The sequence below is a fragment of the Chryseobacterium sp. AC405b genome (assembly GCF_979258685.1).
Window position 1 is genome coordinate 2,363,654 of the sequence record NZ_OZ409877.1, and the last position, 57,671, is coordinate 2,421,324.

A 57,671-nucleotide genomic window follows, 5' to 3' on the forward strand; every position below is an offset into this window, starting at 1 on the left:
TCCTTTTTCAGCGAAAAAGAATTATCAGCCATTTCTCAATGAGCTGAAAAATAAAGTTGAAAATCCGTTATACTATATTTCAGAATCGATTCTCGGAACTCAGGAATTTATTCAGCTACATTTTCTCCATATCGATGTTTTTGTAGCGATAGGAGGCGACGGAACGATTTCTACCGTTGCACAAAATCTTATCAACACAGATAAAATCTTGGCTATTTTTCCTGCCGGATCGGGAAATGGTTTTTCTAATGAAACACAGTTCAGTAAAAATTTAGATGAATTATTAGAAAAATTAAAGCAAAAGAAATCCAGAAAAATTGATACATTCACCGTTAATGATAGACTTTCTATCAATGTATCCGGAACAGGATTCGATGGAAAAGTGGTAAAAGAATTTGAAAAGACCAATCGTGGTTTTAAAAATTACATAAAGGTTTCACTCAAAACATTTTTTAGCTACAAGCCGATTAAGTTGAAATTTTTTGATGAAAAGTATCAGCAATATAATGGTAAATATTTGATGATCAATATTGCAAACACACGCCAGTTTGGTAACCATGCTTACATTGCACCGATGGCGAGTAAAAGTGATGGTTTAGTTGATATGGTCTTGGTGAAAAAATTTCCGCTTATTTATTCTCCGTTATTCGCTTTTAGAATGTTTACGAAAAAGCTTAAAGAAGATGAATACATTACCTATCTTCCTGTGTCTGAAATTGAATTTAAGGTCAATACAAAAAATTGGCATCTTGACGGGGAATTCAATAAAATAAAATCTCCGATTCACATCAAAGTACAGCCTTCCAGCCTTACAATTCTAATTTAATTTTTTGATTATTTTTAATGAATAATTTGTTTCCTCTTAGCAAATTGGATAAAATACTTATCAACCTACATCCTGCATGCTTTAAATAAATGTGATAGATTTGTTTGATATTTTTCAAATGTAGTTTTTAGTAAGGAATCATAATATTAAAACAAAAAAGCCTTCAATGAAGAAGGCTTAAAAACACAAATGATGAAAAAAAATTACCATTATTAAATGATAATGTAGTACAAATTTAATAAAAAAAAATTAATTCCTATTCCAATGTAGATTTTTTTCAAATATTATTTAATTTTTATATCTAGATTTTGTCATAAATATCCTGAATAAAAACATGGAATGATTATCTCAATCTTTCCGTATTTTTAAAATTAAACCTCAAGTTTTTCTTCAATTTTATTAGGATTATCCAGACAATATTGCAGCTGTTTTTTGTCTAATTGCTTTTCCCAATTGGCTACAACTACGGTTGCTACTGAATTTCCGACAACATTGGTAAGAGCACGACATTCACTCATAAATTTATCAATACCTAAAATTAAAGTCATTCCCGCTATTGGAATTTCGGGGACTACCGCCAAGGTTGCTGCTAAAGTGACAAAGCCTGCTCCTGTAACTCCGGCTGCGCCTTTAGAACTTAGCATAGCTACTAAAAGCAGCATCAATTGTTTTTCTAAAGAAAGATCAATATTTAAAGCTTGTGCGATGAAAAGTGAAGCAAGCGTCATATAAATATTAGTTCCGTCCAGATTGAAAGAATACCCGGTAGGTACTACCAAACCTACTATTGCTTTTGAACATCCTGCTTTTTCAAGTTTATCCATAATTCCCGGAAGGGCAGATTCTGATGAACTTGTTCCCAATACCAGAAGAAGTTCTTCCTTCAGATAATACATCAGTTTAAAAATACTAAAACCATTATACCAAGCAACAGAACCTAAAACTAAAACAACAAATAAAATAGAAGTGATGTAAAAAGTACCAACCAGAAAAATTAAATTTAAAACAGATGCCAAACCATATTTTCCTATTGTGAAAGCCATTGCTCCAAACGCTCCGATTGGTGCCAGTTTCATGAGCATATGAACAATTTTGAAAACAGGAGTTGCCAGATCCTGTAGAAAATCGGTAATTCTTTGGCTTTTTTCTTTCGTTAAGACCAATGCAACTCCCATCAGAATGGCTACTAAAAGTACCTGAAGGATGTTATCACCAACCAGCGGACTAAACAGTGTCTCAGGAATGATATTCATGATAAAACCTGTCAACGTTGTATCATGTGCTTTTTGTTGATATTGAGAAACGTCACCCGAGAGACTCGCCGGATCAATATTTAAACCCGAACCTGGCTGTAAGAGATTTCCGACAATTAATCCGATGATTAGAGCTAAAGTAGAGAAAGTGAAAAAATAAATCATTGCTTTTACGGCAATTTTTCCAACTTTTTTAAGGTCTGTCATGTGAGCTATTCCCAAAGTCAGTGTAATGAAAATAACCGGAGCAATGATCATTTTTACGAGTTTGATAAAACCATCTCCCAAAGGTTTCATTTTTTCACCCAGTTCTGGATAAAATTTCCCTAAAAGAATCCCTGCAATGATGGCGATAATTACCTGAAAGTAAAGCTGCTGGTATATTTTTTTTGTTTTCAAAAGATTTATGTATTGATGTTGAAAAGTAATAAAATAAGTTTTATATTCTGAATTTTCTCAGGTAAAATTTTAATTTCTTTATTAAATTTTTAAAGAGTTAATAATACCATCATTCCACAGCCACAGAATCGTCACCACGTCCATCCGCAACTGCATGAATATTTCCTTGATCATCAATCAAGATTATTTCTGTTCTGCCAATCTGTCCCCATCTTTCAGCTTTATAACCAATTTTTTCCAAATCTTTAATTGTAGTTTCGGGAAAGTTTTTCTCGAAAGCAACCATTTCAGGTAACCATTGATGATGAAATTTCGGAGAATTAACAGAGAGATTTGCATTCAGTTTAAAATCTACTACATTTACAATCGACTGATAGACAGAAGTTGGAATCGTTGTTCCGCCGGGAGTTCCCACAACCATGTAGGGTTTCTCATTTTTTAAAACAATCGTAGGAGTCATTGATGAAAGCATCCTTTTATTCGGTTGGATAGAATTTGCCTCACCGCCAACGGCTCCAAACATATTGGGAACGCCCGGCTTTACCGAGAAATCATCCATTTCGTTATTCAGGAAAAATCCAGCACCTGAAACAACGACTTTACTGCCATACAAACCATTTAAAGTAGTAGTTACCGCAGCTGCGTTACCGTCTTTATCTATAATCGAAATATGTGTAGTTTCTGTAGATTCTTTTGGTTGTCTGATGATTTTCCCGACTTCAGAACTTGGTGTCGCTTTATTAAAACTGAAACTTTTCCAGCGCTTTTTAAGATATTCATCAGAAATCAAATAAGAAGTTTTATCTTGGATGAAGTCAGGATCACCCATATATTCTGCACGATCGGCATAAGCTCTTCTCTCAGCTTCAACCATAATCTGAACGGCTTCCGTAGAATTTTGCTGATATTTTTCCAAATTTTCAAAACCGGACATTTTCAGCATCTGTGCTAACAGAATTCCACCGCTTGATGGCAAAGGCATTGATACGACCTGATTTCCTTTATAATTAAATTCTAAAGGCTTCCTTTCGGCAACTTTGTAGTTTTTTAAATCTTCCAAAGTAATGATTCCGTTTCCTTTTTTCATTTCAGCAACTAAAAGTTCAGCAGTTTTCCCTTCATAAAAACCTTTTAAGCCCAATTTTTGAATCAGTTTTAAAGTTTCTGACAAGTCTTTCTGAATAAGTAAGTCACCTGATTTCCAAAGCCTAACATTTACGAAAACCAGAGAAGACTGATTATGTGTCTGGAAGTTTTGTTTATTTGAATTTAATAAATTGGCTTCCTGTTCAGTAATGGCAAAGCCTTTTTCAGCCAGATCAATTGCCGGCTGAATCAATTTCTCCATAGGAAGCTTTCCATATTTTAAAGTTGCAAAAAAACCGGCAACACTTCCCGGAATTCCTACCGCTAATCTGCCGTTTTGAGATAAATCGGTATTGGCGTTTCCTTTCTTATCAAGATACATATCTCTTGTAGCTTTTTTCGGAGCTGTTTCACGATAATCCAGGCTGAATTTTTCCCCATTGTTTTTTACTCCAACCAAAAACCCGCCGCCGCCAATGTTCCCGGCTTGAGGGTAAACAACCGCAAGAGCATATTGTGTGGCAATAATCGCATCAAAGGCATTTCCTCCCATTTTCAGGATTTTTGCTCCGGCTTCGCTTGCTAAAGGGTGTGCCGAAACAACAACCCCTTTGTTTTTTACCTTTACTTCTTTTACGATGTTGAAGTCAGTAAATTGTGCTGAAACTGATTGTGAGACGATGAATAAGACGAATAAAACTTTTTTCATGATAAATATTATACCCGAATTTACAATTTTGTTTTCTTATAGTATTCAAAATCTTTATTTTTGCTTCTATTCATCTAATAATAAATAAAAAAATGGAGTCCTTCACGGAAAAAATATTGATTACAGGAGCTTTAGGTCAAATCGGAACCGAGCTTACGAACAGACTTGTAGAAATTCACGGAGCCGAAAATGTAGTTGCTTCAGGGCTTGACAGATACCAAAACGGAATGACCTCTGCCGGTTATTACGAAAGAATGGATGTTACCAATACACAATTGGTGAGACAGGTTATCAAAGATTACGAAATCACAACAGTTTATCACTTAGCATCACTTCTTTCAGGAACATCAGAAAAGCAGCCTGTTTTTGCATGGAAACTGAATCTTGAGCCTCTTCTTCATTTTTGTGAAATGGCGAAAGAAGGTTTGCTTCAGAAGATTTTCTGGCCAAGCTCTATCGCTGTTTTCGGCAAAGGAATTCCTAAAAATGATGTTGCTCAAGATGTTGTTTTAAATCCTACAACAGTGTATGGAATTTCAAAAATGGCAGGAGAAAAATGGTGTGAATATTATTTTGACAAATATGGAGTTGATGTAAGAAGCATAAGATATCCCGGATTGATCTCGTGGAAAACTCCTGCAGGTGGAGGAACAACTGATTATGCTGTAGAGATTTTTTACGAAGCAGTGGAAGAGGGGAAATATACAAGTTTCATCTCGGAAGATACAGCAATGCCGATGTTGTATATGGAAGATGCCATTAATGCAACTTTGAAATTAATGGAAGCTCCAAAAGAAAAGGTAACCGTTCGTTCTTCTTATAATTTAGGCGGAATGTCTTTTACTCCAAAAGAACTTGCAGCTGAAATTAAGAAAGTAATTCCTGAATTTGAAATTGATTATAAGCCAGATTTCAGACAGGCAATTGCAGATTCATGGCCTTCTTCTATTGACGATTCTATAGCCAAAAAAGATTGGGGACTTACTTACGATTTCGGAATTTCTGAAATGTCTCAAGATATGATTAAGAATCTTAAAGTTAAATTAGGTAAGTAATATCTACATAGATTTTACTTTAATTAAAACGTATTTTAACTATTGATTAATAATATTTTATAATTTTTATATAAAATTTAGTTTAAATGATTTTACTGACCTTTAATTTAATAAACATTGAATCTGAAACCAAAAACGGTATTCAGATTTCAGATGATGAAAGGTTGGTGATCACAGAAGCTAATACAAAATCTGTTTTAAGAATTTTGGACCTTCATGAAATAAAGGCAAGTTTCTTTATAGAAATTTCTATTGTAGAAAGAATTAAAAATTTGATAAAAGCAATTTCTGTTCGAGGGCATGAAATTGCTTTTTACAATAAAAACTCTTCAGCTTTACAAATTGAAGAAGCCAAAAAGAGTGCAGAAGATTTTCTGGAAAAACAGATTAAAGGCATTCGCCAGAAAGAGTTTAAAGCTGCCGAATCTGATTTGAAATTAATGGGATTCAATTATATTTCAAATATTGATAACGCTGATATTTTGTTTCCTTTTAAACGTCTTAAAAGAAATTCTGAAATCACTGAAGATAACGGAATCAGTATTGTTCCGGAAAGTATCTCACCATACAGCCAGCTTCCTTATAATGATTTTGTATTTCAGGTATTGCCTATGAAGTATTACCAGAATATGGTTTTTGAAACTTTAAAGAATGATGATTTCGTGTTGGTTTATCTAGAATCGTGGCAATTTACCGATGTGAAAAAACATCAGTTTAAAGTTCCGTTTTACAGAAGCTACAACTGCGGTAAAAAAATGGAAGACAAATTAGAAGATTTTCTAACCTGGATTAATGAAAAGGAGTTGGCGACTTCGAGAATGAAAGATTATATTTTTTAATCCAAAATCCAAAATTAAAAATTCAAATCCTGACAAATCCTGAATTGGATTTAAGATAGTTCCAACAAAGTAATTTCCGGTAAAACTCCAACTCTTCCTGGGTAACCTAAAACCCCAAAACCGCGGTTTACATACAATAATTTTCCTTCGCTCTCATATAAATCTGCCCATTTTGGATAGCGATATTGTACAGGTGACCATTTAATGTTCTTTAAATCCAATCCAAACTGCATTCCGTGCGTGTGACCGGAAAGTGTTAAACTGATGTCAGCTGGGTGTTTTTTAACCACATTATCGAAATGAGTAGGGTCATGGCTCATTAATATTTTTGCGGCGTTTTGCGGAACGTTTTCTAAAGCTTTATCGATTTTTCCAAATTGTGGAAATGGCTTCAGTCCCCAGTTTTCTACGCCTAAAATGTATAGTTTTTCTCCGTTTCTGTCGATCGCACGGTTTTCATTCATCAACATTTCAAAACCTGCCTGTCTTTCGTATTCAATTAATTGATCGAGATTTAGTTTTTTGGCAACGGGTGAATCCCAAGTCACGTAATCACCGTAATCATGATTTCCTAAGACTGCGAACTTGCCGTCTCTTGCTTTAATTTTAGAAAAAAGTGGAATAAATGGTTTGAATTCTTCAGAAACATTATTCACCATATCACCCGTAAATAATACCAAATCAGGGTTTTGCTCATTGATGAGATCAATTGCGTGTTCCAGTTTACTAGGGTCTGAAAAACTCCCACTGTGAACGTCTGAGATCTGAATGATTTTATATCCTTTAAAACTTTGGGGAAGATTTTTAATTTTTACTTTAACTCTTCTTACCTTATGTCGGTATTTTCCGAAAGTAATTCCGTCAATAAACAAACCGGAAAGCACTCCGCTTAAACCCAATCCTACCAAACTTAAAAATTTTCTTCTTTCGGGAAAAAAGTTTTCGTCAGGCTTTAAGAATCCAACAAAATAAGCACCTGTTCTGAAAATATCATCAATTAAGAGAAGCAATACGATGAAAATTTTAGGTAAGATAAAAATAAGAAACAGGCTGATCATCAAGTGGGGTCTGTTCGCATCTCTGTCTGACCTCTGGAAATGAGAAAGTTCATATGCAAAAACTCCGTAGACCGACAAAGTGATGACCCAGTAGGCAATTCTTAACCATAGATTATCAGTTAATGTTCTGATTGCCTGATAAATATAGACCTCAAGAAAGAGGAAGATTGCAGCAATGATTAAAATATTTTTTTGCATAATAAGTTTTAAAAAAGCACAAAAGAAACTCCTTTGTGCTTTTAATATTTTAAATTAATTTAAGTCTTAAGGAAATTTATAAACGATCGCATTGATATTCATTCCGGCACCTACCGAAGTCATCACAATGTTCCCTTTTTCTTTAAACGTATGACCATCCATTTTTCCTTTAATGATTAGATCAAACATGGTAGGAATTGTTGCTACAGAAGAATTTCCAAACTCCTGAATCGTCATTGGAGAAACAGCATGGTCGTATTCTTTGATATCATAAAGTTTATGAAGTCTGTCGATCATGGCATAATCCATTTTTGCATTTGCCTGATGAATCAGAACTTTATCAATGTCATTGATAGATAAACCTGCATTGTCAATGGTTTCTTTAATTGCTATAGGAACATTTTTGAGGGCGTATTCGTAGATTTTTCTGCCCATCATTCTGATATACAGTTTCTTTTCGTCAAAATTTTGATTGATTGATGCGCCGTTTCTTAGATATTCTAATTCAATACCATTGTCGCAAATGGTGTTGTGAGAAATAATACCCACATTTTCCTGATCTGTAGCTTGTACAACAACTGCACCTGCGCCATCTGCGAAAATCATTTTATTTCTGTCGTAAGGGTCTGTAACACGGCTTAACGTTTCTGAACCTACAACCAAAATAGTTTTTGCAACACCTGCTTTGATAAAATGGTCTGCGAGAATCATTGCTTCCACCCAACCCGGACAACCGAAAATCATATCATAGGTGATACATTTTCTGTTCTTGATGCCCAAATGATTTTTAACTCTTGCTGCCATGTTCGGCATAAAGTTGGCAGCTCCATTTACTCCTACTTCGCCAAAATTACTTGCATATATGATGTAATCTAGATTTTCACCATTTATTTTAGCATCTGAAATTGCTATTTTGGCTGCTTCATAGCCGATTTTGGAACTGGAAGTATCGTCTTCGATGTATCTTCTGTTTTCAATTTCGGTGATTTCTACAAATTTTGAGATGATTTCTTCGTTTGGCTTGTCTATTTTGTCGCCTTCATCGGTATAAAATTCAGAATTTAGAAAATAATCTCTACCAATAACTCTGTTGGGAATGTAAGATCCAGAACCAATAATAATCGTATTCGGCATTCGTTTAAATGATTTTATAAAGATGCAAAGTTAATAATTAATATTAATAAGAAAGAATTAAAAATATTATTAAATTTGCAAAAATAGTTCTCTAGAATCTATGAAAAACAATCCGGCCCTTAAAGGGTTATTAATTGCTGTAGCGGTCTTTGTACTTGCTTTTGGAGTTTACTTCTTTTTTTTAGCCAAAAAAAATTACTACCTTGTAGATAATCCTACACCGGATACCTATTATTATAAGATTAATAATGGTTCAGAAGGCATTGTTTCGGGTGGACAATACGTAAATGTTGATCTTAAAATGGGAAAAAACTCTATAAAAGTTTTTGATCAGAATAAGAAGTTGCTGTATGATTCTGCATTTGAAGTTAATAAAATAAGAGGTCTTATTAACATCGCTCACAAGGATTATTATGTTAATCGTCAATATTATGGGTACAATCTTAAAAAAGATTCATTACTTTTGGCGTTGGATAAAACAATCATCGACGGAAAACCTTATTTTGGAGGTGCAAAACACTTCAATAAGTTGTACACAGAAGATTTTTATTATAATGTAGATGAAGATTATGATCAATTAATAAAAAATATTGATAAAGTAGAATCCCGGTCAAAGATTTTCAGAAAGCAAGATTACCTTAATTATTATAAAGAATATTACAAGTTTTGACAAACGATATCAACAAAGTAACACCCTACAACTCTGAGGCTACGAAAAAAAGCCAGGTAGAGGAAATGTTCGACAATATAGCACCGAAATACGATTTGCTAAACCATGCTCTGTCTATGAAAATAGATGTGCTGTGGAGAAATACATTGGTAAGGATGATGAAGGAAGATGCTCCTCAGGAAGTTCTTGATGTAGCTACCGGAACAGGTGATCTCGCAATTGCTGTAGAGAAAGGCACGAATGCTCAGGTAATTGGTTTAGATTTATCGCAACAAATGTTAAATGTTGGCGTTATTAAAATAAAAAAACTTAAATTAGACGGCAAAATTTCTATGCAAAAAGGCGATGCAGAAAATTTACTTTTCGAGGACAATAGATTTGATGCTGTTTCCGTTGCATTTGGAGTAAGAAATTTTGAAAACCTTACAAAAGGTTTGGCAGAACTAAGAAGAGTGGTAAAAGAAAACAAGAGTGTTTATATACTTGAGTTTTCTAAAGTAGAGGGTTTTTTAGCACCGTTTTATATGTTTTATTTCAAAAATATATTACCGGCAATCGGAAGATTGGTTTCTAAAGACAACAGGGCGTATACTTATCTTCCGGATTCTGTAAATGCTTTTCCGTTTGGTGAAAAGATGAGACAAATCCTTTTAGATACAGGATTTAAAAAAGTAGAATATAAAAAATTAAGTTTAGGTATAGCCACAATTTATAAAGCAACAAAGTAACCTATGAATAAATTTCTATTAAAAGCTCTGGTTTTAGCCTCAGTTAGTATTGCAACTTTTGCAGACGCTCAATTTAGAACTCGTAACAGGATGGATAAGCTGGAAGATTTTGACCAGCAGAAATTCAGCTGGGGTTTTTATCTGAATGGCAATTTACTGGACTATCGTATTGTTCTTAACCCAAGATATGGTATGAATAATAATCAAAACCTTGTGAGATCTGAATCCAGTACCAGTTTTGGTGCAGGTCTGATCGCAAAATTCAGACTAAATGATTATTTAGATGTAAGATTAGAACCAGGTTTACAGTTTGCTCAGAGACAGTTGATTTTTAATACCCAATCGAACGATATTTATCAGAATGGAAATCCTCAAAATCCACCATTTATACCTGTTACTTTAACTGAAAAAGACAGAGTAAGAGAAATAAAATCTACATTGGTAGATGTTCCTGTTTTATTGGAATTTCATGGTGAAAGATGGTACAACTCAAGACCTTACGTTGCAGCCGGTGTAAATTATATCGTTAATTTACAGTCTAATTCAGATTCTGAAGATGATAACTTACAACAGGTTTTCAGATCTACAACGCACAATTTTGCATGGTCTGCAGAGATGGGAATTCAGTTTTATTTCAATAAATTTAAACTGACCCCTGCGATCAGAGGAACATTCTTTATGAACAACGAAATGGTTGCTGACAACGCTACAACGCCACCTTACTGGTCTGCAGCAGTTTCTACTTTACAGACAAGAGCGATCATGTTTGTATTGAAATTTGAATAATATAATAAAAAATTAATATAAAAAGGAGGTGCTTTGGCATCTCCTTTTTTGTTTTAAGTCAAAATATAGAGTCTTTTATTTTTGTTAGTCTTTTTATTTTCATATTTTTGCTATTAGTTAGAATATTAGAAACCTGAAATGCTTCAAGAATTAGAAAATAATTTTTCGGAACTGGAAAAAAAGATTTTGAATCTTCACAAAAGTCATCAGAATCTTTCAGAAAAGTTATCAGAACTAAGTCAGGAGCATGAAGATTTGAAGAAGAAATATGATGAAGAGAGAAAAAGAAATCAGGTATTAGCAGAAGAACAGAAAACGATAAAATTGTATTCGGCAATATCAGGAAATCCTGAACACAACAGACTCATGAAAAACCATATCAACAGACTGGTAAAAGAAGTAGACTTTTGTATTGCACAGCTTCAAAACAGCGGATTATAATGGAGGTAAGGAGAATAACCATCAACATTGCAGGAAGAGTATATCCACTGAATGTACCCGCAGCAGAGGAGGAAACTCTGCGTAAAGTGGGGAAGCAGATTGAAAATATGATTAAAGATTTTGAACAAAATTTCGATGTAAGAGATAAACAGGATGCTTTAGCAATGTGTGCCCTGAAATTGGGAACCAATGCAGAAGTTGTAGCTCTGAACAACGAAAAAAATATAAAATCAACCAACGAGAGATTAATGAAAATCAATCAAACGTTGAATGATGCCGGAAAATAAATTTTCCGCAAAAACCTGCCTACAGTAATTCTAACACATTAAGGTAAACTCAACACTAAACAATTAATGTTCGAAAGTCTTTTCAATGGCGTGCTGCACTACGCAGATTACAGAGAGAAGGAATCAGATCAAATCGTGGAGATCAGGAGTTTACTCTAAATCACTGGATTATTGTAGGTTTTTTTATTTTAAATTTAGACAATTAAAACTCAATATATATATGACAACAGCCATAATAGTCGGCATTATTTGCTTAATAGTTGGTGCAGCTGCAGGAATGTTTTTCTCAAAAAGTTCACTCAATACCAAAGCTAAATTTATTGTAGATGATGCAAAGAAAAATGCCGAAATACTTTTAGATAAAGCCAGTGTACAGGCAGAAACTATCAAAAAAGAAAAGAATCTTCAGGCTAAAGAAAAATTTCTTGAACTGAAATCTCAGCACGATGCAGATATTCAGGTTCGCGAAAAAAAGATGCAGGAAGGCGAAAAGAGAGTCAAAGACAAAGAAAACAAACTAAATGATGAGCTTAGCAAAGCTGGAAAATTAGAGAAAGATCTTGACAGACAGATTGCTGATTATGCTAAGAAAACAGAAGTTTTAGAAAAGAAACAACAGGAACTAGATTTAGCAACGGCAAGAAAAGTTGAAATGCTGGAGAAAATTTCAAATTATACCGCTGATGAAGCCAAAGCAGAATTGGTAGAAACTATGAAAGCTGAAGCTAAAACGAGAGCTCAGGCGCACGTTCAAAGCATTATGGAAGAAGCTCAGCTGAATGCTAAGAGTGAGGCGAGAAAAATTGTTATTCAGACTATCCAAAGAATTGGAACTGAGCAGGCAATTGAAAATTCAGTTTCTGTATTCAATATTGAATCAGACGAAGTAAAAGGTAGAATTATAGGTAGAGAGGGTAGAAATATCCGTGCTTTGGAAGCGATGACTGGTGTAGAAATCATTGTAGATGATACTCCGGAAGCTATTCTCCTTTCATGCTTCGATCCTGTAAGAAGAGAAATCGCAAGATTATCACTACACAGATTGGTTACAGACGGAAGAATTCACCCTGCGAGAATTGAAGAAGTTGTAGAGAAAACAAAAAAGATGATTGAAGAAGAGATCATCGAGGTAGGTAAAAGAACCATTATAGATCTTGGAATTCACGGTTTACACCCTGAGTTGGTGAAAATTGTTGGTAGAATGAAATACCGTTCATCTTACGGACAAAACTTATTACAGCACTCAAGGGAGGTAGCAAACATCGCTGCAACTATGGCTGCAGAATTAGGATTAAACGTAAAAATGGCTAAAAGAGCAGGTCTTTTACATGATATAGGTAAAGTTCCTGAACAGGAATCTGAACTTCCTCACGCTTTATTAGGAATGCAATGGGCAGAAAAATATGGCGAAAATCCGGAAGTTATCAACGCAATTGGAGCTCACCATGACGAAGTAGAAATGACTTCACTTTTATCACCAATCATTCAGGTTGCTGATGCAATTTCCGGAGCAAGACCGGGAGCAAGACGTCAGGTTTTAGAATCTTACATCCAACGTCTGAAAGATCTTGAAGCTGCTGCATTAAGCTTTGAAGGAGTATCCAGTGCATATGCAATTCAGGCGGGTAGAGAATTAAGAGTAATGGTAGAAAGTGGTAAAGTAAACGACGAAATCGCCTCCCAACTTTCTTATGATATTTCAGAGAAAATTCAGAATGAATTAACGTATCCCGGACAAGTAAGAGTTACGGTAATCAGAGAAACAAGAGCTGTAAATATCGCAAGATAATTTTTCATGCTTATCAATAGTAATCCTTTCAGAGAAATTTGAAAGGATTTTTTAATTCTATTAACCCTAATCAATGATGTAGCTAGACTATACTTTAATTAATAAAAATTAAATTGCGCTATACTATTCGTTTATTATGAACGTTATTATAATAAATTAAATAATTATAATTTAATATTGTTAAAATTATTATATTTGAATATTAACTTAAAACCAAATTACTATGTTAAATGAAATTCTAAAAAATGCTAAGAAATTAAAAAGTTCTGATCTGAAAGAGATTGTAGGAGGTGCCGGAAACATTGGTACTCCAGATTTGTCGCTTTGCGGATGTAGTTGTTCAGGTTCCGTTACAGGACCAAAATATTGCCCAACTTACATTGCCTGTCCACAAGTGTATACCTGCGACGATTTTGCAGTATAAATTAAGACCTTCATATTTTCAACTTAAAACCAAATTATTATGTTAAATGAAATTTTAAAAAGCGCTAAGAAATTAAAAAGTTCTGATCTGAAAGACATCGTTGGGGGTGTCGGAAAAATCGGCACACCAGATTTATCATTGTGCGGATGCAGTTGTACAGGTGCTGTAACACGAACCTAAATATTGCAGCCAGTACATAGGTTGTCCACAAATAATTACTTGTTAAGAAATTATAAAACTTTGAAAATAGAAAGGTCTTCCAGATGGAAGACCTTTTGTTTCATAAGAGATTATTTAAAGAAAAAATCGTTCTGATCGATATATTTTTTACTTATCGAAATACTTTCAAAAATATCTTTATTACTAGAATCTTGTTCCACAAACCAATATTCCAAACCTGCTTTTTGTCTGGCTTCAAAAATTCTTTTAAAATCAATAGTTCCATTTCCGATTTCTGAGAAATTTTCCGTTTGTTTCTGCATATCTTTTACATGCCACAAAGGAAATCTGCCCGGATACTTTTCAAAATAAGCCAAGGGATCATATCCTGCTTTTGCAATCCAATAAAGGTCAAGTTCCATTTTGACTAAATCTGCCGAAGTATTTTCTAAGATAAAATCATAAATCAATGTATCATGATCCATTTTTTTAAACTCAAAATCATGATTGTGATATGCAAACTGAATTTTAGATTTATTTGTAATTTCTGCTGATCGATTCAACAGTTCAGGTAAGTTTCTGTAGTTTTCAGTAGTTCTTTCTTCCGGAACCAAGTAAGAGCAAACCATATATTTTGATCCTATAAAATCCAAATCTTCTACAGTTCTTTCCCAATTATCAACTAAAGTTCCCAGTCCTTTTCCTATCACTCCGGTTTGGTGATGAGAGCTGATTACTTTTAAACCTGTATTATTTAAAATTGACTGAAATTCATTTTTATTTTTACCGAAAAAAGTTCCGTCATAACCATAGATTTCTACATCTTTAAAACCTAAACTTGCCAATTTTTCAAATGACCGCTCAAGATTTTTTGAGATAGCATCTCTTATCGTATAAAGTTGGATGGCTAAACGCTTATTTTTTGTCATTGAATGTGATATTCCGCAAGAATACAATCCCAGAAAACCTAAAGATGAAATTTTTAAAAAATCACTTCTCTGCATGATTTTTATTTAATAAAAGGTTTCATTTCGTCTTCAATCTGCGTTCTCAATTCCATCAGACGTTTGGCGTATAATTCCTGCTGCTTTTCTTCGTCAGTTTCGGGAATCCACTTTGGGACAGGAAGTTTCTTGCCGTTTTCATCTACGGCAACAAATACGATAATGCAATGGGTTTTCTTATCAAAAGTGGGCTGCTTAAGGTTTCTGGAGAAAACATTAATTGAAATGTGCATACTTGAAGAGCCTGTATAGATCACTTTTGCTTCTACCTGTACAATTTCGCCGATTTTTATAGGTTCGTAAAAACGAATTCCACCTACATAAACGGTTACAGAATAATTTCCACTCCATGTTGTAGCACATGCATATCCTGCTTGGTCAATCCATTTCATAACACTTCCACCATGTACATTTCCTCCGTAATTTACGTCTGAAGGCTCTGAAATAAATTGAAAAGTAACAGGTTTGTTGTCCATATTTTATAAATTTTAATAAAGATATTCATTAATTATCAGAAAGTGAAATTAAATAGCTGTTTTTCCAACTAAAAGTGGTATCTTGTAATAATATAGAATTTAGAACGTATAATTTAAAAAATAATTAATATATATATAGATGAAGAAAGTATTTTATCTTAATAGTTGCGACACGTGCAGAAAAATTTTAGCAAAATTTGATCTGAGAGATTGGGAAATGCGTGAAATAAAAAAAGAGCCTATTACCCAGGAAGAAGTGGAAGCGATGCATAAAATCACCAATTCTTACGAGGATTTGTTCAGTAAAAAATCAACACAGATCAAATTGAGAGAGCTTGATTTGAAAACAATGGGAGAAGATGATTTCAAAGAATTGTTATTAGATCATTATACTTTTTTGAAGCGTCCCGTTTTTCTTACTGATACAGAGATTTTCATAGGAAATGATAAGAAAAACATTGAAAATTTAAGAGCACACTTTAACGGAAATAACTAAATTTCCTATTCTTGTCAAAAAGTAAAAACCACAGAACAATCTGTGGTTTTTTAGTATAGTAAAGCGAAAGCCAACTGCAAAAAACTAAACGAATGGCATTTTCACCACTTTCGCAGGAATATTTTTATTTCTAACCTGAATAAAAATTTCTGATCCTAGTTTGAAATGTGGCTTATCTACATAAGCGATTCCCAAACCTATTTTCTTCATAGGAGACTGTGTTCCGGAAGTAACTTTTCCAATTACATTTCCTTCTGCATCTACCACCGGGTAATCATGTCTTGGAACTCCTTTATCAATCAATTCAAAACCAACTAATTTTCTGGTAACACCTTCTTCTTTTTGTTTTGCGAAAATTTCTTTCGATACAAAATCTTTATCAAACTTTGTAATCCAGCCCAATCCTGCTTCGATAGGAGAGGTTGTATCATCAATGTCCATTCCGTACAGGCAGAAACCTTTTTCAAGTCTCAAAGTGTCTCTGGCAGCCAGTCCACAAGGAATCATTCCCTCACTTTCTCCGGCTTTCAGAATCTCATCCCAAAGTAATTCTGCATTTTCGTTCTTAAAATAAATTTCAAAACCACCGCTTCCTGTGTAACCTGTGTTTGAAATAATTACATCACTTATACCTGCAACACTTCCTACAGTAAAGTGATAATAAGGAATTTCAGCAAGATTGGTTTCAGTTAATTTTTGAAGAATTTCAGTCGCTTTCGGACCTTGAACCGCCAAAAGAGACATCTCGTCTGAAGCATTCGTCATTTTCGCTCCGAAAGTATTGTATTTTGAAATGTGATTCCAGTCTTTTTCTATGTTTGAAGCATTTACGACCACAAAATATTTGTCATCTTCCATTTTGTAAACGATAAGGTCATCTACGATTCCGCCATCTTCGTTAGGAAGACAAGAATATTGAGCTTTTCCGTTCTCAAGAGCATCTACATTGTTGGTGGTTACAAATTGCAAAAGTTCTTTAGAACCTGCACCTTCAATGAAAAACTGCCCCATGTGAGACACGTCAAATAATCCCGCTTTTTCTCTCACGGCAAAATGCTCTTCCGTCACTCCGGAATACTGTACAGGCATATCAAATCCTGCAAAAGGTACTATTTTCGCTCCCAAAGAAACGTGCTTGTCATACAATGCTGTTTTGTTCATTTTTATTCTTACTTTTTTATTTTAAAACTGTCAAAAGTTTCGTTAAAAACCTTCATATAATTTCCGTTCCAATATTTTTGTTGGCAATTAATGCTTACAATGTAAAGATCTTTGCTTTTTTGAAATACTTTCGTGATCCAGAAAAGATTTTCATTTTCATCAAAGTATTCGTAAAAATATTCTGTATATCCTTTCCTTCCATTTCCGCTTTTTATTTTATTCTCTTCATCCGCTGAATTGTAGAGCGCAAGAATAAATTTTTTAGTTTCTTCTTTTGGAAGTTCTAAATCATGATATTCAGAGATGGTAATGGCACCAATCTGATTGGTCGGGAAAATATTAACTATACCCTCATCATTGGTTGCTTTCCAGGTATTGGGCATGGTAATTGAATAATTTTCACTTTCAAAAATTTCGGTGTCTGCTTTTTGGGCACAAACACTTAAAAAAAATAAGAAAGTAAATAGAAATAGTGTTTTTTTCATTATTTGTGTTAAAAATTGTGTTTATATTCTTCTAGTATAATTTTAAACCATTCTGTAAATTGTTGGGGATATTCAGTAATTTCTTTATCTAAATTTTCAATTGAAATATACCGAACTTCTTCCACTTCGTTTTTATTTAAATTAAATTCTTCATTGTATGTTCCTGTAAAAACATAATCAAGTTCATGCTCCCAAAGTCCGCCGCCAACATCTGCTTTATAGATAAAATTAAATTTTTCGGCAAGCTCAGCTTCAATTCCTAATTCTTCTTTAAGTCTTCTTTTTGCGCCTTCAAGATAAGTTTCTCCATCACGAGGATGTGAGCAAACTGCATTGGTCCATTGGTTGGGAGAATGATATTTTTCTGAAGCACGTTTTTGCAACAGCATTTCACCTTTGTCATTAAATAAAAAAACAGAAAATGCACGGTGAAGTAAACCATTGATATGCGCCTGCTGTTTTTCCATTAAACCCAAAACTTGATCTTCAGGATTTACTAAAACTACATATTCTTCCATTCCTACAAATTTAAGTTTAAATCATCATTTCGTAAAATATTTGTTTAAATTTTTTAATATTTATGAAATATTGGCATTTTTCCAAATAATATTTTGCTGCTAATTTTGTGAAAAATGCAAGAGAATAATGATTTTTGGTTATTTATAATTATTTTTATTGTTAAAATTTTAACATAAACTAAGATTAACATAAGCCTGTTCTACAAAATGTGTAACTTTGCGCTTTAAAAAATTAAACGATGGAGCTAGATTATATTGAGCATATAAGTCCGATTCTGAAAGACGGAGTTAAGAATTATCTTATTGATATTGATGGAACAATTACAGATGATGTCCCGAACGAGGAACCTGAAAGAATGGTCACTTGTGAACCATATCCGGATGCTTTGGAAACAATAAACAGATGGTATGATGATGGCCACCAGATCTGCTTTTTCACTTCAAGAACCGAAAACCTGAAACAGATTACCATCGATTGGTTAGACAAGCATGGTTTCAAATATCACAGTGTATTGTGCGGAAAACCAAGAGGCGGCAATTATCACTGGATTGATAATCATTTGGTAAAGGCAACGAGATACAAAGGGAAATTCACAGATTTGATTGAGAAACAGGTAACCATTGAGGTTTTTAAAGATTAAAATCTAATTGAAGATTTAATAATTAAACAAATAAAGTTTAAATAACTTGGATTTTTTAGTTTTTAAATCTTTCATTTTTAATATATAATAGTATGATGAAAGTTTTAGCAAATGATGGTTTAGACCAATCTGGGATTGATGCATTAACGGAAAAAGGATTTGAGGTAATTACGACAAAAGTTCCACAGGAATCTTTGATTGATTACATTAATGAGCACAAAATCCGTACAATTTTGGTAAGAAGTGCAACACAGGTAAGAAAAGAGTTGATTGATAATTGTCCGTCTATCGAAATCATCGGAAGAGGTGGAGTAGGAATGGATAATATTGATGTAGATTATGCAAGAGAAAAAGGAATACATGTCATCAATACCCCGTCAGCTTCTTCAGAATCAGTTGCTGAATTGGTTTTTGCACATTTATTTTCAGGAGCTAGATTTCTTCAGGATTCAAACAGAAAAATGCCATTAGTCGGCGATACAGAATTTGCAGGTCTTAAAAAAGCTTACGCTGCAGGTATTGAATTAAGAGGAAAAACCATCGGAATTGTTGGGATGGGAAGAATCGGACAAGAAGTTGCGAGAATTGCGCTAGGTCTGGGAATGAGGGTGATTGCCGCAGATAATAACGTTGGCAAAGCAAGTATTAAGGTAAAATTCTACAACAATCAGTTCATCAATGTAGATATTGAAACTGAACCTTTACTGGAGGTTTTGAAACACTCAGATTTTATTACGCTTCATGTTCCTGCTCAGAAAGAAGGTTATATGATTGGAAAAAACGAATTTGAAATCATGAAAAATGGTGTGGCAATCGTGAATTGCTCCAGAGGTGGTGTGATTGACGAAGCTGCTTTGATTGAAGCTTTAGATTCAGGAAAAGTGAAGTTTGCAGGTCTTGATGTTTTCATCAACGAACCAACACCTTCAAAAGAGATTTTAAATCATTCTAAGATTTCTTTAACCCCACATACAGGAGCCTCAACTTTGGAAGCGCAAGACAGAATCGGTCTTTCTCTTGCAGAGCAGATCTCAAGCATTTTACAGATTCATTAAGAAGAATTTCTTTAGATAAATAAAACTCGCCGCAAATTTATTTGCGGCGAGTTTTATTTTATAAATTGTTTTTGCTTTTTAGCAAATCTCTGATTTCTGTTAACAATTTCTGATCTTCGGTAGGTCCTGCAGGAACAGGCACTTCTTCTTCTTTTCTGTTCAATCTGTTAATTCCTTTAATCATCATAAACAATACAAACGCTACGATTAGGAAGCTTATTATAGAAGATAAAAAGTTACCATATTTTACCCCATTCCAGGAAAGTTCCGCAATATTTTTTACGTTCGCTTTTTCTAATGCCGGATTGAGTAATAATGGCGTAACAATATCATCAACAAATGATTTTACAATGGCACTGAATGCAGCACCGATGATGACACCGACAGCCAGATCAACCACATTTCCTTTAAATGCAAAGTCTTTAAATTCTTTTACAAATCCCATAATTTATATTTTTTTTAATGTTTAAAACAAAATTATAATTTATTAACAGTAATCTTGCAAATTTTCAGAATTTTTTTGAGCGGACATTTCAATTAATTATCCTTAAATTTAAATAAAACATTCTCATGAAAATTCTCACAGCAGAAAAAATCAAATCGGCAGATGAATTTACCATAAAAAATGAACCTGTTTCTTCTGTTTTACTAATGGAAAGAGCTGCATTAGCTTGTGCAGATTGGATTTTTCTGAACTGTAAAAATCACACAAAATTTGTAATCTTCTGTGGGAACGGAAACAACGGCGGAGACGGTTTTGCTGTTGCAAGAATGCTGTATTTGAAGGGATTCGATGTTGATGTATTTATTAATAAATCGAATGAAAATTTTTCTGAAGATGCCAAAATTAATTTTGATAGATTAAAAGAATTTTCAGGAATTTCCATTCATGATTTTAAAGAAACAGATCAATTTCAATTTCAAAAAACAATAATTATCGATGCGCTTTTCGGAACAGGATTATCAAGAAAGTTGGATGGAGCTTACGCTGAATTAATTGAGAAGTTGAATACAGTGAATCAGATTAAAATATCTATTGACGTTCCATCAGGTTTGTTTTCTGACAAAATTTCAGATAACGATCAAATTATTTTTAAAGCTGATTATACGTTGAGTTTTCAATTCTGGAAACGAAGTTTTCTTCATCCTGAAACCGGAAAATTCGCCGGTAAAATCACTGTTTTAGACATCGGTTTAGACAAGGAATTTATACAAAATATACCCGTACATTATTTTGTGACTGATGAGGAAATGGTACAGGAAATTTTCCAACCAAGAAGCGATTTTACCCACAAAGGAACTTTTGGTAAAGCAATAATCGTCGCCGGAAGTTATGGTAAAATGGGCGCAGCAGTTTTAGCAACCCAATCAGCCTTGAAAACTGGAGCCGGACTTACTTTCGTGCTTGCTCCAAACTGTGGCTATGAAATATTGCAGACCACTTGTCCAGAAGCCATGTTTATCTCTGGTGGAGAAAAATATATAGAACAAATGGAAGTTCAGAGTGATTCGGCTTATGGAATTGGTCCCGGTTTAGGAACCGATTTTTTAACGGAAAAAACATTATTGAATTTTTTGAAACAGACTGCTAATCCTTTGGTTTTTGATGCAGATGCTTTAAATATTATTTCTGAAAATAAAGAAAATATTAATTTAATTCCTGAAAATTCGATTATTACACCGCATCCTAAAGAGTTTGAAAGACTTTTTGGTTCAACTGAAGATTCGTTTGAACGATTAGAATTGGCTAGAAGAAAAGCAGTAGAACTGCAAGTTTTTATTGTTTTGAAAGATCGTCACACCCAGATTATTACGTCCGAAGGAAAAGTGTATTATAATATCACCGGAAACTCAGGTTTAGCAAAAGGCGGAAGCGGAGATGTTTTGACCGGAATTATTACATCACTTTTAGCTCAAAAATATTCTCCGGAAAATGCGTGTATTCTGGGAGTATGGCTTCATGGAAAGGCTGCAGATCTTGCCGCTGAAAAATTCTCAAAAGAAGCAATGCTTCCGACAGATGTCATTGATGAACTTGGAAATGTATTTTTGGAACTCAACAAAAAAGCCACAACAGAGTTGTGACTTTCGGTATTTTATTTTTGATATTTTAAAAAGTTTTGTCGGTTTCCGGAGCGATTTTATTTTTTTTAGAATAAACCATAATAACTAAACCTGCTATCATAAATGGAATGGAAAGAATTTGTCCGGTATTTAATCCTCCGAATGATATCACTTCATGACCTTGAGGTTCTTTTAAGAATTCTACAAAGAATCTGATTGCCCAAAGAACGAAAAAGAACAAACCAAATAACCATCCCTGTTGATATTTTTTGTCTGTTTTTCTATATAAAACCCAGAGAATAACGAATAAAGTTACGTAACCTGCAGCTTCAAACAATTGAGTAGGATAACGCGGAACTGTTACTCCATATTCACCACTTTGCTGTGGAAATAAAAGTGCAAATGGTGATGTAGGATCAACCGGTTTTCCGATGATTTCAGAATTAAAAAAGTTACCCATTCTTACAAATGCTCCGCCGATTGCTACTACAATTCCTAATCTGTCAAATACCCAAAGCGGATGTTTTTTCACAATTTTGTATGAATAATAGAGTGTTGTAACAATTACCGCAAGGGTAGCTCCGTGACTTGCCAATCCGGCAAATCCTGTGAATTTGATTCCGTTTTTGGTGCTTATCGGTAAAAAGACACTCCAGAAATCTTCTTTGAATAATTCTGGCTGATAAAAAATAACGTGACCCAATCTTGCTCCAAGTATCGTCCCAATTAAAGTCCATGTAAAGAAAGGCTCAACATATTTTGTATCTACACCGTCTATCGTATACATTTTGGTCATCAGAAAATAACCGATTCCGAAAGCGAAAATAAACATCAAACTGTAATAATGCAGAGTTATCGGTCCCAAATGAATTCCTGTAGAAGGATCCCAAATTTTAAAAGGAGTTTCAAGCTGAACGGTGTCAGATGATTGAATCGGGTTCGAAGATTTTACAGCATATTTTAAGGTTTCAATATTATCTTCAGTTATCTTAATATTTTCAACTAATTTAAAATCTTTGTCAAAAAACTGATAATTTGTGTCTTTAAACTTATTTAATATATTTAAGCTGTACTCGAAATGTGAGGTTTCCAAATTCGACTTATTGAGGATCACTAATGTGTTATTCGTCGTTTTAAGATTTGCAAAACTGTTCAGATTTCCTACTTCAGAATTAGTGTATATTTTGACAGGAATTTTTGTCGAATTTATCTTTAAAATTCCGTCTGATAAACTGTCTTGATTATCTTGCGAAAAAAAACTCTGAGCCATTAAGGCAAAGGCAAAAAGGTAAATTCTGAAGAAAAAAGTACTCATTTTTAATGTATTTATAAGTCGTTTAATAAAAAATATTTATTTTTTTGGAGGAACAGGATCATAGCCGCTTCCGCCCCAGGGATGACACTTAGCAATTCTTTTTATACCAAGCCACAAACCTTTAAAAATACCGTGTGTCTGCAGAGATTCTACCATATAATGCGAACAAGTTGGCTCATATCGACAGTTTTTTGGAAGTAAAGGTGAGATAAACCATTGGTAAAATCTGACCAAAATTACCAAAGGCGAAGTAATGATTTTATTGAATGTAAGTTTCAAAACAATGCAAAAATAGGCTAAAAAATTGAAAATTAGTTTAAATTTGTTAGAAGTTTCAGAGTCTTAAATAGGTGTTTGTTGATTAGATTAATGTGTTTGTCAAATTTAATTTTATTAACTGAAATACATTCTGTTTATTGAGAACCTGAACATTTTTTAAAATTAATTTTATTTAAATCAAATCATAAAACTTTGAGCCAAAATACTCCATTAGCCGAAAGATTAAGACCTAAAGCCTTAGACGAAGTCCTGGGACAGGAACATCTTACGGGTGAAAAAGGGACAATACGGAAAATGCTGGAGAATGACACCCTGAATTCTCTCATTTTGTGGGACCATCCGGGAACAGGTAAAACAACGCTGGCTGAAATAATTTCTGAAAAATCAGGAAGAAAATTTTATAAGCTTTCGGCTGTTTCATCGGGTGTAAAAGATGTGAGGGATGTGATTGAAGAAGCCAAAAAGCAAAATCTTTTTTCCGGAAAATCTCCGATTCTTTTTATCGATGAGATTCACCGTTTCAATAAATCTCAGCAAGATTCATTGCTTCATGCGGTAGAAAAAGGATGGATTGTCTTGATTGGTGCAACCACAGAAAATCCGAGTTTTGAAGTGGTTTCGGCATTGCTTTCAAGAAGTCAGGTTTATATTTTAAAAGCTTTAACGCACGAAAAGCTAGAAGAACTGATAGATATTGCTCTTGAAAGATTTAATAAAGACGAAAAAACTGATTTCAAAATTAAAGAAAAGCAGGCATTTATTCAGTATTCTGGTGGTGACGGAAGAAAACTGATCAATTCTGTTGAGTTGGTGCTGAGTCAGTTTATCAATTCTGATACCAAAGAAATTTCTGATGACGATGTGATGGAAGTTCTTCAGGAAACAATGGCACTCTATGATAAGAACGGGGAACAACATTATGATATTATTTCGGCATTCATTAAATCTATGCGTGGAGGAGACCCGAATGGAGCAGTCTATTGGTTGGCGAGAATGATTGCAGGTGGCGAAGATATTAAATTTATTGCCCGCAGAATGCTTATTTTGGCCTCAGAAGATATTGGTTTGGCAAACCCTAATGCATTGGTCATTGCGAATAACTGTTTTCAGGCGATCAATGTGATCGGAAATCCCGAAGCACGGATTTTATTGAGTGAAACTGCTATTTATTTGGCAGTTTCTCCGAAAAGCAATTCTGCTTATGCAGCGATTAATGATGCTTTGGCTTTTGTGAAAAAAACCGGAAATCTGCCTGTACCATTACATCTAAGAAACGCACCTACGAAATTGATGAAGGATCTCGATTATGGTAAAGAATATAAATATGCTCACTCTTATGAAGGTAATTTTGTAAGTCAGGATTTTTTGCCGGAAGAAATAAAAGATGTGAAATTTTATGAGCCCGGAAGTAATGCCACCGAGAAAAAAATATCTGAAGAGCTTAAAAAGAAATGGCAAAATAAATACTAAAAAAAAACGGATACTCAATCTGAATATCCGTTTTGACAATATTATTTTAAAATATTTATTTCTTTACTGTTGTAATTACCAAAGATTTTCTACCATCTACAGTATCTACTTTTATATCTGCAATCATATCTGCATATATGTTGGTTTCTGTGTTTTTGAATTCATATCCTTCAATGAATACAGGTGTATCTTTTGGAAGTCCGCTCTGAGTATTAAAATTAGCTAAAGACATGATATCCAAAGTTCCAAAATCTTTTTTAAATTTTACTTCAGCCAAACCGTTTTCAGCTAAATAATCATATTTTTTCAGACTCTGAGGAAGATTTGCTTTAGGCTTAAAGACATTTACACTTTGAACAGCTTCTTTTTTTCCTTCAAACATTGCTACAGTACCAACCGCATCGTTACAGATTGCAAATTTTACAGTAGGATTTTTTTGAGCAAATAAAGTTGCTGAAGCAAAGATTAATAAAGAGTATAGGATTTTTTTCATAAAGGTAAATTTTATTTTTAAGTTATATAAAAACGCTAACTTTTAAAATGATTTTATTCAAGCTTATTGATCGGCGATTTATTTTTAAACTGAAGTATTAAAAACGTGTTAAATATACTTATTTTTTACAAATTGTCAATAGAAAATTTTAAATAATTTAAAAAACAGTAACAGATAATAGGTTTTAGTGGTATTTCTATTGATTTTTATGAGGAGCTTCATCTCCTTTATCCACTAAGTTTTTTAGTATATTTTTAAACCTCTGAAACATGAAAGAACTTAGGAGTAAAATAATTCCAAGAATGATAAATGCGATTATTCTTGAGACATTATCCATTTGCCAGACATCGTAAAAGTATAGTTTTAAAATCATGATTCCGAGTAAGCTAAAGCCTATTTTATTGAACTCCGGAATTTCTTTTTTCAATCCGAAATAAATAAACGAACACGCCAAAACAGCCCATATTATGGGTAAATATAATATGCTGAAATGATTCTCAAGGAGATACATTTCATCTGATCGATCTGTATTCATCAATAAATAAGTACGGAATAATTCCAGACTGAAAGCCAAAACAATAATGAAAGAAACCAACCAATATGAGAAGCGATTTTTTATAAAATCTGATTTTGGAATTATTTTTAAGATGAGATAAACCAATGGAAAAATATACAGCAAATGAACAAAGAAAAACTCCGAATTTATTTTCTTAGTGATAATTTCTGATGCAACCTGCGATGTAGAAATATGTATCAAAAGAAGCAATAGAAAAAGATAGATCATCCCTTTCCTGAAATCTTTGCCAATGCTGATTTTCTTACCAAAAAGAATGAGTATAAATAAATAAAACAATGTAAATAAGAAACTGATGGTTATGACGAAAACCAAGCTTGCATCTGAAATATGGTAAATGATTTCAAATAACACTGAAAAATAGATCACTGAGATACATAATATTTTAAAAACACTTTCATAAAACTCAGGTCCGGAATTTTCTTCTTCAGAATTTTTTTTCAATAAAAATAAATTCATAAAACAACTTCCAATGACAACCAGACTTGTAATAAAAACAGGATTGAATATAACATTCAAAGAATCTGAATCAAAATATCTTGCCCAGGTTATCATTTGAGATAAAATTACCAACGGAAACAGGACATAGAAGAAAACTTTGAATATCTTATGGTTTGTTTTTTTCCAAATGTAGAGAAGCAGACTTGCTTCGATTGCCCAAACACTGGTGATAAGATGGGTTTTAAGCTCAAGCGCAAAAGCTAAAGTGATCAAACTAATGGTGATGCTTATGAAAACCGAATAATTAGTGCTGAAATTTTTCTTTTGATATTCTCTGTACCATCCGACAGAATTAATAAACGCAAAAGCAATAGGAAATACTGATGCAGGAAACATCTGCATCTCATTAAAAATATAAACCAAACCTGCAACTCCTGAAAAGTTGGTCAAAATAAGCATCAGAATATCAAGTGATTCTAAAGTATTTTTTTTGATGTAATTCTGAAGTGCAAATGCATAAAACAAAAGATAAGTAACCATGTAAAAAGGAATACTTGCCAATGCAGGCTGTTCCATAGTCCATGAGAAAAGATAGATTGAGGTAAAAATAAAAGAGATCCAGCCAATACTTTTCCAGTGTTTAAGATAAGCGATAATTAACATTCCGATATTCAAAACAGAAAGATAGGTAAACAGAAAAACATAATTGCTTTGTCCGGTACTGATCATCAACGGTGCTAAAAATCCACCAAACAGAGAGAAGATGAGTAGAATCTCACTTTTATAATAGTAAGAAAGAGCAATGGACAGAATGGTTATCAGACAAGTAATCAGAAATGCTGTGCTTTGTGAAAAAATCTCATATTCACGAAACGCAATGGTGGTTGTAAAATAGAGTACAGCTACACCGCCGCCTGTAATTATTGATGAGAAAACCGTATAGTTTTTTCTTAAAAAATGTCCTATTCCTATGATTAATACACCAGTGACGAATCCGATTCCTGCCCGTGAAGTTACTCCGATCCAGTTTTTGTCGATGGCATATTTTACAAAATATCCGATTCCTAAAACCAATGTAAAAATCCCGATTATGGTTAAAGCATTTTGTTTCAAAAAATCAAAAACGGGAGCAAGCCAGTCTTTTTGAGGTTCTGATTCTTTAAAATCGGTTACAACTTTATTTGGATCTTGAATCTGATTAGCAAAACGAACAGGTTCTGTAAGAATTCCTTCATTCTTCACTTCTTCACTTGAAGAAATTTCTTTCTTAGATAAATCTGCAATTTTTTGTTCTAAAATCTCGATGCGTTTATTCAGTTGATGATATACAAGTATCAGAAGCACTATCAATATTACGACTATAGCAAAAACAGAACTCATAGATTAGATTTGTCACCAAATATAAGAATTTGAGGAATAGGGTTTCATAAAAATCATTGTGTGAATTTTTCGAAATAAACTTTTAATTTTAATCTTCTTTCCAGTTTTCTTCGATAAGTTTCATTAAAAAGTCAGGACATTTGATGACTTTATTTGTTTCAGCATTTAAAAAGAATAGGGTAGTGCGGGCTTCTGTGATTTTTATTTTTTCTTCGTTATAAATTTCGTATTCAAATTCTATTCTTACGCCGGGAATTTTTTTTATATATGTATGAATTTCTAATTTTTGATCGTATAAAGCTGGTTTTAAATACTTAATATTGTAATCAGAAACCGGAAGCCAGATTCCAAGCTTTTCTATCTCGTCATATGATATTCCTATGCTCCTGAAAAGTTCGACTCTTCCCAATTCAAAATATGCAGCATAGTTGCCATAATATACGTACTTCATAGGGTCTGTTTCTGCGTAACGTACTCGTATAGTGTGGGTTGTGTGTATCATGTTAAGTTATAATTTAAACATACAAATATATTTTTTAATAATCAATACCTGCAATATTTTTTTTTAAAATTAAAAAATGACACCTTTGTCTTCCGAATAAAAACTACTAATCTCAGAATTAATCAGCATAAAAATGGACGAAAATTTAATGATGATCTGGCAGAAATGCCTTCAGTTTATGCGAGATAACCTTAATGCTGCTGAAGACAATTCTGACCTTAAAAAACTCGAAAAATCTTTCGACTTACTGTTTGATAAAGTACAGCCAATTTCATTGGTTGATAATAATCTTACGCTGATGGTACCGAGTGATTTTTACAAAGAATATATTGAAGATAACTATCTTTCACTACTTTCTGCTGCCCTGAAGAAAAACATCGGTAAAGGTGTTAAACTTTGGTATTCTGTAATGGAAAATAAACCAAGCGGTTTAGAAAAACCTGTTACCATGAATATGAAAGGCAAAACGGTTCCTACCCCAAAAATGCAGGAAACAATGCCACAAGGTTTCTCTTCAAACATCGTTAATCCGTTTGTAGTTCCAGGAATTAAAAAAGTAAATATTGACTCTAACCTGAAAGCTGATTTTTCATTTGATAATTATGTAGAAGGAGAAAGTAATAAATTCGCTTCAACGGTTGCGAGATCAATTGCAAAAAGACCGGGATCTACAGCATTCAACCCATTGTTTTTGTATGGAGGTTATGGTGTGGGAAAAACCCATTTAGGACAAGCTGTTGGTCTGGAAGTGAAAAGCCAGTTTCCTGACAAAGTAGTTCTTTATCTTTCTTCAGAAAAATTTATCCAGCAGTTTATTTCTGCTGCGAAAGCTCATAAACAGACAGAATTTGCCAACTTTTACCAAATGGTAGATGTTTTGATAATCGATGATATTCAGTTTTTATCCGGTAAATCGGCGACTCAGGATAGCTTCTTCCATATTTTTGATTATTTACATCAAAACGGTAAACAGATTATCCTGACTTCAGATAAAGCACCTGTAGATATTATGGATATTCAGGACAGAATCGTTTCCCGTTTCAAATGGGGACTTTCTGCAGAGATCAAATCTCCGGATTTGGATACCCGTAAAAGAATCATCGTTGATAAATTAAGCAGAGACGGTATTGTTTTAACAGACGATATGTTAGATTTTTTAGCGGCAGAAGCTAAAACCAACGTTAGAGAACTGATCGGAGTTATCAACTCAGTAATTGCTTATTCTACGATTTATAAGTCTGATCTGAGTCTTGAATTATTAAAAGAAACCATTAATAAAATTGCTGCCAATCAGAAAAAAGTCATCAACATTCCTTACATTCAGGAAGTGGTTTGTGAATATTTCGGCATCAAAAGAGAGCAGCTTTTATCTAAAACAAGAAAACGAGAAATCGCCTTACCAAGACAGTTAGCGATGTATTTTGCTAAAGAGTTTACCAACGCAACGTTTACCAAAATTGGTGAAGAAATGGGTGGTAAAGATCACTCAACGGTAATGTATGCTTGCGATACGATAAAAGACGTTTCTAAAATAGATAAAGAAGTTAAGAAATACGTAAAAGAACTGACAGAGAAGATCAAGCATTGATCTTAATCAAAATATAACTGAAAAATGGAGAATAGTTTTGTTCTCCATTTTTTATTTAATTTTGTCAGTCTAAAATTATTTAATACTAAATTTTTATTTCAATGAAGATACTGATGGTTTGTTTGGGTAATATTTGCAGAAGTCCGCTTGCTGAAGGAATAATGAAATCAAAACTTCCCGAAAATTTCTTTGTTGATTCTGCCGGAACTATCGATATGCATCAAGGTGGAACTCCCGATAAAAGATCCATTAAGATAGCAGAAAAGTACGGCATCGATATTTCTGACCAGTGTTCAAGACCAATTACCGTTCAGGATCTGGATGATTTTGATAAAATATTCTGTATGGATAAGAGTAATCTTAAGGATGTAATCTCACTTGCCCAAAATGATGCGCAGAAAAGAAAAATTTCTCTTTTGATGGAAGCGGCAGATCTGAAATATCTTCCGCAAGAAGTTCCGGATCCATATTGGAGTGAATTAGACGGATTTGAAAAAGTCTATCATCAGCTTGATGAAGCGTGTGAAGAAATCGCTAAAAAACTTCTGGTCTTAAAAATTCAAAACTCATAATTTTTTAACTCTTAAATTACTAAAATGCTTTTCCTTCTTCCGGCTTACCTTTCAGAAAATACTCCCATCACTCATTTTTCTCCCGTGATTACAGAATACATTATGCAAACTGATTTTTTCTTTGTTGAAAATGAAAAGACCGCGAGAAAGGTTATTAAATTTTTTGCACCCGAAAAAAAGCAGTCAGATCTGAAGCTATTCCTTTTAGATAAATACACAGAAAATTCAGATATAAAAGAGGCGCAAGACAGAATGCTGAATGGTCAGGATTTCGGATTATTATCAGAAGCCGGACTTCCGTGTATCGCTGATCCCGGTAATCTTATTGTAAAATGGTGTCATGAAAAAAAGATAAGAATTATTCCCATTTCAGGACCTTCTTCAATTATTTTAGCACTGATTTCAAGCGGATTCAACGGTCAGGAATTTACATTCAACGGTTATCTTCCTATCGAAAAAGGAGAAAAGAAAAAAAGAATTCAACATCTGGAAAGTGAACTTCAAAAAACTGGTTTTACCCAAATTTTTATGGAAACTCCGTATAGAAACAATGCGCTTTTCGAGGATTTGTGTAAATTTCTTTCGCCAAGTACAAAACTATGCATTGCTGCCAACATTAACGATTCTGAGCATGAATTTATAAAAACGTTAAGCATCAAAGACTGGCAGAAACAGAAACCCGAGCTTCATAAAGTTCCGGCGGTTTTTGTGATAGGTAAATAACCGAAATCTAAAAACTGACATAAGCAATCAATTTTCCTTAACGGATTCTTGAACAGACAGATTAATTGTTATTTAATAATTTAACACCCATTAACACATCGTTTGCATCATTATTGAGAGTATACGAAGTAACATTAAATAATAAATTATGTCTGATAAAAAATTAGCAGGTCTTTGGATCGATTCTCACAAAGCAGTGGTCGTAAAAAATCATGATGCTCAAAATGCATTTAAATTTTTTCTTTGCAGTCCGGTAAAAGCGACGATCCAACACGGCAACTCAAGTGAAAATGCAGGAAACAATGCTGAGCAAACCAATAAAATCAAGTTTTTTAAGGAAGTTGAGCATCTTCTTACAAATTCTCAGGAAGTTTTGATTACAGGTCCGGGAAATATTCAGGAAGAATTAAAACATTATCTTCATGATACTGCTCAATTTAAAGATTTAAAGATTACTTTAGAAACATCACAGCAAATGTCTGACGAGCAGGTTTTAGAAACTGTAAAGTCGCATTTTAACGCTTAGAATTTTTAATTCAATAAAAAAGAATCCGAGTATCAATTGATACCCGGATCTTTTTATTTACAATATTTTTTAACAAGATTCATCACAAAATGATGTTCCGGAATTTTCTGAAAAGGATAATTCTTTTTATAGATTTCTGGTTTAGAATCTTCCCAGTTAATTCTTACAATTTCATCAGACATCATACGATTGCTGCATTTAACTTCAATATAATATTCCGTTGAGATTTTTTTTGACGTTTTTTTTTGTTCTATATGCTCAATTTTTAGCCAGGTAAAAAAACCATTAGCTTTTTTTTTATCAAAATTATAGTACCATTTTTCACCTGTTTTATCAGATGCTAAATATTTATAATTAGTTTGTGCATTGGTAATTGCAAAAGAAAGTAAAAATATTAAACCTAAAAATTTCATTTGTGTAGTAATTTTTGCTGCTAATGTACAAATTATTCCGAATAAATGATACTGTAAAAGATATTTGTTATTCAAATTTTTAGTTCAGCTTAAAAAAATACTGAAAGTTTCCAGGTTTCTGAGCTTTCTTTGTAAGCTAAGTATTGCCATTATCCTAATAATTAATATTTTTATATAATGAAAACAAGTCTATTGGTATTTATCTTCTCTACATTTTTAATTTCTGCCCAGGAAATTCCGAAACTGACGGATGAGATGGCGATCAAACTATCAGAAAAACCACTGCACTGCATTAATCAGGAATATCCTAATAAAACTGCACATATTATTAATACTGCGAATGAAGTTACATTAAGCCCGAAAGATCTGCATCCCAGCTTTTATGGTTGTTTTGATTGGCATAGCTCAGTACATGGACATTGGATGTTGGTTCGTCTGCTAAAAACAAAACCAGATTTGTCGGTTGCAAAAGACATCGAAAATATTTTAGACAATTCATTCAAAAAGAAAATCTGCAAGTGGAGGCAGATTATTTTACGAAATATCAATTGACGACCACTTTTGAGCGAACTTACGGTTGGGCCTGGTTACTGAAATTAGATGAAGAACTGATGACCTGGAATCATCCGAAAGCAAAAATATGGCATCAGAATTTAAAACCTTTGACCGATAAAATTATTGCTTCATGGAAAACCTATTTGCCTAAACAAACCTATCCGAATCGAACCGGTGTACATCCAAATACAGCATTTGCCATGGTTTTTGCATTGGATTGGGCAAGGGCGAAAGGTGATCAGGATTTTGAAAAACAACTTATTGAAAAGTCAAAATATTTTTATTTAAACAATACGAAAACACCTGCCTATCTTGAGCCGGACGGTTCAGATTTTTTTTCTCCAAGTCTGGAAATTGCAGATTTAATGCGAAGAGTACTTCCTCAAAAAGAATTTGTAAAATGGTTTGATAATTTCTACGAAAAACGAAGCTTAGAAAATATCGAAAAAATCCCGGTGGTGAGTGATTTAAACGATTACCAAACCGTTCATTTAGTGGGCTTATCTTTTTCAAAAGCTTGGTGTATGAAAGGGATTGCAAAATCATTACCTGAGAATCATCCTTTAAAAAAATCATTTCAAAAGACTGCGGATAAATTTTTATTGAATGGTTTGCCGTTGTTGTTTCAAGGGAATTATGGTGGAGATCATTGGCTGGCAAGTTTTGCCGTGCATGCATTGGAAGAATAGCTTAAAAAAGCCTAACAGATTTAAAACTGTTAGGCTATATCATATATAATCAAATTTTAATTTCTCAAAAACTGTCCGATTCCCGCAGAATCGAAAGTATAGGCATTAGCATTTTCAGATTTATCTAATTTTTTGCTAATTGTTAATGCCCAAAGAACCAATTCTTTGCAGAAGTTTTGGTCTTCCATACTTAATAATTCTGAAGCGTTTTCTTCTACAAGATCTACCAAAGGGGTAATGCTGTTGAGTTTGCTGTAAAATTCTTCATCAGAATCTGTGTAATTAAGTTCAAGGTGATTTTTATTAAACCACTTAATCAGATCAGTATAAGGTGTTTTAATACCTTCTTTTTCTAATTTTGAAATTCTTGGAAATATGCTTTCAAACTGCACCATCACCGCTTTGTCGATTAATATTCTTGCAACATAATCTGCACCTTCCTGTTCGCCTTCATACACTAACTCGATTTTTCCTGTAATTGATGGAATGATCGACATAAAATCCAGCAAACGAACAGTTGTTTTAGAGGTATCAGATTCTATTAAACGCAATTTTGCTGCTGCAACTAAATTCTCCATTGCACTGATCGTCAATCTTGCACTTACGCCACTTTTTGCATCTACATATTCACTCTCTCGGGCTGCAAAAGCCACTTCTTCCAAAAGATCTTTTGCTAAATTCGGAATCTGAATTTGAGATTGATCTTCACTTGAAATTGCCGCTTCCTGTTCTGTAATTTGTCTTGCAAGCGCAATGGTTTTCGGATAATGTGTGAAAATCTGCGATCCGATTCTGTCTTTCAATGGTGTTACGATGCTTCCACGATTGGTGTAATCTTCCGGATTTGCTGTGAACACAAACTGAATATCCAAAGGCATTCTCAACTGAAATCCACGAATCTGAATATCGCCTTCCTGCAAAATATTAAATAAAGAAACCTGAATTCTCGCCTGCAAATCGGGAAGTTCATTCAATACAAATATCGAACGGTTGGCTCTCGGAATCATGCCGTAATGCAAAACTCTTTCGTCAGAATAGGGAAGTTTTAAAGTGGCAGCTTTAATCGGGTCAATGTCACCAATTAAATCCGCAACATTTACATCGGGAGTCGCCAGTTTTTCAAAAAAACGATTGGAACGGTGAACCCAGGAAATCGGAGTTTCGTCGCCCAGTTCTGCAATCAGATCTCTGGCAAATTTTGAAATTGGCTGAAACGGACTGTCATTAATTTCAGAACCTTTTACAATCGGCATATATTCATCCAAAAGATTCACCATGCTTCTTGCAATTCTTGTTTTTGCCTGTCCGCGTAAACCTAATAAATTGATGTGATGACCTGCCAAAATCGCTTTTTTCAATTGTGGAACCACAGAATCTTCATACCCCCAAAGTCCTTCAAATACAGGCTCTTTAGCTTTAATTTTTGCAATCAAATTTGCCTGAATTTCCTGACTGATCGTCTTATCGGTATATCCTGATTGTTTTAATTCTTTAAATGTAGTATCGTTTTTCATTTATTTTAATGATGTTATTATTGTGTTAAATGTGTGCGTTTTTTGCTGAAAATTATTTTAACGCAAAGTCCGCAAAGATTTTTTTACAACTAAATGTATTATTTTTCGTTCGCAAAGGCGTTTCACTCAGCAATTTCTGAAATATTTAATTTTAATCATAGTGAACTATTATATTTATTAGCCTTATTAGATGACTTAGGAAATGTAGGCGTTTAGAAATTTTAAAAAATTTCCGTTAAAAATTTCCAGTGTTTGAGTGGCGGCAAATATTTTAAAATCTATAAACAACATATCTTTCCGCCCGAGTTTGGAAATTTTAGGAAATTATTTAAAATTTTAGCCGGAGTTTCCAGTCTTGAATTTTTGGTTCTTTTGTTTTAAGACAAAAGAACATAATCAAATCCTCTTAATTCTATTTTTTTCGTAATCCTCAAAAATCATTTGTCCTAAACCTGAAAGTCCTGTGAGAAAAGCTTTTCCTTTATTTTGTGCAGTAAAAGCATTTACAAATTGTCGGAGATAAGGATCCTGCGCAATCATAAAAGTGGTGATCGGGATTTTCAGCTTTCTTGCCTGAGCGGCCCTGTTGAGACACTGCCCAACAATCATTTCATCCAAACCGTTGCTGTTCATATAAAATTCTCCGTTGGGTAACTGAATACAACTCGGTTTTCCGTCGGTAATCATAAAGATCTGCTTGTTGGTATTTCTTTTTCTGCGAAGAATATCCATCGCCAATTCAAGTCCTGCAACCGTATTGGTGTGATACGGACCGACCTGTAAATAGGGAAGGTCTTTGATTTTAATTGGCCAGGCTTCGTTCCCGAAAACGATAATGTCAATGGAATCTTTGGGGTATTTTCGCTTGATGAGTTCCACCAAAGCCATAGCAACTTTTTTGGCAGGCGTAATACGATCTTCACCATACAGAATCATCGAATGACTGATATCGATCATCAAAACCGTGCTCATTTGTGCTTTGTGCTTAGTTTCTTCTACGATAAGGTCGTCTTCAGTCATTCGGAGGTCTGCAATTCCGTTGTTGATTTGGGCGTTTTTCAGGCTTTCAGTCATATTTACGGATGAAAGATCGTCTCCATATTGAAAGTTACGGTTTTCTCCATCACGCTCATCACCAACTCCGATTTTGTTGGTTCTGTGATTTCCGATGCCGCTTTTTTTCAGCTTTCCGAAAATTTGGTCTAATGCAAATTCGCGTAAAGCAGCTTCCAGTTTAGCAGTCAGAATGTTTTTACCTTTTCCTGTTCCGGTATTTCCATCTTCAGAATCGTCTTCTTTTTTGATGTAACCTCGTTTTCTGAGGTCTTCTTCAAAATCTTCAAGCGAGTATTCGTCGGTGAAAATATCATATTCTTTATCGAGCATATCGAGCCACTCAAAAGCTTCCTCAATATCGCCGGAAGTATGGGTCAGCAAGTCTTTGAAAACGTCAAAAACACGGTCAAAATGCGATATTTCTTCCGGAATGTGTTTGCTGAATGTAAAACCCTGTTGAAAATTTAATTGTTTATCTGTCATGAGATGAATCTCGTTTTTAGAGTAGACAAGTTAGGGAATTTTTCCACGAATGAGGAAGGTTAAAAATAGAAAATGTGGATGATGGTGATTTATAATTTAGAGTTTTTAAAAGGAGAATATACTTTTGTTTTAATATTGTAGATACTGTAAGCAACTAAAGCTTTGTTTCTTGTTCGTTTATCATTTGATATAAATGCTTCACAAAAACTTGCGAAATATGCTTGATTTGAATCCCACAAACGAGCGTAATTAGATTTCTCGTTGAACTTGTCTTTCCAATAACCAATCATATCTAATAATTCAAAAACACCACCAAACCTATTATGTAATCCAAATGATTTTCCATTAGGATGTAACTCTACTCCTTTTTCAATAATTTCTAAAAATGAAAAACCTTCTAATATATCTAATTTTTTGTTTATATGTTGTATGACATCAATTGGTTCATAATTATTAATTTCTATTAAATTAATTCCAATGTACTTTCTAAAGATTTCTTTTTGATTTTCACTTACAGTATTTATCATCGATTTCATAGAATCTCTCGCAAAAGGAATTTGATTAATTGTTTCATATACAACTTTAGGAGATTCTAACTGTTCATAAACTATGTTGCTTGGAAGTTCATGAAATAAATATTTATTTTTCGTTATTTCCTTAATTGTTTGAAATCTTTTTTTTAGACGATTCGTTAACTCTTCTTTATTGTCGGCAGTAATTTCATTAAGTTCATGGATGTGAGCAGCAGAATAATAAATATCAGTAATTTATTCTCCCAAATTTTGACTTAATTCACTAATGTCAACCTTTCCCTGTTCAATATCGATAATTACGTTATTGTCTAAATACACTTTCATATATTATATTTTATTTTCAAAGCTAAATAACTTTTTAATAATTACATATAAGAATTATGTAGTGATTTTTTTTCATAAACTCTTTTTAATATTGGTAATTAGACATTCAAATAATAAATTATACTTTCAAAACATTTATCTTTGCCCCAATACAATTTATCATGAAAGACTTAATGGGACACGCAATCTGGGATTATTTTAAAAATGAAAATCCTGAAGATCTGCAGACTGAAACTTCAATTTCCGAACTTGATGAGCTTCCAGTAGACTATCTTTTCAGGGACTTTGAAGAGATGAACAAGATTGAGCAAAAAGCTTTGAAATTATCTCAGGGAAAAGTTCTCGATATCGGAGCCGGAGCTGGTTCACACTCTCTTTATCTTCAGAATGAAAGAAATCTGGATGTTACTGCTTTAGATATTTCTTCAAAATCAATTGAAGTTTGTCAGTTGAGAGGAATTAAGAAAACGGTTGCTCAAAATATGCTTGAATTCTCAGGAGAAACTTTCGATACCATTCTTCTGTTGATGAACGGAACTGGGATTTTCCAAAGCCTGAATGTGATTGATATCTATCTTCAAAAACTCCATTCATTATTAAACAAAAACGGACAGATCCTGATTGACAGCACCGATATTTTGTATATGTTTGATCAGGACGAGGATGGCGGAGTTTTGATTCCGGCAAATGGATATTATGGAGAACTGGATTATATCGTTCACTACAAAGGTGAGTCTGAAGATCCGATCAAATGGCTGTATCTTGATTTTAACACCTTAAAAAATGCTGCAGAAAATAATGGTTTCAAAATTGAAATAGTTTTACGGGATGAAGATTCTTACTTGGCAAAATTGATTAAAATATAAATAGAGATGCTTCGACAGGCTCAGCATGACATATCTAATACTAACTGTCTTATTAGTGATTCATTTGTAGCGTTGTCATGCTGAGCTTGTCGAAGCATCTATAAACCAACAAAACCACATGAATTTAATGTGGTTTTGTTTATCTAAAATATTAAAATTTATCCTATTTCAATACCGTTTTCTACCGTTTCATCAGGCGTTACAAAAGATAATTTTCCGTCAGCTTTTGTTGTTAAAAGCAACATTCCCTGAGATTCTATTCCTCTGATTTTTCTGGGAGCAAGATTTAATAAAATCATCACCTGTTTTCCGATTACTTCTTCTGTGGTGAAGCTTTCTGCAATTCCGGAAACTACGGTTCTTACATCAACACCTGTATCGACAGTTAGTTTTAATAATTTATCTGCTTTTTCTACTTTTTCAGCTTCAAGAATGGTTGCAGTTCTCAGGTCGATTTTTGTAAAATCATCAAATTGTATCTCGTCTTTCATTGGTTTGGCGTTAGGATTTGTTTTTTTATTGCTTTGCTTTGTATTTTCTAATTTCTGAATCTGAAAATCAATCACATCGTCTTCAATTTTTGAGAAAAGAAGAGATGATTCGTTGATTGTATGCCCTGTTTCAATGAGAACATTTTTAGTTTCAACATCGCTCCAGCTTGTTTTTTGAACATTAAACATATTCAGTAATTTTTCTGAACTGAAGGGCATAAAAGGCTCACACAACTGTGCTAAACCAACTGCAATCTGAGCTCCGACAAATAACGATTGTGCCGCTTTTTCAGGATTGTCTTTGATCGTTTTCCAAGGTTCTTCTGCCTGAAGATACTGGTTTCCGAAACGTGCTAAATTCATCAATGCTGTCAAAGAATTTCTGAATTCGTAATTTTCTAAGAAAGCTGAAATTTCTTTTGCTGATTTATTGATTTCCTGTAATTCCGGAGCATTTACATCACCTTGAGGAACAACTCCATCATAGTATTTATGGATTAAGACAGCAACTCTGTTGATGAAGTTTCCAAAAATCCCAACCAATTCTGAATTGTTTTTGGTCTGGAAATCCTTCCAGGTAAAATTGTTGTCTTTCGTTTCAGGAGCGGAAGAAAGAAGTGCATAACGCAAAACATCCTGCTGCCCCGGAAATTCTTCTACATATTCGTGTGCCCAGACTGCCCAGTTTCTTGAAGTTGAAATTTTATCGTTCTCTAGATTTAAAAATTCAAAAGCAGGAACATTTTTAGGCATAATGTAATCTCCGTGAGCCTTCATCATCGCAGGGAAAATAATACAGTGGAATACGATATTATCTTTTCCGATAAAATGAACCAGGTCACTTTCTTCGCTTTGCCAGTAATCTTTCCAGTTTTTTCCGTTTTTCTCTGCCCATTCTTGAGTGAAAGAAATATATCCGATAGGCGCATCAAACCAAACGTAAAGCACTTTACCTTCAGCATTCGGCAGCGGAACAGGAACTCCCCAATTCAGATCTCTGGTCATTGCGCGGGGCTTTAAACCGTCTGTTAACCAAGATTTTACCTGACCGTAAACATTGGTTTTCCAGTCGTCTTTGTGTCCTTCAATGATCCATTCATTTAAGAAATCTTCGTAATCATTTAAAGGTAAATACCAGTTTTTGGTGTCTTTTAAAATAGGAACATTCCCGCTCAACATTGATTTTGGGTTGATCAGTTCTGAAGGTGAAAGGGTAGAACCACATCTCTCGCACTGATCTCCGTAAGCGTTTTCGTTTCCACAATTCGGACAAGTTCCCACGATGTAGCGGTCGGCAAGGAATTCGTTTGCCTGTTCGTCAAAATATTGTTCAGAAACCTCTTCCGTAAATTTGCCTTTTTCATAAAGCACTTTGAAGAAATCCTGACTGGTATCGTGGTGTTTTTTTGAAGTTGTTCTCGAATATTCATCAAAAGAAATCCCTAAATCCGAAAAAGATTTTTTAATGATTTCGTGGTATTTATCGACAATATCCTGTGGGGTTACTCCTTCTTTTTTAGCTCGTATAGTGATAGGAATTCCGTGCTCATCTGATCCGCAGATAAAAGCAACATCTTTTCCTGATCTTCTTTGAAATCTTGCATAAACATCTGCAGGAATATACACTCCCGCCAAATGCCCAATATGAACTGGTCCGTTTGCATATGGCAAAGCTGCCGTAATCATCTTTCTGTTTGACATTTATAGTATAGTTTTAGGTCTGCAAAGATAAAGATATTTTGTTTATACGTATTTTTATAATAACATTCTGACTTTACTTACACATTTTTAATATATTTAACAGGTAATTAGTTAAACGTTCGTTTAAATATTAATGTATGAGAAACCAATACTATGCTATGAATAATTTTATATAATTAACTGAATATTAATTTTTTAGTTAAAATAGTCGCTTTAATTTATAAAAAATTAACTTAATTTAATGTAAAATTAATATAATTATAATTTTTTTTTATATTGCAACACTGCATTTGCAGTTTTAATAAGTATAAAAAACTATATAAAAACAATATTTGTGAAAAATTTTACAACAGTATTAAAAATTGCACCGGCATTTTTATTGGCTAGTTCAATGATGTATGCACAAACTGCAGACTCTACAACTAAAGAAAAAACTATTGAGGAAGTAGTTTTGATTGGTTATGGAAAACAGAAGAAAACTGATTTGACGGGTTCTATTACCTCTCTCTCGACAGCTGATTTCAATAAGGGTGCTGTAGCAACTGCAGAAGGGCTTATTAATGGACGCGCTGCCGGTGTGGTCATCACCCAATCTGGAACACCTGGTAGTGAACCGATTATTAGAGTAAGAGGTGGTTCTTCTTTAAATGCAAGTAACGAACCTTTGTTGGTTGTAGATGGCTTGCCTTTAGATGGAGTATCTTTATCTACTATTAACCCAAATGATATAGAATCTTTTTCTATATTAAAAGATGCGGCTTCTACTGCAATATATGGATCTAGAGGATCTAATGGAGTTATATTAATTACGACAAAAAAAGGAGGTAAAAGATTAAGAGTTTCATTAAATGCTTTTACAACAGTTAATACTTTAGCTAAAAAAATTAAAGTGTATAATGGTGATGAGTTTAGAGCGTTAATTAATCAATATGTTCCAGATAAAGTAGCTCAGTTAGGCACTGCTAATACTGATTGGCAAGACGAGATTTTTAAAACATCCGTAACGAATGACATTAATGCCTCCATTTCTGGAAGTTTGTTTGGTAAAATACCAACCCGTTTCTCTGTAGATCATTTAGAAAATAGCGGTTTATTAATTACATCTGGTTTCCAAAGAACGACAGGAAATATTGCAATCAGCCCTAGTTTTTTTGATGATCATCTAAAATTTAATATTACTGGTACTTATTCTTATACTTTTAAAAATAATGCCGATGAAGGAGCTATTGGTAATGCACTTTCTATGAACCCTACTCAATCTGTTTATGATGACAATTCTATCTACGGAGATGGTTATTATGAAAATAGCGGAGGTAATTTCAATCCTACAACAGGAACTTACAATCCTAATGGAGTTTCAAATCCTGTAGCACAATTAAGAAATAAGAGTGATATACAAAATTTCAAAAGATTTTTTGGAAATGTAAACATGGAATATAAATTCCATTTTTTACCAGAATTAAGGTTGATTGCTAATGCAGGTTTGGATAGTAAAGAATTAGACGGGCACGTAACAACAAATAAGAATTCCAGAAACGGATATTATTCTGTTGCCAATACTTTTGCTTATTATGGGTCAGAATCTTTTTCAGGCGAAAGTCTATTGAACAAAAATGCCAACATTCAATTGAATTACGGTAAAACTTTCGGTCAATTCAATTTTGATGTAATGGGAGGTTATGAATATCAGAATTACCATAAAACAAGTTTTTCAAGTGGTAATACATTTTTGTACACTTTAGATCCTGTTAATAATTTTTATAATCCAGATTCTAAACCAGATCTTAATTTACAAGCTTTTTTTGGTAGATTAAATTTAGGTTTCGCAAATAAGTATTTACTTACTGTTAATTATAGAAGAGATGGTTCTTCCCGTTTTAGCAAAGTAAATAGATGGGGAGATTTTGGTGGTGTAGCTGCTGCCTGGAGAATTTCAGAAGAAAGTTTTTTAAAAGGAAATTCTACACTATCTGATCTTAAATTAAGAGCGAGTATCGGTAAAATAGGAAATCAAGATATTGGAGATTTCAGATATGACTACTTTAAAACATATAATGTTTCTTCAACATTATTTTATCAATTTGGAAATACATTTTATCAGATTGCAAAAGCCAACGGATATAATGAAAACTTAAAATGGGAAGAAAGTATAAAATATAACCTAGGGTTAGATTTTGGATTTGCTAAAAATAGAGTGACAGGGACATTAGATTTTTATTTAGCAGATACAGAAGATCTATTATCTATTGTTCCGGAAGGTGCCCTTTAGAAAATTTAAGAATTATTGGTCCTAAAAATATTGGTAGATTACAATCAAAAGGGATAGAATTGGGATTGGATATAAAAGCTGTGAAAAAAGAAAATTTCACCCTAAATTTCAATTATAACGCAACCTATAATAATATTAATATTAAAGAATTAGAGTTAGATAATATTGATAAAGGAGGTGTTGGCTTAGGTGCTTTTATACAAACATTTAAAACGGGCTATTCTCCTTATGTATTTAATGTTTTCCAACAGGTATATGACAGCAATGGTAAGCCAATTGAAGGTGCTTATGTCGATAGAAATAATGATGGTGTAATAACTTCTGCAGATAAGTACATCTATAAAAAACCACAAGCAGATGTGACAATGGGCTTTATGACCAATGCAACTTTTGGAAAGCATATTGACTTCTCTATGGCTTGGAGAGCAAGTGTAGGAAATTATGTATATGATCAAATCTCTGCAGACAGAGCTCAATTGGGAAATATCTACAATACTGTAGATGGAACTATTAATAATGCTCCTGTAGATTTTAGCAATACAAATTTTAGATTTACTAATAAAGAATCTGATTATTATGTAAAAAACGGAAGTTTCGTAAAATTAGACAATGTAACCTTAGGATATACCTTTGATAATTTATTAAAAAATAATGGCTCCATAAGATTTTATACAGGTGTTAATAATGTACTTATTATCACTAAGTATAAAAACTTAGATCCAGAGGTATTTAATGAAGGAAGAGATGGTTCTATATATCCAAGAGCAAGAATGTTTACTTTAGGGATTAACGCAAACTTTTAAACTTTAAAAAAATGAAATTAAATATAATAAAATTAAGAAATCTGGCTATTGCAAGTGTATTTCTTATATCAGCAACTTCTTGTATCAATGATTTGGATGTTAAAGTAAATGATGATGAATTATATACATCAGAACAATTCTATTCCAATCCAGAATCTTATAAGCAGTTTTTAGCGAAAATTTACGCTGGTTTAGCGGTCACAGGACAGACTTCTCCTAATGGAAATTCAGATTTAGGACTAGAAGCAGATGGACTAACCCAACGAAGGTTTTTCACAATATATCAGAGGATATTGGCAATTACAAGAATTAACAACTGATGAGGCAATTATTGCTTGGGGAGAATCTGATAATCCAGGAATTAGAGATTTAAACTTCAATACTTGGAACGCAGATAATAAATTCAATGAAGCTTTTTTTGCAAGAATATTTTTCCAGATTGGCTTAGTCAATGAGTTTTTAAGAGAAACTACCGATGAGAAATTATCAACTAGGGGAGTTTCAGCGGATTTAAAAACTCAAATTAAAACTTTCCGTGCAGAAGCAAGATTTTTAAGAGCTTTATCTTACTATCATGCAATAGATATTTATGGTAGAATTCCTTTTGCAACAGAAAGTGATATTATTGGTTCTGGGGTAAAACCATCAGTACAATCGAGAGAATATGTTTTCAACTATTTATTAGAAGAGTTGAATGAGATAGATGGAGATTTAGCAGCTGCAAAAACCAATGAGTATGGTAGAGCAGATAAAGCTGCTGCTTGGATGTTAAAAGCCAAACTATACCAAAATTCCAAAGTATATACTGGTGTTGACAGAAGTACAGAAGCTTTAACAGAAATCACGAAAGTAATTGGTTCACCATATAAAGTGGCAACAATACCTTATGCTAATTTATTTAAGGCAGATAACAATCTAAACGGTGCTCAAGACGAAGCTATTTTCCCTATTACTTTCGATGGTATTAAAACAAAAACTTACGGGGGAACTACTTTTCTAATTCATGCAAGTTGTACCAATGCAGTGGGAGCTGTATTGGGAGTAGATGCAGGCTGGGCAGGTTTTAGAACTCGCCAGGAATTTATTCAATCTACAGGAACAGATGCCAGAGTAATGAAAGTAGCAGGAAGTACAGATCCTGCATCTATTTCAGATTATGCAAAATTTGAGGAAGGTGTAAAATTGATTAAGTTTTCTAACAAAACATCTAGCGGTGCAGGTGGAAGTGATGGTACTTTTACGGATGCAGATTTTGCTTTATTCAGAATGGGTGATGCTTATTTAATGTACGCAGAATTAGCAATTGTTAATGGAAAAGGTAGTATAGCTACTGCTTTAGGGTATATCAATACTTTAAGAACAAGAGGTGGTGTTACAAACATTGCAATGTCTGACCTCAATGCTCTTACTTCGACAGACGCTAAAGAAATGTTTATTTTGAACGAAAGAGCTAAAGAATTGTATTGGGAAGGGACAAGAAGACAAGATTTGATTAGATTAAATCATTACGTATCTAGCTATACTTGGCAATGGAAAGGAGGAGTCCAAAATGGATCTTCTATAGCTTCTACAAGAGTTTTATTCCCTATTCCGAATAAATATTTGAATATTAATTCTAATTTAACTCAAAATCCAGGTTATTAATTATTAAACTTAAAATAATGAAAAATATTATAAAATTTATTTTTGCAGCCATTGCTATAACAATGATTTGGTCTTGCGAAAAAGATGAAGATCAGGCGATTTTATCTTTAAAATCCGAGCCAACACTTAAAGCAAGTGCAACCACTTTATCATTATCTAGTGCAAATGCTAACAGCAACGCAGTTACTTTTACCATTACCCCTGCAGATTATACTCCCGAAGTAGAAATTACCAATGTCTTGCAATTTGCAGTTTCAGGAACTAATTTTGCTATGCCAAAAGAAGCGGGGTTAAGCAATGGCGTATTATCTAAATCCTACACTGTAATAGAATTTAATTCCTTAATGTTAAGCCTTGGATTACCAACCGGCATTGCTTCTGATATTGATGTTAGATTAAAAACTACTGTAGGAAAGGGAGTGCCTGTCTATTCGGCTGTACAGAAAATTTCTGTAAATCCTTATGCTTTGGTTTCGTATATGTACGCTCCGGGTGCATATCAAGGTTGGGATCCACCGACAGCTCAAGCTTTAAAATCTGCTACAAGCAATGGAATTTACATAGGTTATATTAATTTTACTACAGCAAATTCTGAATTTAAAATTACACCAATGAAAAATTGGGATCATAGTTATGGTACTAATAATAACGTAGATATCATATATGATGGAGGTAGCAATAACTTGAAAGCAGTAAATGCTGGAAGCCAAAAGTTAACTGTAAATATTAATACTAACAAATTTACTTTAGCACCTTATTCTTGGGGAGTTATTGGTTCTGCAACACCAAACGGTTGGAGTGATCCAGATACGGATTTAGTTTGGAATAGTAATACAGAAAAATGGGAAGTTACTGTTGCTTTAACAGTAGGAGAAATCAAATTCAGACTCAACAATGATTGGGGAACCAACTTTGGAGATGATGGAAATAATGGGTCTCTAGATGCTGGTGGTGCAAATATTGCCATTGGTATTGCAGGAACTTATAAAATTACTTTTGATGAAGTAAACTTAGTTTATACAGCCGTAAAACTATAATTTTATTTCAAGATGTTTTACATAAAAACTGTTGCTAAAAAGTAACAGTTTTTATATTTTTAAAACTTATAATATTCAATATGAAGAAAATGACAATCGGAGCATTTTTGCTCTCTATGATGTTTGGAGGTGCAAATGCACAGTCTTTAAAATCGCCGGATGGAAAATTTGAAATGGATTTCCAGTTGAAGCAAGGCGTTCCCTATTACAATCTGAAATTTAACGGTAAAACAGTTGTTGAAGATTCAAAACTGGGATTGAGAATCTTTAAAGATTCATCTATTAAGTTTGCTTCAGAAATTGCAAAACCAGAAGATGCTAAATTTGACTTAAATAGCGGTTTTACAAAAATTGATGAGAAAACAGATTCAAAAAACGAAACCTGGCAACCGGTTTTAGGTGAAAAGAAAAATTATATTAATCATTACAACGAATTGGCGGTAACGCTTAATCAGTCAGCTACTGACAGAAGTATTATTGTAAAATTCAGATTGTTCAATGATGGATTAGGATTTAGATATGAATTTCCACAGCAAAAAAATCTAAACTATTTCGTTATTCGCGAAGAAGATTCTGAAATTGACTTTCCTTCAGATATGAAAGCCTGGTGGATGGTCGCAGATTACGATTCACAGGAATACCAATATCAGGAAACAAAAATTTCTGAAATTCCGGGAAGATGGGCAAAGGCAGCTGATGCAAACGCTTCACAGACTTTAATTAAAAATGCCGTTCAGTCTCCTTTAATGCTGAAAAAAGAAGGAAAAGAACCTTTATACATCAATGTTGCCGAAGCTGCAGTTTTAGATTATCCTGCTTCTCATCTTGAAGTAGATGCTCAGAATTTTAAATTTAAAACTAACCTTACGGCAGACAGACAAGGCGCAAAAGGATATATGCAGACTCCGATGGTAACGCCCTGGAGAACCATCATCGTTGCTCCGAAAGCAGAAGATGTGATGGATTCTAAAATGATTTTTAACCTAAACGAACCCACAAAATATACCGATACTTCATACATTAAGCCTACAAAATACATGGGAGTTTGGTGGGAAATGATCATCGGAAAATCTCAGTGGGCTTATGGTCAGCCAGAATCAAACGTAAGGTTGGGTCAGACAGATTTTTCAAAATTAACACCAAACGGAAACCACGGTGCCAACAATACCAAAGTAAAAGATTACATCGACTTTGCATCTGAAAACGGTTTTCAGGGACTGTTAATTGAAGGCTGGAATGTTGGCTGGGAAGATTGGTTCGGTCGTTCAAAAGAGTATGTTTTTGATTTTATCACGCCATATCCGGATTTTGATATCAAAATGCTGAATGACTACGCTCATTCAAAAGGAATTGATCTGATCATGCACCACGAAACCTCAGGTTCTGCAACGAACTACGAAAGATGGGCAGACAAGGCTTTCCAGTTGATGAATAAATACGGTTACAAATCTGTAAAAACAGGGTATGTAGGAGACATAATTCCGAGAGGGGAACATCATTATTCTCAATGGATGATCAACCACTACTACAGAATTGCAGAAAAAGCAAATGAATACAAAGTGATGGTTAACTCTCACGAATCAGTTCGTCCTACAGGAGAAAGCCGTACCTATCCAAACTACATTTCCGCAGAGGCTGCTCGTGGAACAGAATACGATGCATTTGGAGGAAACAATCCCGATCATCAGACTATTCTTCCTTTTACAAGATGGATGGGAGGCTCAATGGATTACACACCTGGGATTTTTCAGACAAAATTAGACTACTATTTCCCTGGTGACAAACGTTTTGTGAAAACTACTTTAGTAAAACAATTGGCTTTGTATGTAACGATGTATATGCCACTTCAAATGGCTGCAGATTTACCTGAAAACTATAAAAAGCACATGGATGCTTTTCAGTTTATCAAAGATGTAGCTGCAGATTGGGATGATACCAAAATTTTGTCTGCAGAGCCTGGAGAATACGTGGTTACGGCAAGAAAAGCTAAAGGAACGCAAAACTGGTTTGTAGGTGGAATTACCGATGAAAATAAACGCGAGTATACGGTAGATTTTTCTTTCTTGGATAAAGGTAAAAAGTATGAAGCTGTAGTGTATGAGGACGGAAAAGATGCAGATTACATTGATAATCCTCAAAGCTACAATATTTATAAAAAACAGATTACAAGCAAGTCAAAAATACCTTTCAAGATGGTTCGAAGTGGTGGTTTTGCCATCTCGATCAAACCTGTAAAATAAAAATTACCTTCTCTGAAGGGATAGATTTTGAGCGAAGCGAAAAAACTGGGTAGATTTTAAATCTTTTTTTCAGAAGCTGTTTCCCGCTCTCCACTATATCTTTTTTGTTCCGGGCTTTTGCCCAAAACAAAAAAGGATGCCGTTTCGATCGGGGCTAGGAAAGTCTATATTTATTACAACTTTGTCAAAGTACAATCTTTGACAAAGTTTATTTAATCAATGTTTTTTTTCAATATTATTCTTATGAAAAAAATAATTTTACTCACATTAGTTTTTGTATTTCAGAACTTTTTTTTGCAGATTCAAAAAGTTGAACCCGCTTTTTGGTGGAAAGGAATGAAAAATCCTGAACTTCAAATTTTGGTGTACGGAAAAGATGTTTCCAAAAATGAGATTGTACTTTCGGACGGAATTTCCATCAAAAAATTAGAGAAAGTAGAAAACCCGAATTACGTTTTCATCACTGTCAATACCAATGAAATAAAGGTTTCAAAATTCAAAATCAATATAAAGAATCAGAATAAAATCATAGATTCTTACCATTATGAATTAAAGGAGCGAAACCCAAATTCTGCCAACAGAGCATCTTACACTTCAAAAGATGTGATGTATCTCATCATGCCCGACAGATTTTCCAATGGCGATCCTTCCAACGATTCTCAACCTGAACTTATTGAAAAAGCCAACAGAACTTTACCCAACGGGAGACATGGCGGAGATTTGCGGGGGATTATTAACAATATTGATTATCTTAAAAACCTTGGTGTAACAACACTTTGGCTCACTCCGGTTTGCGAAGATAATGAGAAAGCTTACAGTTATCACGGGTATGCACAAACCGATTTGTACAAAATAGATGCGCGTTACGGAAGCAATCAAGAATACCTTGAGCTCTCACAAAAGCTCAAGAAAAACAACATGAAATTGGTGATGGACTATGTTACCAATCATTGGGGAATTTCACACTGGCTTATTAAAGATTTACCGATGAAAGACTGGATTCATCAGTTTCCCGACAGCGAAAAAGGTTTTAAACGATCTAATTATAAAACCACCTCACAGTTCGATACCAATGTTGCAGAAATCGACAAAAAACTCGCGCTCGACGGTTGGTTTGATACGACAATGCCCGATATCAATCAAAAAAATCCATTTGTTTTAAAATATTTAACACAGAACGCCATTTGGTGGATAGAATTTGCTGATCTGGATGGTTATCGCGTCGATACCTATCCGTACAACGACAAGGAAGCGATGGCAAAATGGGCAAAAGCGATCACTGACGAATATCCGAATTTCAATATAGTTGGGGAAGCGTGGTTATATTCTGCGGCTCATATTTCAGCATGGCAAAAAGATTCAAAAATTGGCGAAGCAGCAAATTATAATTCCAATTTACCCTCGGTGATGGATTTTATGCTGTATTCCGAATTACCAAAAGCTTTGGCTGAAAAAGACTCTTGGGACGCAGGAATGAACAAATTGTACAATGTTTTTACCAGCGATTTTTTATATCCCGACATCAATAATATTCTCGTTTTTTTCGAAAATCACGACACCGAACGCTGGAACGAAATGTTCAACGGAAATCCTGAAACTTATAAAATGGCTTTAACCCTTATTTCTACAGTTCGGGGAATTCCGCAATTGTACTACGGCTCTGAAGTTGGAATGCGTGGCGACAAAAAAACAGGTGGTGATGCAGATATTCGCAGAGATTTTCCTGGCGGTTGGAAATCGGATAAACAAAACGCTTTCAATCCTTCCACACAAACCAAAGAGCAAAAAGAGTTTTACGATTTCAGCCAAAAAATTTTAAACTGGCGTAAAAATACTACCGTAATTCATACCGGAAAAACCAAACATTATATCCCGGAAAACGATGTTTATGTTTATTTCAGGTATGACGAAAAAGAAAGTGTAATGGTAGTTTTAAATAATAATGAAAAGGAACAGACGTTAGATTTACAACGATTTGCTGAAAGTTTAAAGGACTTCAAAAAAGGTATAGATGTACTTTCAGGAAAAGAATTGATGATAAATAAAAGTCTTACAATTCCGGCAAAAACATCTTTAATTGTAGAATTAAAATAATCTCTTCACAGCTTCTTTTTGAGATAAAAAATAAATAATATGAAAAAATTAACTTTCATTGGAGTTATTATATTGCTTTTCGGTTTTTCAGCAACACTTTCTGCCCAACAAAAAGGTTTCTACGAAAATGTTCAAAAGAAAAATATAGAAACCGTGCTCAATCAACTCAATGAGTTTGCAGCCAAAGCCGATTTCAAAAACTATTTTGCATTATTTGCCGAAGAATCTACCTTTATCGGAACCGATGCTACCGAAATTTGGAACAAAAAGCAATTTATGGATTATTCAAAACCACATTTTGACAAAGGAAAAGCATGGAATTTCACTTCTCTGCAAAGAAATATTTCGTTCAGTAAAGACGGAAAATACGCATGGTTTGATGAAATTTTAGACACCCAGATGAAAATCTGTAGGGGAAGTGGCGTTTTAGAAAAAATGGGTAATCAATGGAAAATAAAACAGTATGTACTTTCTATGACCATCCCGAACGATATTTCAGATAAAGTGGTTGATGAAAAAACAATCATAGAAGATACTCTGATAGAAAAATTAAAAACTAAAAACTAAAAATAGAACACAATGACAAAAAAAACAAAACCAAATCTGTCTATGGCTCAGATCATCAACATGAGCATGGGATTTTTGGGAATCCAGATGGCTTTCGGGCTTCAAAATGGTAATGCGAGTAGAATTCTACAAAATTTAGGAGCAGAAGTAGATAAATTACCATTGTTTTGGTTAGTGGCACCATTGATGGGATTGATTGTTCAACCCATTGTTGGACATATGGGAGATAATACTTGGAGTCCACTTGGTCGTAGAAAACCTTACTTTTTAATAGGCGCGGTTTTATGTGCAATTGGTTTAGTTTTCTTACCAAATGCTGCATCTGTAACTCAGTTTATGGGAGCTAATGTTTTGCTTTTAGCTGTTGTTTTTTTAGCATTGATGGATGCTTCTATTAATGTAGCAATGGAGCCCTTCCGAGCTTTAGTGGGAGATATGTTGCCAAAACATCAAGGAACTTTAGGGTTTTCGGTTCAAACAATATTAATAGGAATTGGTGCAGTTATTGGTTCAGAAATGCCAAATTGGCTTACAAAATTAGGAGTAACTAATTTTGCACAGGAAGGATATGTTGCAAATAATGTAATTTATGCATTTTATATTGGAGCAGCAGTTTTGATTCTTTCCATTATATATACCATTTTTACTACCAAAGAATATTCTCCAAAAGAATTTGCAGAATTTGAGGGTGAGAAAGAGATCGTACAAGAACATTCGAAATTTTCTGATATTTATAAAGATTTCGGAAATATTCCTTTACAAATGAAGAAATTAGGTATAGTTCAATTTTTTTCTTGGTTTGCCTTATTTACGATGTGGGTTTTTACGACAAGTGCTATAGCAACGCATCATTTTGGGTTACCTCCAGAAGATGGAAGCTCTGTTAAATTTAATCAAGCAGGAGATTTACAAAATCACTTATTTGGTTTATATAATTTATTTGCTATTCCATTTGCTTTTTTCCTATCTCCAATTGCAAAAATATTGGGTAAAAAGCAAACGCACGCATTAGCATTATTAAGCGGTGGTTTAGGTTTGATTTCTATGTTTTTTATTAAAGATACCTCAATGCTTTGGATTTCAATGGTAGGACTAGGATTTGCTTGGGCAAGTATTTTGGCAATGCCTTATGCAATGTTGATTGATTATATTCCACAAAGAAAAATGGGGGTCTACATGGGAATATTCAACTTCTTTATTGTAATTCCTCAAATTGTTAATGTGATTTTTGGTGGTATTATTGTAAAACAAATTTTCGGAAATATGGCTATGGATTATGTATTTGTAGGAGGTGTTTGTATGATAGTTGCGGCCGCAGTAACTATGTTTTTAATTAAAAATCAAGCAAACGAAACACCAAAAGAAATTGAAGAGGAAATCCAGCAGGTACATTTTTAGTTTAATTAGAAATTAGAAATTAGAAATTAGAAATTAGAAATTAGAAATTAGAAATTAGAAATTATTTTAATTAAAATTCAAAATTATTTCAATAATTGTTTCAATAGGAGCGGACTTTAGTCCGCTTTCTTGTTGATATAAATGGCTGGCTTTAGCCAAAAATTTAATATTCTTAAAATTTTAATGTTTTAAAAATTCATTTCAAAAAAAAGACTATTCACAATTAACACTTAAAATCACTTCTTACCTTACATCAACATTTTACAATCATACTGTATGTACATTTGTACTATAAATAATCAAAAAAAATTACAATGAAAACAGTATATCACAAAGCAGATTCAAGAGGTCACGCAGATCACGGTTGGTTAAATTCTTACCATACTTTCAGTTTCGCAGGGTACCAAAACAGAGAAAGATCAAACTTCGGAGTGTTGAGAGTTTTAAATGACGATACCGTTTCTCAGGGAATGGGTTTCGGAACACACCCTCACAAAAATATGGAAATCATTTCCATTCCGTTGGAAGGAAACTTAGAACATAAAGATTCTATGGGAACAACTGCTGTTATCAGAAAAGGTGAAATTCAGGTGATGAGCGCAGGAACAGGAGTAATGCACAGCGAATACAACCAAAATAAAGATGAAGCCGTAAAATTTTTACAAATCTGGGTTTTCCCGAGAGAAGAAAATGTAGAACCGAGATACGATCAGAAAAGCATTAAAGACGGTGAAAAAATCAACGGTTTCCAACAGATTTTATCACCCGATAAAAATGACGATGGCGTTTGGATTCATCAGGATGCATGGTTCAATTTAGCCAATTTCACCCAAGGAAATGGAAAAAACTATACCATCAACAAAAAAGGAAACGGCGTTTATGTATTTGTACTAAAAGGAAGCGCAAAAGTAGGAGATAGAATTTTAAGCGAAAAAGACGGTTTAGGAATTTGGGACACCCAAAGTTTTAACATTGAAGCAGTTGAAGACACCGAGATCCTTTTAATGGAAGTTCCAATGGATTTACCGGCATATTTAAAATAAATAATAATATTTTTGCAGCACAAAATTTCCCCTCCTCTGGAGGGGTGGCGAAATTCAAAGAATATAGACGGGTGGTTTCAATGTCATCCAACTTAATAATTAAATTTAAAACAATATATAAATGAAAATTCTAGCTATAGCAGGGAGCAATTCAGATACATCAATCAACAGGCAATTGGCAACGTATGCTACAACGTTATTCGACAACGCAGAAATAGAAATCGTAGATATGAACGATTTTGAAATGCCAATCTACAAACATCAAAGAGAAGTTGAAAGCGGAGTTCCACAGGAAGCCATTGATTTTGCATCAAAAATTGACAGTGCAGATGTACTTTTAGTTTCTTTATCTGAGCACAACGGAACGTATTCTACAGCTTTCAAGAACGTATTCGATTGGACTTCAAGAATCAAACAAAGAGCAGTTTGGAACGAAAAACCTATGCTGCTAATGGCAACAGCTCCCGGAGCAAGAGGTGGTCTAGGAGTTTTAGAAGCGGCAGAAAAACGTTTCCCTTTACATGGTGGGAATATTGTAGACACTTTTACGCTTCCTTTTTTCAATGATCAATTTGATAAAGAAAATCAAAAAATTTCTAACGTAGAAAAAGACAATGAGTTACGTGAGAAAGTAAACAAGATTTCGGCAGTTGAAATAATCTTAGAAAAATAGCATTTGAATATTAACATAAAATTAATATCTTTGCAAAAAGAAAATAGATGAAGATTCAGTCCACTTTCAAAGAATGTTTTTCAAATAACGGAAAAACTGTGGACTCTGAAACTCTCAGATAAAACATCAGCCGATAATCTACCAAGATTGTCGGCTTTTTTATTTTCTTTAAATCAAATTAAAAGTTAATATAAAAGATAAAAGATGTCAGTCTGTAATCTGAAATCTAGCATCTAAAAATCTAAATAATAATGAGCAATACGTACAAATCTGCAGGTGTAGACAAAGAAGAAGGTTACAAAACCGTTGATAAAATCAAAAAAGCGGTGGGCGAAACGCACAACTCCAATGTATTGAATCATTTGGGAAGCTTCGGTGCTTTTTATGAAATCGGAGGATACAAAAACCCTGTTTTGGTTTCAGGAACTGACGGAGTAGGAACAAAGCTTAAAGTTGCTTTAGATTCAAAAAGATACGATTCTATTGGTGTAGACTGTTTCGCAATGTGTGCCAACGACATCCTGTGTCACGGCGCAAAACCATTATTTTTTCTGGATTATTTAGCTTGCGGAAAATTAGATTCCGAAATTGCTGCAGAAATCGTTTTAGGAATGGTAAAAGCCTGTAAAGACAACAACTGTGCATTGATTGGTGGTGAAACTGCCGAAATGCCGGGAATGTATCAGCCGGGAGACTATGACGTTGCAGGTTTCTGCGTAGGAATCGTTGAAAAAGACCAGATTATAGACGGTTCAAAAATCAAAACCGGAGACAAAATTATTGCATTGCCAAGTTCAGGATTTCACTCAAACGGATTTTCTCTGGTAAGAAAAATATTCCCGAATTTTGAAGAAGAATTTGAAGGGAAGCCTTTGTACGAAACACTTTTAGTGCCTACAAGACTATATTACAAAGATATTCACAAAGTGATTGAAGAGGTGGAAGTTTCAGGAATTGCCCACATTACAGGTGGCGGTTTATACGAAAACATTCCAAGAATTATCGGAGACGGATTGTGTGCTTCCATCGAGGTATCAAAAATTCAGGTTCCAAGCGTGATGTTAGAATTAGAAAAAAGAGGAAATATTGCTCGTGAAGAGATGTTTGGAACCTTCAATATGGGGGTAGGAATGATCATTGTAGTTGATCCGGAACACGCTGAGAAAGTGCTTCATCTTCTAGATGACGCTTACGAAATTGGAGAGATCACGGAAGGAAGCGAAAAAATAGATTTGAAATTCTAAAAAGACATCAGATTTTAGATATCAGACGACAGACTTTTAGTCTGAAATCTAGTATCTGAAATCTATTATCTAATATTAATGAAAAACTTAGTTATACTTGTTTCAGGTTCAGGAAGCAATCTTCAGAGAATTATTGATACCATTGATAACGGAGAAATCCAGAATGCAAAAATATCTTTGGTTGTTGCCGACAGAGAGTGTTACGGACTCGAAAGAGCAAAAAACCACAACATACAAAGAGTGTTGATTCCGAGAGGAAAAAACTTCAGCAGTGAATTGGGTAAAATCATTCCAGAAAATACAGACTTAATCGTATTGGCAGGATTTTTATCCATCCTCAAACCTGAATTTGTCGAGAGTTGGGCAGGGAAAATCATTAACATTCACCCGGCTTTACTTCCAAAATACGGCGGAAAAGGGATGTGGGGACATCACGTTCATCATGCCGTAATTGAAGCAAAAGAAAAAGAAAGTGGAGCAACCGTACATTTTGTAACGGTAGGAATCGATGAAGGAGAAGCAATTCTCCAAAAATCATTCGAAGTTACAGAAAATGACACGCCCGAAACGTTAGCAGAAAAAGTTCATAAAATTGAATATGAAATTTTCCCGATAGCAATAAACAAAGTATTAGGAAATTAGTGATAAAAGGCTTCGACAAGCTCAGCCTGACGAAGCCGAAAAGCTACAATTAGTATTAGAGATATAAAAATTCCCCTCCTTTGGAGGGGTGGCAAAAATTCAAAGAATTTTTGACGGGGTGGTTTAAAACATTCAAAATTTGAGTAATCAACGTCTTAAACGGTGATTCTCAACAAGGATAAAAGGCTTCGACAAGCTCAACCTGAAGACGCTACAAAATTAAGATGAGTACTATAAAGGTCATGCTGAGCCTGTCGAAGCATTTCTTAATAAAAATAAAGACACACTTAGATTGATTAAAGAATATTTCGAAAAAGTAAAAAATCTAAGTAAAAGTAAGAGATCGGAGGTGAAAGAACCGGTCTACAGTTTGAAATAACTGTAAAAAGTAAAAAGTGAAAAGCCTCGAAAGGGCAAGTAAAATGAGTGAAAAACCGCAATTTTTTGCGGTTTGATCTTAAAAAAAATGAAAAATCTATGAGCAAGAGAGTTTTGATCAGTGTTTCTGACAAAAGTGGATTAACAGAATTCGCACAGTTTTTAGAATCCCAGAATTATGAATTGATTTCTACAGGAGGGACATTCAAACATTTGAAAGACGCTGGTTTAAATCCAATCCAGATCGATGAGGTTACCGATTTTCCTGAAATGCTTGACGGAAGGGTAAAAACTTTACACCCGAAAGTTCACGGCGGTTTATTGGCGGTTCGTTCAAACGAAGAACACATGAAAACTGTTCAGGAACATAATATCGGTTTGATCGACATGGTGATAGTGAATTTGTATCCGTTTTTTGAAAATGTAAACAAAGACATTTCATTACACGAAAAAGTTGAATTCATCGACATTGGAGGTCCTTCAATGCTTCGTTCAGCGGCTAAAAATTTCGATTCTGTAACGGTAATCACTGACGTTGAAGATTACGAAAAAGTAAAGATCGAAATGGAGCAAAACGGTGACACGTTCATCGAAACCCGTAAAAGATTGGCAGGAAAAGTATTTAATCTTACTTCAGCGTACGATGCGGCGATCTCAAGAATGCTTTTAGAAGAAGATTATCCTACGTATTTAAGTGCTTCTTACAAGAAAGTTTCAGACCTAAGATACGGAGAAAACCCACATCAGACTGCAGCGTACTACGTTTCAACTTTTGAAAACGGTGCCATGAAAGATTTCGAACAGTTGGGAGGGAAAGAATTATCATTCAACAACCTTCGTGATATGGATCTGTGCTGGAAAGTGGTAACTGAATTTAAAGAAGAAATGGCTTGCTGTGCTGTAAAACATTCTACACCTTGTGGAGTGGCAATCGGAACTTCAGCTTTAGAAACATATAAGAAAACATTCGAATGTGATCCGGTTTCTATCTTCGGTGGAATTGTAGCTGCCAACTTTAAAATTGATTCTGCAACCGCTGAAGAATTAAACAAAACTTTCCTTGAAATTGTCATGGCTCCGGAATTTGATGAGGATGCTTTAGAAGTTTTAAGAAAAAAGAAAAATTTAAGAATTATAAAAATCGTTAACTCGGTTTCAGATAAGCAAACTTGGGTGAAAGTTGATGGTGGAATCTTGGTTCAGGATAACGATAGTATTTTCTCAGATGATATTAAAGTAGTTACTGAAACTCAACCAACGGAAGAGCAGAAAAAGGCTTTATTATTCTCTCAGAGAGTGGTAAAATATGTGAAATCAAATGCAATTGTTGTTTCAAACGGTATCCAGGCTTTCGGAATTGGTGGCGGACAGGTTAACAGAATCTGGGCAACGCAACAGGCAATCGAAAGG

The 57,671-nt window shown here is 33.9% G+C and carries 55 protein-coding genes and 1 pseudogene (2 of these 56 running past the window's edge); 36 read left to right on the plus strand and 20 right to left on the minus strand.

Going from position 1 to position 57,671, the window contains the following annotated elements:
* Window positions 1-826 carry the 3' portion of a diacylglycerol/lipid kinase family protein gene (locus ACZZZA_RS11305; RefSeq protein ID WP_463431806.1) on the plus strand. 65 nt of this gene lie to the left of the window's left edge, so only the last 826 of its 891 coding nucleotides appear in the window; its start codon lies beyond the left edge, outside the window; the stop codon is at window positions 824-826.
* A 371-nt stretch (window positions 827-1,197) separates the two neighbouring features.
* Here ACZZZA_RS11305 and ACZZZA_RS11310 read toward each other — a convergent pair whose 3' ends face one another.
* Both ACZZZA_RS11310 and ggt read right to left on the minus strand, forming a co-directional pair.
* Window positions 1,198-2,478 carry a dicarboxylate/amino acid:cation symporter gene (locus ACZZZA_RS11310; protein WP_463431808.1) on the minus strand — a complete coding sequence of 427 codons (1,281 nt, stop codon included), beginning with the start codon at window positions 2,476-2,478 and terminating at the stop codon, window positions 1,198-1,200.
* A 109-nt stretch (window positions 2,479-2,587) separates the two neighbouring features.
* Window positions 2,588-4,273 (minus strand): gamma-glutamyltransferase, encoded by a 1,686-nt coding sequence (gene ggt, locus ACZZZA_RS11315; RefSeq protein WP_463431810.1) that lies wholly within the window; start codon window positions 4,271-4,273, stop codon window positions 2,588-2,590.
* A 92-nt stretch (window positions 4,274-4,365) separates the two neighbouring features.
* On the opposite strand from ggt, the gene ACZZZA_RS11320 reads away from it, so the two are divergent.
* The gene (locus ACZZZA_RS11320; protein WP_463431812.1) at window positions 4,366-5,328 is read left to right on the plus strand and encodes an NAD-dependent epimerase/dehydratase family protein; all 963 of its coding nucleotides are present in this window, start codon (window positions 4,366-4,368) and stop codon (window positions 5,326-5,328) included.
* A gap of 86 nt (window positions 5,329-5,414) precedes the next feature.
* A complete protein-coding gene (locus ACZZZA_RS11325; RefSeq protein ID WP_463431814.1) occupies window positions 5,415-6,167 on the plus strand; it encodes a polysaccharide deacetylase family protein in 753 nt (250 codons plus the stop codon).
* Window positions 6,168-6,217: 50 nt separating this feature from the next.
* Here the strand turns inward: ACZZZA_RS11325 and ACZZZA_RS11330 are convergent, their stop codons facing one another.
* Window positions 6,218-7,423 (minus strand): metallophosphoesterase, encoded by a 1,206-nt coding sequence (locus ACZZZA_RS11330; protein WP_463431816.1) that lies wholly within the window; start codon window positions 7,421-7,423, stop codon window positions 6,218-6,220.
* Between the two features lie 66 nt (window positions 7,424-7,489).
* A complete protein-coding gene (locus tag ACZZZA_RS11335; RefSeq protein WP_463431818.1) occupies window positions 7,490-8,557 on the minus strand; it encodes a 3-oxoacyl-ACP synthase III family protein in 1,068 nt (355 codons plus the stop codon).
* Between the two features lie 100 nt (window positions 8,558-8,657).
* Here ACZZZA_RS11335 and ACZZZA_RS11340 point away from each other — a divergent pair, with 100 nt between their 5' ends.
* The 8 genes from ACZZZA_RS11340 (at window position 8,658) to ACZZZA_RS11375 (ending at window position 13,862) form a co-directional block, all read left to right on the plus strand.
* Window positions 8,658-9,227, plus strand: a complete 570-nt coding sequence (locus ACZZZA_RS11340; protein ID WP_463431820.1) for a hypothetical protein — start codon at window positions 8,658-8,660, stop codon at window positions 9,225-9,227.
* Window positions 9,224-9,955, plus strand: coding sequence for a bifunctional demethylmenaquinone methyltransferase/2-methoxy-6-polyprenyl-1,4-benzoquinol methylase UbiE (gene ubiE / locus ACZZZA_RS11345; RefSeq protein ID WP_463431822.1), 732 nt, complete (start codon window positions 9,224-9,226; stop codon window positions 9,953-9,955). Before ACZZZA_RS11340 ends, ubiE begins: the two co-directional genes overlap by 4 nt.
* A gap of 3 nt (window positions 9,956-9,958) precedes the next feature.
* The gene (gene porT / locus ACZZZA_RS11350) at window positions 9,959-10,741 is read left to right on the plus strand and encodes a type IX secretion/gliding motility protein PorT/SprT (RefSeq protein WP_463431824.1); all 783 of its coding nucleotides are present in this window, start codon (window positions 9,959-9,961) and stop codon (window positions 10,739-10,741) included.
* 138 nt (window positions 10,742-10,879) lie between these two features.
* Window positions 10,880-11,182, plus strand: a complete 303-nt coding sequence (locus tag ACZZZA_RS11355; RefSeq protein WP_463431826.1) for a hypothetical protein — start codon at window positions 10,880-10,882, stop codon at window positions 11,180-11,182.
* On the plus strand, window positions 11,182-11,469 hold the full coding sequence (locus ACZZZA_RS11360) for a cell division protein ZapA (protein ID WP_463431828.1): 288 nt from the start codon (window positions 11,182-11,184) through the stop codon (window positions 11,467-11,469). Before ACZZZA_RS11355 ends, ACZZZA_RS11360 begins: the two co-directional genes overlap by 1 nt.
* Window positions 11,470-11,689: 220 nt before the next feature.
* A complete protein-coding gene (gene rny, locus ACZZZA_RS11365; protein WP_463431830.1) occupies window positions 11,690-13,258 on the plus strand; it encodes a ribonuclease Y in 1,569 nt (522 codons plus the stop codon).
* Window positions 13,259-13,481: 223 nt separating this feature from the next.
* Complete coding sequence (locus tag ACZZZA_RS11370; RefSeq protein ID WP_463431832.1) at window positions 13,482-13,682, plus strand: hypothetical protein; 201 nt, start codon at window positions 13,482-13,484, stop codon at window positions 13,680-13,682.
* A 39-nt stretch (window positions 13,683-13,721) separates the two neighbouring features.
* Window positions 13,722-13,862, plus strand: coding sequence for a hypothetical protein (locus tag ACZZZA_RS11375; RefSeq protein ID WP_463431834.1), 141 nt, complete (start codon window positions 13,722-13,724; stop codon window positions 13,860-13,862).
* Between the two features lie 110 nt (window positions 13,863-13,972).
* Here ACZZZA_RS11375 and ACZZZA_RS11380 read toward each other — a convergent pair whose 3' ends face one another.
* Window positions 13,973-14,845, minus strand: coding sequence for a sugar phosphate isomerase/epimerase family protein (locus ACZZZA_RS11380; RefSeq protein ID WP_463431836.1), 873 nt, complete (start codon window positions 14,843-14,845; stop codon window positions 13,973-13,975).
* 5 nt (window positions 14,846-14,850) lie between these two features.
* The gene (locus ACZZZA_RS11385; protein WP_463431838.1) at window positions 14,851-15,321 is read right to left on the minus strand and encodes an acyl-CoA thioesterase; all 471 of its coding nucleotides are present in this window, start codon (window positions 15,319-15,321) and stop codon (window positions 14,851-14,853) included.
* A 139-nt stretch (window positions 15,322-15,460) separates the two neighbouring features.
* Between ACZZZA_RS11385 and ACZZZA_RS11390 the strand changes: the two genes are divergently transcribed.
* Entirely contained in the window at window positions 15,461-15,817 is a 357-nt protein-coding gene (locus tag ACZZZA_RS11390) for an arsenate reductase family protein (RefSeq protein WP_129534108.1), read from the plus strand.
* An 84-nt stretch (window positions 15,818-15,901) separates the two neighbouring features.
* On the opposite strand, the gene gcvT is transcribed toward ACZZZA_RS11390, so the two are convergent.
* From gcvT to idi, 3 genes are read right to left on the minus strand one after another with little or no spacing between them, the layout of a single operon-like run.
* The gene (gene gcvT / locus ACZZZA_RS11395; RefSeq protein ID WP_463431841.1) at window positions 15,902-16,978 is read right to left on the minus strand and encodes a glycine cleavage system aminomethyltransferase GcvT; all 1,077 of its coding nucleotides are present in this window, start codon (window positions 16,976-16,978) and stop codon (window positions 15,902-15,904) included.
* 8 nt (window positions 16,979-16,986) lie between these two features.
* Window positions 16,987-17,463, minus strand: coding sequence for a hypothetical protein (locus ACZZZA_RS11400; RefSeq protein ID WP_463431843.1), 477 nt, complete (start codon window positions 17,461-17,463; stop codon window positions 16,987-16,989).
* Between the two features lie 8 nt (window positions 17,464-17,471).
* On the minus strand, window positions 17,472-17,981 hold the full coding sequence (gene idi / locus ACZZZA_RS11405) for an isopentenyl-diphosphate Delta-isomerase (RefSeq protein ID WP_463431845.1): 510 nt from the start codon (window positions 17,979-17,981) through the stop codon (window positions 17,472-17,474).
* 239 nt (window positions 17,982-18,220) lie between these two features.
* Between idi and ACZZZA_RS11410 the strand changes: the two genes are divergently transcribed.
* Complete coding sequence (locus ACZZZA_RS11410; protein ID WP_463431847.1) at window positions 18,221-18,622, plus strand: LNS2 domain-containing protein; 402 nt, start codon at window positions 18,221-18,223, stop codon at window positions 18,620-18,622.
* A 95-nt stretch (window positions 18,623-18,717) separates the two neighbouring features.
* Complete coding sequence (locus ACZZZA_RS11415) at window positions 18,718-19,677, plus strand: D-2-hydroxyacid dehydrogenase (protein WP_463433764.1); 960 nt, start codon at window positions 18,718-18,720, stop codon at window positions 19,675-19,677.
* Window positions 19,678-19,735: 58 nt separating this feature from the next.
* Here the strand turns inward: ACZZZA_RS11415 and mscL are convergent, their stop codons facing one another.
* The gene (mscL, locus tag ACZZZA_RS11420; RefSeq protein WP_463431849.1) at window positions 19,736-20,122 is read right to left on the minus strand and encodes a large conductance mechanosensitive channel protein MscL; all 387 of its coding nucleotides are present in this window, start codon (window positions 20,120-20,122) and stop codon (window positions 19,736-19,738) included.
* Window positions 20,123-20,247: 125 nt separating this feature from the next.
* Between mscL and ACZZZA_RS11425 the strand changes: the two genes are divergently transcribed.
* On the plus strand, window positions 20,248-21,762 hold the full coding sequence (locus tag ACZZZA_RS11425) for an NAD(P)H-hydrate dehydratase (RefSeq protein WP_463431851.1): 1,515 nt from the start codon (window positions 20,248-20,250) through the stop codon (window positions 21,760-21,762).
* A 25-nt stretch (window positions 21,763-21,787) separates the two neighbouring features.
* On the opposite strand, the gene lgt is transcribed toward ACZZZA_RS11425, so the two are convergent.
* Entirely contained in the window at window positions 21,788-22,633 is an 846-nt protein-coding gene (gene lgt, locus ACZZZA_RS11430; protein WP_463433766.1) for a prolipoprotein diacylglyceryl transferase, read from the minus strand.
* A 459-nt stretch (window positions 22,634-23,092) separates the two neighbouring features.
* Complete coding sequence (gene yidD, locus ACZZZA_RS11435) at window positions 23,093-23,335, minus strand: membrane protein insertion efficiency factor YidD (RefSeq protein WP_463431853.1); 243 nt, start codon at window positions 23,333-23,335, stop codon at window positions 23,093-23,095.
* Window positions 23,336-23,527: 192 nt separating this feature from the next.
* On the opposite strand from yidD, the gene ACZZZA_RS11440 reads away from it, so the two are divergent.
* Window positions 23,528-24,805: a replication-associated recombination protein A gene (locus ACZZZA_RS11440; protein ID WP_463431855.1), complete on the plus strand. Its 1,278-nt coding sequence runs from the start codon at window positions 23,528-23,530 to the stop codon at window positions 24,803-24,805.
* Between the two features lie 55 nt (window positions 24,806-24,860).
* On the opposite strand, the gene ACZZZA_RS11445 is transcribed toward ACZZZA_RS11440, so the two are convergent.
* The 3 genes from ACZZZA_RS11445 to ACZZZA_RS11455 form a co-directional block, all read right to left on the minus strand.
* Window positions 24,861-25,298, minus strand: coding sequence for a hypothetical protein (locus ACZZZA_RS11445; protein ID WP_463431857.1), 438 nt, complete (start codon window positions 25,296-25,298; stop codon window positions 24,861-24,863).
* 196 nt (window positions 25,299-25,494) lie between these two features.
* Window positions 25,495-27,693 (minus strand): DUF2339 domain-containing protein, encoded by a 2,199-nt coding sequence (locus ACZZZA_RS11450; RefSeq protein ID WP_463431859.1) that lies wholly within the window; start codon window positions 27,691-27,693, stop codon window positions 25,495-25,497.
* Window positions 27,694-27,781: 88 nt separating this feature from the next.
* Window positions 27,782-28,195, minus strand: coding sequence for an acyl-CoA thioesterase (locus ACZZZA_RS11455; RefSeq protein ID WP_463431861.1), 414 nt, complete (start codon window positions 28,193-28,195; stop codon window positions 27,782-27,784).
* 133 nt (window positions 28,196-28,328) lie between these two features.
* Here ACZZZA_RS11455 and dnaA point away from each other — a divergent pair, with 133 nt between their 5' ends.
* The 4 genes from dnaA (at window position 28,329) to ACZZZA_RS11475 (ending at window position 31,604) form a co-directional block, all read left to right on the plus strand.
* On the plus strand, window positions 28,329-29,783 hold the full coding sequence (dnaA, locus tag ACZZZA_RS11460) for a chromosomal replication initiator protein DnaA (protein WP_463431863.1): 1,455 nt from the start codon (window positions 28,329-28,331) through the stop codon (window positions 29,781-29,783).
* A gap of 101 nt (window positions 29,784-29,884) precedes the next feature.
* Window positions 29,885-30,355: a low molecular weight protein-tyrosine-phosphatase gene (locus ACZZZA_RS11465; protein ID WP_463431865.1), complete on the plus strand. Its 471-nt coding sequence runs from the start codon at window positions 29,885-29,887 to the stop codon at window positions 30,353-30,355.
* 24 nt (window positions 30,356-30,379) lie between these two features.
* Complete coding sequence (locus ACZZZA_RS11470; RefSeq protein WP_463431867.1) at window positions 30,380-31,078, plus strand: SAM-dependent methyltransferase; 699 nt, start codon at window positions 30,380-30,382, stop codon at window positions 31,076-31,078.
* A gap of 148 nt (window positions 31,079-31,226) precedes the next feature.
* Window positions 31,227-31,604, plus strand: coding sequence for a hypothetical protein (locus tag ACZZZA_RS11475; RefSeq protein ID WP_463431869.1), 378 nt, complete (start codon window positions 31,227-31,229; stop codon window positions 31,602-31,604).
* A 53-nt stretch (window positions 31,605-31,657) separates the two neighbouring features.
* On the opposite strand, the gene ACZZZA_RS11480 is transcribed toward ACZZZA_RS11475, so the two are convergent.
* Complete coding sequence (locus tag ACZZZA_RS11480) at window positions 31,658-32,017, minus strand: hypothetical protein (RefSeq protein ID WP_463431871.1); 360 nt, start codon at window positions 32,015-32,017, stop codon at window positions 31,658-31,660.
* Between the two features lie 255 nt (window positions 32,018-32,272).
* On the opposite strand from ACZZZA_RS11480, the pseudogene ACZZZA_RS11485 reads away from it, so the two are divergent.
* A pseudogene (locus tag ACZZZA_RS11485) lies at window positions 32,273-33,261 on the plus strand (DUF2891 domain-containing protein).
* A gap of 56 nt (window positions 33,262-33,317) precedes the next feature.
* Here ACZZZA_RS11485 and ACZZZA_RS11490 read toward each other — a convergent pair.
* The 3 genes from ACZZZA_RS11490 to ACZZZA_RS11500 all read right to left on the minus strand — a co-directional run bounded on the left by ACZZZA_RS11490 (window position 33,318) and on the right by ACZZZA_RS11500 (window position 36,841).
* Window positions 33,318-34,775 carry a sigma 54-interacting transcriptional regulator gene (locus ACZZZA_RS11490; protein ID WP_463431873.1) on the minus strand — a complete coding sequence of 486 codons (1,458 nt, stop codon included), beginning with the start codon at window positions 34,773-34,775 and terminating at the stop codon, window positions 33,318-33,320.
* Window positions 34,776-35,171: 396 nt separating this feature from the next.
* Entirely contained in the window at window positions 35,172-36,314 is a 1,143-nt protein-coding gene (locus ACZZZA_RS11495) for a vWA domain-containing protein (RefSeq protein WP_463431875.1), read from the minus strand.
* Window positions 36,315-36,403: 89 nt separating this feature from the next.
* Entirely contained in the window at window positions 36,404-36,841 is a 438-nt protein-coding gene (locus tag ACZZZA_RS11500; protein WP_463431877.1) for a hypothetical protein, read from the minus strand.
* 491 nt (window positions 36,842-37,332) lie between these two features.
* Here ACZZZA_RS11500 and ACZZZA_RS11505 point away from each other — a divergent pair, with 491 nt between their 5' ends.
* Entirely contained in the window at window positions 37,333-38,037 is a 705-nt protein-coding gene (locus ACZZZA_RS11505; protein WP_463431879.1) for a class I SAM-dependent methyltransferase, read from the plus strand.
* 158 nt (window positions 38,038-38,195) lie between these two features.
* Here ACZZZA_RS11505 and metG read toward each other — a convergent pair whose 3' ends face one another.
* Entirely contained in the window at window positions 38,196-40,229 is a 2,034-nt protein-coding gene (gene metG / locus ACZZZA_RS11510; protein WP_463431881.1) for a methionine--tRNA ligase, read from the minus strand.
* A gap of 334 nt (window positions 40,230-40,563) precedes the next feature.
* On the opposite strand from metG, the gene ACZZZA_RS11515 reads away from it, so the two are divergent.
* The 14 genes from ACZZZA_RS11515 to purH all read left to right on the plus strand — a co-directional run.
* Window positions 40,564-42,498: a SusC/RagA family TonB-linked outer membrane protein gene (locus ACZZZA_RS11515; RefSeq protein WP_463431882.1), complete on the plus strand. Its 1,935-nt coding sequence runs from the start codon at window positions 40,564-40,566 to the stop codon at window positions 42,496-42,498.
* Window positions 42,499-42,557: 59 nt separating this feature from the next.
* Window positions 42,558-43,301: a hypothetical protein gene (locus ACZZZA_RS11520; protein WP_463431884.1), complete on the plus strand. Its 744-nt coding sequence runs from the start codon at window positions 42,558-42,560 to the stop codon at window positions 43,299-43,301.
* 11 nt (window positions 43,302-43,312) lie between these two features.
* Entirely contained in the window at window positions 43,313-43,621 is a 309-nt protein-coding gene (locus tag ACZZZA_RS11525) for a hypothetical protein (protein ID WP_463431885.1), read from the plus strand.
* 370 nt (window positions 43,622-43,991) lie between these two features.
* A complete protein-coding gene (locus tag ACZZZA_RS11530; protein ID WP_463431886.1) occupies window positions 43,992-44,945 on the plus strand; it encodes a RagB/SusD family nutrient uptake outer membrane protein in 954 nt (317 codons plus the stop codon).
* Window positions 44,946-45,007: 62 nt separating this feature from the next.
* Window positions 45,008-45,982 (plus strand): SusE domain-containing protein, encoded by a 975-nt coding sequence (locus ACZZZA_RS11535; protein WP_463431887.1) that lies wholly within the window; start codon window positions 45,008-45,010, stop codon window positions 45,980-45,982.
* Between the two features lie 80 nt (window positions 45,983-46,062).
* Window positions 46,063-48,222: a glycoside hydrolase family 97 protein gene (locus ACZZZA_RS11540; RefSeq protein ID WP_463431888.1), complete on the plus strand. Its 2,160-nt coding sequence runs from the start codon at window positions 46,063-46,065 to the stop codon at window positions 48,220-48,222.
* Window positions 48,223-48,465: 243 nt separating this feature from the next.
* Entirely contained in the window at window positions 48,466-50,316 is a 1,851-nt protein-coding gene (locus ACZZZA_RS11545; RefSeq protein ID WP_463431890.1) for a glycoside hydrolase family 13 protein, read from the plus strand.
* Window positions 50,317-50,355: 39 nt separating this feature from the next.
* The gene (locus ACZZZA_RS11550) at window positions 50,356-50,883 is read left to right on the plus strand and encodes a nuclear transport factor 2 family protein (RefSeq protein ID WP_463431892.1); all 528 of its coding nucleotides are present in this window, start codon (window positions 50,356-50,358) and stop codon (window positions 50,881-50,883) included.
* A gap of 12 nt (window positions 50,884-50,895) precedes the next feature.
* A complete protein-coding gene (locus ACZZZA_RS11555; protein WP_463431894.1) occupies window positions 50,896-52,281 on the plus strand; it encodes an MFS transporter in 1,386 nt (461 codons plus the stop codon).
* A gap of 314 nt (window positions 52,282-52,595) precedes the next feature.
* Window positions 52,596-53,324, plus strand: a complete 729-nt coding sequence (locus tag ACZZZA_RS11560) for a pirin family protein (RefSeq protein WP_463431896.1) — start codon at window positions 52,596-52,598, stop codon at window positions 53,322-53,324.
* A 121-nt stretch (window positions 53,325-53,445) separates the two neighbouring features.
* Window positions 53,446-53,997, plus strand: a complete 552-nt coding sequence (locus ACZZZA_RS11565) for an NADPH-dependent FMN reductase (RefSeq protein ID WP_463431898.1) — start codon at window positions 53,446-53,448, stop codon at window positions 53,995-53,997.
* Between the two features lie 251 nt (window positions 53,998-54,248).
* On the plus strand, window positions 54,249-55,241 hold the full coding sequence (purM, locus tag ACZZZA_RS11570; RefSeq protein ID WP_463431900.1) for a phosphoribosylformylglycinamidine cyclo-ligase: 993 nt from the start codon (window positions 54,249-54,251) through the stop codon (window positions 55,239-55,241).
* Window positions 55,242-55,319: 78 nt separating this feature from the next.
* Entirely contained in the window at window positions 55,320-55,883 is a 564-nt protein-coding gene (gene purN / locus ACZZZA_RS11575) for a phosphoribosylglycinamide formyltransferase (protein WP_463431902.1), read from the plus strand.
* Between the two features lie 477 nt (window positions 55,884-56,360).
* Window positions 56,361-57,671, plus strand: partial view of a bifunctional phosphoribosylaminoimidazolecarboxamide formyltransferase/IMP cyclohydrolase gene (purH, locus tag ACZZZA_RS11580; RefSeq protein ID WP_463431903.1) — the 5' portion only. Its footprint extends 204 nt past the window's final position; 1,311 of the gene's 1,515 nt are visible here — the first part of the coding sequence; it begins with the start codon at window positions 56,361-56,363; its stop codon lies beyond the right edge, outside the window.

Excerpts from the sequence above, each read along its gene's own strand:
- ggt (WP_463431810.1), bottom strand. The coding sequence starts at position 4,273 with ATGAAAAAAGTTTTATTCGTCTTATTCATCGTCTCACAATCAGTTTCA.
- ACZZZA_RS11320 (WP_463431812.1), top strand. The coding sequence starts at position 4,366 with ATGGAGTCCTTCACGGAAAAAATATTGATTACAGGAGCTTTAGGTCAA.
- ACZZZA_RS11325 (WP_463431814.1), top strand. The coding sequence starts at position 5,415 with ATGATTTTACTGACCTTTAATTTAATAAACATTGAATCTGAAACCAAA.
- ACZZZA_RS11330 (WP_463431816.1), bottom strand. The coding sequence starts at position 7,423 with ATGCAAAAAAATATTTTAATCATTGCTGCAATCTTCCTCTTTCTTGAG.
- ACZZZA_RS11335 (WP_463431818.1), bottom strand. The coding sequence starts at position 8,557 with ATGCCGAATACGATTATTATTGGTTCTGGATCTTACATTCCCAACAGA.
- ACZZZA_RS11340 (WP_463431820.1), top strand. The coding sequence starts at position 8,658 with ATGAAAAACAATCCGGCCCTTAAAGGGTTATTAATTGCTGTAGCGGTC.
- porT (WP_463431824.1), top strand. The coding sequence starts at position 9,959 with ATGAATAAATTTCTATTAAAAGCTCTGGTTTTAGCCTCAGTTAGTATT.
- ACZZZA_RS11355 (WP_463431826.1), top strand. The coding sequence starts at position 10,880 with ATGCTTCAAGAATTAGAAAATAATTTTTCGGAACTGGAAAAAAAGATT.
- ACZZZA_RS11360 (WP_463431828.1), top strand. The coding sequence starts at position 11,182 with ATGGAGGTAAGGAGAATAACCATCAACATTGCAGGAAGAGTATATCCA.
- rny (WP_463431830.1), top strand. The coding sequence starts at position 11,690 with ATGACAACAGCCATAATAGTCGGCATTATTTGCTTAATAGTTGGTGCA.
- ACZZZA_RS11370 (WP_463431832.1), top strand. The coding sequence starts at position 13,482 with ATGTTAAATGAAATTCTAAAAAATGCTAAGAAATTAAAAAGTTCTGAT.
- ACZZZA_RS11375 (WP_463431834.1), top strand. The coding sequence starts at position 13,722 with ATGTTAAATGAAATTTTAAAAAGCGCTAAGAAATTAAAAAGTTCTGAT.
- ACZZZA_RS11380 (WP_463431836.1), bottom strand. The coding sequence starts at position 14,845 with ATGCAGAGAAGTGATTTTTTAAAAATTTCATCTTTAGGTTTTCTGGGA.
- ACZZZA_RS11385 (WP_463431838.1), bottom strand. The coding sequence starts at position 15,321 with ATGGACAACAAACCTGTTACTTTTCAATTTATTTCAGAGCCTTCAGAC.
- ACZZZA_RS11390 (WP_129534108.1), top strand. The coding sequence starts at position 15,461 with ATGAAGAAAGTATTTTATCTTAATAGTTGCGACACGTGCAGAAAAATT.
- gcvT (WP_463431841.1), bottom strand. The coding sequence starts at position 16,978 with ATGAACAAAACAGCATTGTATGACAAGCACGTTTCTTTGGGAGCGAAA.
- ACZZZA_RS11400 (WP_463431843.1), bottom strand. The coding sequence starts at position 17,463 with ATGAAAAAAACACTATTTCTATTTACTTTCTTATTTTTTTTAAGTGTT.
- idi (WP_463431845.1), bottom strand. The coding sequence starts at position 17,981 with ATGGAAGAATATGTAGTTTTAGTAAATCCTGAAGATCAAGTTTTGGGT.
- ACZZZA_RS11410 (WP_463431847.1), top strand. The coding sequence starts at position 18,221 with ATGGAGCTAGATTATATTGAGCATATAAGTCCGATTCTGAAAGACGGA.
- ACZZZA_RS11415 (WP_463433764.1), top strand. The coding sequence starts at position 18,718 with ATGAAAGTTTTAGCAAATGATGGTTTAGACCAATCTGGGATTGATGCA.
- mscL (WP_463431849.1), bottom strand. The coding sequence starts at position 20,122 with ATGGGATTTGTAAAAGAATTTAAAGACTTTGCATTTAAAGGAAATGTG.
- ACZZZA_RS11425 (WP_463431851.1), top strand. The coding sequence starts at position 20,248 with ATGAAAATTCTCACAGCAGAAAAAATCAAATCGGCAGATGAATTTACC.
- ACZZZA_RS11445 (WP_463431857.1), bottom strand. The coding sequence starts at position 25,298 with ATGAAAAAAATCCTATACTCTTTATTAATCTTTGCTTCAGCAACTTTA.
- ACZZZA_RS11450 (WP_463431859.1), bottom strand. The coding sequence starts at position 27,693 with ATGAGTTCTGTTTTTGCTATAGTCGTAATATTGATAGTGCTTCTGATA.
- ACZZZA_RS11455 (WP_463431861.1), bottom strand. The coding sequence starts at position 28,195 with ATGATACACACAACCCACACTATACGAGTACGTTACGCAGAAACAGAC.
- dnaA (WP_463431863.1), top strand. The coding sequence starts at position 28,329 with ATGGACGAAAATTTAATGATGATCTGGCAGAAATGCCTTCAGTTTATG.
- ACZZZA_RS11465 (WP_463431865.1), top strand. The coding sequence starts at position 29,885 with ATGAAGATACTGATGGTTTGTTTGGGTAATATTTGCAGAAGTCCGCTT.
- ACZZZA_RS11470 (WP_463431867.1), top strand. The coding sequence starts at position 30,380 with ATGCTTTTCCTTCTTCCGGCTTACCTTTCAGAAAATACTCCCATCACT.
- ACZZZA_RS11475 (WP_463431869.1), top strand. The coding sequence starts at position 31,227 with ATGTCTGATAAAAAATTAGCAGGTCTTTGGATCGATTCTCACAAAGCA.
- ACZZZA_RS11480 (WP_463431871.1), bottom strand. The coding sequence starts at position 32,017 with ATGAAATTTTTAGGTTTAATATTTTTACTTTCTTTTGCAATTACCAAT.
- ACZZZA_RS11490 (WP_463431873.1), bottom strand. The coding sequence starts at position 34,775 with ATGAAAAACGATACTACATTTAAAGAATTAAAACAATCAGGATATACC.
- ACZZZA_RS11495 (WP_463431875.1), bottom strand. The coding sequence starts at position 36,314 with ATGACAGATAAACAATTAAATTTTCAACAGGGTTTTACATTCAGCAAA.
- ACZZZA_RS11500 (WP_463431877.1), bottom strand. The coding sequence starts at position 36,841 with ATGATAAATACTGTAAGTGAAAATCAAAAAGAAATCTTTAGAAAGTAC.
- ACZZZA_RS11505 (WP_463431879.1), top strand. The coding sequence starts at position 37,333 with ATGAAAGACTTAATGGGACACGCAATCTGGGATTATTTTAAAAATGAA.
- metG (WP_463431881.1), bottom strand. The coding sequence starts at position 40,229 with ATGTCAAACAGAAAGATGATTACGGCAGCTTTGCCATATGCAAACGGA.
- ACZZZA_RS11525 (WP_463431885.1), top strand. The coding sequence starts at position 43,313 with ATGAAATTAAATATAATAAAATTAAGAAATCTGGCTATTGCAAGTGTA.
- ACZZZA_RS11535 (WP_463431887.1), top strand. The coding sequence starts at position 45,008 with ATGATTTGGTCTTGCGAAAAAGATGAAGATCAGGCGATTTTATCTTTA.
- ACZZZA_RS11540 (WP_463431888.1), top strand. The coding sequence starts at position 46,063 with ATGAAGAAAATGACAATCGGAGCATTTTTGCTCTCTATGATGTTTGGA.
- ACZZZA_RS11545 (WP_463431890.1), top strand. The coding sequence starts at position 48,466 with ATGAAAAAAATAATTTTACTCACATTAGTTTTTGTATTTCAGAACTTT.
- ACZZZA_RS11550 (WP_463431892.1), top strand. The coding sequence starts at position 50,356 with ATGAAAAAATTAACTTTCATTGGAGTTATTATATTGCTTTTCGGTTTT.
- ACZZZA_RS11555 (WP_463431894.1), top strand. The coding sequence starts at position 50,896 with ATGACAAAAAAAACAAAACCAAATCTGTCTATGGCTCAGATCATCAAC.
- ACZZZA_RS11560 (WP_463431896.1), top strand. The coding sequence starts at position 52,596 with ATGAAAACAGTATATCACAAAGCAGATTCAAGAGGTCACGCAGATCAC.
- ACZZZA_RS11565 (WP_463431898.1), top strand. The coding sequence starts at position 53,446 with ATGAAAATTCTAGCTATAGCAGGGAGCAATTCAGATACATCAATCAAC.
- purM (WP_463431900.1), top strand. The coding sequence starts at position 54,249 with ATGAGCAATACGTACAAATCTGCAGGTGTAGACAAAGAAGAAGGTTAC.
- purN (WP_463431902.1), top strand. The coding sequence starts at position 55,320 with ATGAAAAACTTAGTTATACTTGTTTCAGGTTCAGGAAGCAATCTTCAG.